At 66.6% G+C, this 57,499-nt stretch carries 47 protein-coding genes and 11 tRNA genes (2 of these 58 only partly in view); 21 read left to right on the top strand and 37 right to left on the bottom strand.

Going from position 1 to position 57,499, the window contains the following annotated elements; all coding sequences use genetic code 11:
• A protein-coding gene (locus tag N7367_RS02665) for a lytic transglycosylase domain-containing protein (RefSeq protein ID WP_279941661.1) crosses the window boundary here: on the top strand, positions 1-1,047 show its 3' portion. 159 nt of this gene lie to the left of the window's left edge; 1,047 of the gene's 1,206 nt are visible here — the last part of the coding sequence; the start codon falls outside the window, past its left edge; its stop codon occupies positions 1,045-1,047.
• A 99-nt stretch (positions 1,048-1,146) separates the two neighbouring features.
• Here the strand turns inward: N7367_RS02665 and N7367_RS02660 are convergent, their stop codons facing one another.
• From N7367_RS02660 to N7367_RS02605, 12 genes are all read right to left on the bottom strand, one after another.
• Complete coding sequence (locus N7367_RS02660) at positions 1,147-3,102, bottom strand: peptidyl-prolyl cis-trans isomerase (protein WP_053519048.1); 1,956 nt, start codon at positions 3,100-3,102, stop codon at positions 1,147-1,149.
• 130 nt (positions 3,103-3,232) lie between these two features.
• Positions 3,233-3,309, bottom strand: a tRNA-Asp gene (locus N7367_RS02655).
• Between the two features lie 107 nt (positions 3,310-3,416).
• A tRNA-Asp gene (locus N7367_RS02650) sits at positions 3,417-3,493 on the bottom strand.
• An 87-nt stretch (positions 3,494-3,580) separates the two neighbouring features.
• Positions 3,581-3,657, bottom strand: a tRNA-Asp gene (locus N7367_RS02645).
• Positions 3,658-3,741: 84 nt separating this feature from the next.
• Positions 3,742-3,818: transfer RNA gene (locus N7367_RS02640), tRNA-Asp, on the bottom strand.
• 26 nt (positions 3,819-3,844) lie between these two features.
• A tRNA-Val gene (locus tag N7367_RS02635) sits at positions 3,845-3,919 on the bottom strand.
• A gap of 11 nt (positions 3,920-3,930) precedes the next feature.
• Complete coding sequence (locus N7367_RS02630) at positions 3,931-4,203, bottom strand: HU family DNA-binding protein (RefSeq protein ID WP_005408270.1); 273 nt, start codon at positions 4,201-4,203, stop codon at positions 3,931-3,933.
• Between the two features lie 217 nt (positions 4,204-4,420).
• On the bottom strand, positions 4,421-6,871 hold the full coding sequence (lon, locus tag N7367_RS02625; protein ID WP_053520353.1) for an endopeptidase La: 2,451 nt from the start codon (positions 6,869-6,871) through the stop codon (positions 4,421-4,423).
• 142 nt (positions 6,872-7,013) lie between these two features.
• Positions 7,014-8,303 (bottom strand): ATP-dependent Clp protease ATP-binding subunit ClpX, encoded by a 1,290-nt coding sequence (gene clpX, locus N7367_RS02620; protein ID WP_053520352.1) that lies wholly within the window; start codon positions 8,301-8,303, stop codon positions 7,014-7,016.
• A gap of 126 nt (positions 8,304-8,429) precedes the next feature.
• Positions 8,430-9,056: an ATP-dependent Clp endopeptidase proteolytic subunit ClpP gene (gene clpP, locus N7367_RS02615; RefSeq protein WP_053520351.1), complete on the bottom strand. Its 627-nt coding sequence runs from the start codon at positions 9,054-9,056 to the stop codon at positions 8,430-8,432.
• Positions 9,057-9,132: 76 nt separating this feature from the next.
• Positions 9,133-10,428 (bottom strand): trigger factor, encoded by a 1,296-nt coding sequence (tig, locus tag N7367_RS02610; protein ID WP_053520350.1) that lies wholly within the window; start codon positions 10,426-10,428, stop codon positions 9,133-9,135.
• Between the two features lie 190 nt (positions 10,429-10,618).
• Positions 10,619-10,703: transfer RNA gene (locus tag N7367_RS02605), tRNA-Leu, on the bottom strand.
• 144 nt (positions 10,704-10,847) lie between these two features.
• Here N7367_RS02605 and N7367_RS02600 point away from each other — a divergent pair.
• Positions 10,848-11,507, top strand: a complete 660-nt coding sequence (locus N7367_RS02600; RefSeq protein WP_128990849.1) for a DUF2306 domain-containing protein — start codon at positions 10,848-10,850, stop codon at positions 11,505-11,507.
• A gap of 44 nt (positions 11,508-11,551) precedes the next feature.
• Here the strand turns inward: N7367_RS02600 and N7367_RS02595 are convergent.
• The 5 genes from N7367_RS02595 to N7367_RS02575 form a co-directional block, all read right to left on the bottom strand.
• Positions 11,552-11,627, bottom strand: a tRNA-Lys gene (locus tag N7367_RS02595).
• Positions 11,628-11,780: 153 nt separating this feature from the next.
• Positions 11,781-11,856: transfer RNA gene (locus N7367_RS02590), tRNA-Lys, on the bottom strand.
• A 79-nt stretch (positions 11,857-11,935) separates the two neighbouring features.
• Positions 11,936-12,012, bottom strand: a tRNA-His gene (locus N7367_RS02585).
• Positions 12,013-12,185: 173 nt separating this feature from the next.
• Positions 12,186-12,262 (bottom strand) — tRNA-Arg (locus N7367_RS02580).
• 39 nt (positions 12,263-12,301) lie between these two features.
• Positions 12,302-12,378 (bottom strand) — tRNA-Pro (locus tag N7367_RS02575).
• A gap of 180 nt (positions 12,379-12,558) precedes the next feature.
• On the opposite strand from N7367_RS02575, the gene N7367_RS02570 reads away from it, so the two are divergent.
• Both N7367_RS02570 and N7367_RS02565 read left to right on the top strand, forming a co-directional pair.
• Entirely contained in the window at positions 12,559-13,314 is a 756-nt protein-coding gene (locus tag N7367_RS02570; protein ID WP_053520416.1) for a Bax inhibitor-1/YccA family protein, read from the top strand.
• 75 nt (positions 13,315-13,389) lie between these two features.
• Complete coding sequence (locus tag N7367_RS02565) at positions 13,390-14,010, top strand: flavin reductase family protein (protein WP_053520417.1); 621 nt, start codon at positions 13,390-13,392, stop codon at positions 14,008-14,010.
• Positions 14,011-14,013: 3 nt separating this feature from the next.
• Here N7367_RS02565 and N7367_RS02560 read toward each other — a convergent pair whose 3' ends face one another.
• From N7367_RS02560 to grxC, 4 genes are all read right to left on the bottom strand, one after another.
• Positions 14,014-14,775: a sulfite exporter TauE/SafE family protein gene (locus N7367_RS02560; RefSeq protein WP_053520419.1), complete on the bottom strand. Its 762-nt coding sequence runs from the start codon at positions 14,773-14,775 to the stop codon at positions 14,014-14,016.
• Positions 14,776-14,972: 197 nt separating this feature from the next.
• On the bottom strand, positions 14,973-15,977 hold the full coding sequence (locus N7367_RS02555) for an isocitrate dehydrogenase (protein WP_053520418.1): 1,005 nt from the start codon (positions 15,975-15,977) through the stop codon (positions 14,973-14,975).
• A 227-nt stretch (positions 15,978-16,204) separates the two neighbouring features.
• Positions 16,205-16,597, bottom strand: coding sequence for a carboxymuconolactone decarboxylase family protein (locus N7367_RS02550; protein WP_053519434.1), 393 nt, complete (start codon positions 16,595-16,597; stop codon positions 16,205-16,207).
• Positions 16,594-16,884 (bottom strand): glutaredoxin 3, encoded by a 291-nt coding sequence (gene grxC, locus N7367_RS02545; protein WP_004154541.1) that lies wholly within the window; start codon positions 16,882-16,884, stop codon positions 16,594-16,596. The genes N7367_RS02550 and grxC overlap by 4 nt, the downstream gene beginning before the upstream one ends.
• An 88-nt stretch (positions 16,885-16,972) precedes the next feature.
• On the opposite strand from grxC, the gene N7367_RS02540 reads away from it, so the two are divergent.
• From N7367_RS02540 to lpxH, 9 genes are all read left to right on the top strand, one after another.
• Entirely contained in the window at positions 16,973-18,673 is a 1,701-nt protein-coding gene (locus N7367_RS02540; RefSeq protein WP_180875756.1) for a M48 family metalloprotease, read from the top strand.
• A 116-nt stretch (positions 18,674-18,789) separates the two neighbouring features.
• On the top strand, positions 18,790-19,479 hold the full coding sequence (phoB, locus tag N7367_RS02535; RefSeq protein ID WP_053519436.1) for a phosphate regulon transcriptional regulator PhoB: 690 nt from the start codon (positions 18,790-18,792) through the stop codon (positions 19,477-19,479).
• Between the two features lie 106 nt (positions 19,480-19,585).
• Complete coding sequence (phoR, locus tag N7367_RS02530; RefSeq protein ID WP_053519437.1) at positions 19,586-20,914, top strand: phosphate regulon sensor histidine kinase PhoR; 1,329 nt, start codon at positions 19,586-19,588, stop codon at positions 20,912-20,914.
• A gap of 4 nt (positions 20,915-20,918) precedes the next feature.
• Entirely contained in the window at positions 20,919-23,006 is a 2,088-nt protein-coding gene (gene ppk1 / locus N7367_RS02525) for a polyphosphate kinase 1 (protein WP_279941657.1), read from the top strand.
• A gap of 304 nt (positions 23,007-23,310) precedes the next feature.
• Entirely contained in the window at positions 23,311-24,837 is a 1,527-nt protein-coding gene (ppx, locus tag N7367_RS02520) for an exopolyphosphatase (RefSeq protein ID WP_053519439.1), read from the top strand.
• Positions 24,838-25,129: 292 nt separating this feature from the next.
• Entirely contained in the window at positions 25,130-28,060 is a 2,931-nt protein-coding gene (locus tag N7367_RS02515) for a TonB-dependent receptor (RefSeq protein WP_263177698.1), read from the top strand.
• Positions 28,061-28,226: 166 nt separating this feature from the next.
• Positions 28,227-29,372 carry a glycosyltransferase family 1 protein gene (locus N7367_RS02510; RefSeq protein ID WP_065182471.1) on the top strand — a complete coding sequence of 382 codons (1,146 nt, stop codon included), beginning with the start codon at positions 28,227-28,229 and terminating at the stop codon, positions 29,370-29,372.
• On the top strand, positions 29,353-29,892 hold the full coding sequence (locus tag N7367_RS02505; RefSeq protein ID WP_053519442.1) for a phosphatase PAP2 family protein: 540 nt from the start codon (positions 29,353-29,355) through the stop codon (positions 29,890-29,892). Before N7367_RS02510 ends, N7367_RS02505 begins: the two co-directional genes overlap by 20 nt.
• A 58-nt stretch (positions 29,893-29,950) precedes the next feature.
• Complete coding sequence (gene lpxH, locus N7367_RS02500; RefSeq protein ID WP_279941654.1) at positions 29,951-30,691, top strand: UDP-2,3-diacylglucosamine diphosphatase; 741 nt, start codon at positions 29,951-29,953, stop codon at positions 30,689-30,691.
• Between the two features lie 54 nt (positions 30,692-30,745).
• Here the strand turns inward: lpxH and N7367_RS02495 are convergent, their stop codons facing one another.
• Entirely contained in the window at positions 30,746-31,999 is a 1,254-nt protein-coding gene (locus N7367_RS02495; RefSeq protein WP_053519444.1) for a M12 family metallo-peptidase, read from the bottom strand.
• Positions 32,000-32,224: 225 nt separating this feature from the next.
• On the opposite strand from N7367_RS02495, the gene N7367_RS02490 reads away from it, so the two are divergent.
• Positions 32,225-33,679 carry a DUF2235 domain-containing protein gene (locus tag N7367_RS02490; RefSeq protein WP_279941652.1) on the top strand — a complete coding sequence of 485 codons (1,455 nt, stop codon included), beginning with the start codon at positions 32,225-32,227 and terminating at the stop codon, positions 33,677-33,679.
• A gap of 42 nt (positions 33,680-33,721) precedes the next feature.
• On the opposite strand, the gene N7367_RS02485 is transcribed toward N7367_RS02490, so the two are convergent.
• The 7 genes from N7367_RS02485 to N7367_RS02455 form a co-directional block, all read right to left on the bottom strand.
• Positions 33,722-34,546: a ferritin-like domain-containing protein gene (locus N7367_RS02485; RefSeq protein WP_065175939.1), complete on the bottom strand. Its 825-nt coding sequence runs from the start codon at positions 34,544-34,546 to the stop codon at positions 33,722-33,724.
• A gap of 10 nt (positions 34,547-34,556) precedes the next feature.
• The gene (purF, locus tag N7367_RS02480; protein WP_065175938.1) at positions 34,557-36,023 is read right to left on the bottom strand and encodes an amidophosphoribosyltransferase; all 1,467 of its coding nucleotides are present in this window, start codon (positions 36,021-36,023) and stop codon (positions 34,557-34,559) included.
• Positions 36,024-36,053: 30 nt separating this feature from the next.
• On the bottom strand, positions 36,054-36,815 hold the full coding sequence (locus tag N7367_RS02475; protein ID WP_197600980.1) for a CvpA family protein: 762 nt from the start codon (positions 36,813-36,815) through the stop codon (positions 36,054-36,056).
• Positions 36,816-36,858: 43 nt separating this feature from the next.
• A complete protein-coding gene (locus N7367_RS02470; RefSeq protein WP_053519449.1) occupies positions 36,859-37,869 on the bottom strand; it encodes an SPOR domain-containing protein in 1,011 nt (336 codons plus the stop codon).
• Positions 37,870-37,950: 81 nt separating this feature from the next.
• The gene (folC, locus tag N7367_RS02465) at positions 37,951-39,222 is read right to left on the bottom strand and encodes a bifunctional tetrahydrofolate synthase/dihydrofolate synthase (protein ID WP_279941651.1); all 1,272 of its coding nucleotides are present in this window, start codon (positions 39,220-39,222) and stop codon (positions 37,951-37,953) included.
• Between the two features lie 45 nt (positions 39,223-39,267).
• A complete protein-coding gene (locus tag N7367_RS02460; RefSeq protein WP_053519451.1) occupies positions 39,268-39,912 on the bottom strand; it encodes a histidine phosphatase family protein in 645 nt (214 codons plus the stop codon).
• A 193-nt stretch (positions 39,913-40,105) separates the two neighbouring features.
• The gene (locus N7367_RS02455) at positions 40,106-42,268 is read right to left on the bottom strand and encodes a S46 family peptidase (RefSeq protein ID WP_065175934.1); all 2,163 of its coding nucleotides are present in this window, start codon (positions 42,266-42,268) and stop codon (positions 40,106-40,108) included.
• A 335-nt stretch (positions 42,269-42,603) separates the two neighbouring features.
• Here N7367_RS02455 and tdh point away from each other — a divergent pair, with 335 nt between their 5' ends.
• Positions 42,604-43,626, top strand: coding sequence for an L-threonine 3-dehydrogenase (tdh, locus tag N7367_RS02450; protein ID WP_053520036.1), 1,023 nt, complete (start codon positions 42,604-42,606; stop codon positions 43,624-43,626).
• Positions 43,627-43,769: 143 nt separating this feature from the next.
• On the opposite strand, the gene N7367_RS02445 is transcribed toward tdh, so the two are convergent.
• Positions 43,770-44,462: a TorF family putative porin gene (locus N7367_RS02445; protein ID WP_053520023.1), complete on the bottom strand. Its 693-nt coding sequence runs from the start codon at positions 44,460-44,462 to the stop codon at positions 43,770-43,772.
• 198 nt (positions 44,463-44,660) lie between these two features.
• Here N7367_RS02445 and kbl point away from each other — a divergent pair, with 198 nt between their 5' ends.
• The gene (gene kbl, locus N7367_RS02440; protein WP_065175932.1) at positions 44,661-45,869 is read left to right on the top strand and encodes a glycine C-acetyltransferase; all 1,209 of its coding nucleotides are present in this window, start codon (positions 44,661-44,663) and stop codon (positions 45,867-45,869) included.
• 105 nt (positions 45,870-45,974) lie between these two features.
• On the opposite strand, the gene N7367_RS02435 is transcribed toward kbl, so the two are convergent.
• The 4 genes from N7367_RS02435 to N7367_RS02420 all read right to left on the bottom strand — a co-directional run bounded on the left by N7367_RS02435 (position 45,975) and on the right by N7367_RS02420 (position 49,042).
• A complete protein-coding gene (locus tag N7367_RS02435) occupies positions 45,975-46,310 on the bottom strand; it encodes a hypothetical protein (RefSeq protein WP_065175931.1) in 336 nt (111 codons plus the stop codon).
• Positions 46,311-46,396: 86 nt separating this feature from the next.
• Entirely contained in the window at positions 46,397-47,155 is a 759-nt protein-coding gene (locus tag N7367_RS02430) for a pseudouridine synthase (RefSeq protein WP_279941707.1), read from the bottom strand.
• Positions 47,156-47,223: 68 nt separating this feature from the next.
• Positions 47,224-47,730: a hypothetical protein gene (locus N7367_RS02425; protein ID WP_065182879.1), complete on the bottom strand. Its 507-nt coding sequence runs from the start codon at positions 47,728-47,730 to the stop codon at positions 47,224-47,226.
• A 220-nt stretch (positions 47,731-47,950) separates the two neighbouring features.
• A complete protein-coding gene (locus tag N7367_RS02420) occupies positions 47,951-49,042 on the bottom strand; it encodes an OmpA family protein (protein WP_279941650.1) in 1,092 nt (363 codons plus the stop codon).
• Positions 49,043-49,399: 357 nt separating this feature from the next.
• On the opposite strand from N7367_RS02420, the gene N7367_RS02415 reads away from it, so the two are divergent.
• The 5 genes from N7367_RS02415 (at position 49,400) to N7367_RS02395 (ending at position 54,753) form a co-directional block, all read left to right on the top strand.
• The gene (locus tag N7367_RS02415) at positions 49,400-50,419 is read left to right on the top strand and encodes a zinc-binding alcohol dehydrogenase family protein (protein WP_053520028.1); all 1,020 of its coding nucleotides are present in this window, start codon (positions 49,400-49,402) and stop codon (positions 50,417-50,419) included.
• A 99-nt stretch (positions 50,420-50,518) separates the two neighbouring features.
• Entirely contained in the window at positions 50,519-51,163 is a 645-nt protein-coding gene (locus N7367_RS02410) for a hypothetical protein (protein ID WP_065182876.1), read from the top strand.
• A gap of 102 nt (positions 51,164-51,265) precedes the next feature.
• On the top strand, positions 51,266-53,296 hold the full coding sequence (locus tag N7367_RS02405) for an NADPH-dependent 2,4-dienoyl-CoA reductase (protein WP_279941649.1): 2,031 nt from the start codon (positions 51,266-51,268) through the stop codon (positions 53,294-53,296).
• A 301-nt stretch (positions 53,297-53,597) separates the two neighbouring features.
• On the top strand, positions 53,598-54,056 hold the full coding sequence (locus N7367_RS02400) for a cell wall hydrolase (RefSeq protein WP_053520031.1): 459 nt from the start codon (positions 53,598-53,600) through the stop codon (positions 54,054-54,056).
• Positions 54,057-54,141: 85 nt separating this feature from the next.
• Complete coding sequence (locus N7367_RS02395) at positions 54,142-54,753, top strand: glutathione S-transferase N-terminal domain-containing protein (protein ID WP_053520032.1); 612 nt, start codon at positions 54,142-54,144, stop codon at positions 54,751-54,753.
• An 88-nt stretch (positions 54,754-54,841) separates the two neighbouring features.
• Here the strand turns inward: N7367_RS02395 and N7367_RS02390 are convergent, their stop codons facing one another.
• The 3 genes from N7367_RS02390 to prpE form a co-directional block, all read right to left on the bottom strand.
• A complete protein-coding gene (locus N7367_RS02390) occupies positions 54,842-55,897 on the bottom strand; it encodes a suppressor of fused domain protein (protein WP_279941647.1) in 1,056 nt (351 codons plus the stop codon).
• 45 nt (positions 55,898-55,942) lie between these two features.
• Entirely contained in the window at positions 55,943-56,446 is a 504-nt protein-coding gene (locus N7367_RS02385; protein ID WP_053520034.1) for a hypothetical protein, read from the bottom strand.
• Between the two features lie 159 nt (positions 56,447-56,605).
• A protein-coding gene (prpE, locus tag N7367_RS02380) for a propionate--CoA ligase (protein ID WP_180875745.1) crosses the window boundary here: on the bottom strand, positions 56,606-57,499 show its end. 987 nt of this gene lie beyond the right edge of the window; 894 of the gene's 1,881 nt are visible here — the last part of the coding sequence; the start codon falls outside the window, past its right edge; it ends in the stop codon at positions 56,606-56,608.

Below are 57,499 nucleotides of genomic sequence, written 5' to 3'. Positions count from 1 at the left end.
GGCCAGGAGATCTTCTCCAGCTTCCGCGATGGCCTGGCTGAACCCACCTGCGACGCCGAGGCCACCAGCCCGCGCTGGCAGAAGCAGTTCGCGCACGCCCCTTCGCGCCTGGCCAACCAGGATGACGATGCACTGGTCCTGTTCGGCTATGTGGTCGAAGAACTGCGCAAGGCCAACCTGCCGACCGAATTCGCGCTGATTCCCTTCGTGGAAAGCGGCTACCGGCCCAATGCCCGCAATGGCAGCGGACCGACCGGGTTGTGGCAGTTCATCGCCACCACCGCCCGCAACCATCGCGTGCCGATGGCCAACGGCTACGACGGCCGCCTGTCGGCGGTGGATTCGACCCAGGCCGCGGTGCGCTACCTGAAAACCCTGCACGGCATGTTCGGCGGCGACTGGCGGCTGGCCACCATGGCCTACAACGCTGGCGAATATCGCGTGCTGCAGGCACTGCGCAAGGCGGGCATGAATGCGCAGAACGCCACGCCCTCGGCCCTGCCCGGCCTGTCGCCGGTCACCTATGCCTACGTCGAGAAGCTTCACGCCCTGGCCTGCGTGCTGGAAGACGTGGAAGAACAGCCGGGCGTCATGGCCTCGCTGGACCGCACCGTGCCGGTGCTGAAGGATCATGCCCTGCCGGCCGGCACCAGCGTCCAGCAGTGGGCCGCCCAGCGCTCACTGGACCCGGCACGCATCGCCCGCCTGAATCCCGCCCTGGCCGCCGGTGGCCGCCCCACGGGCACCACCCGGGTGCTGGCCCCTGTCGCAGCGGCGACCGCCGACGTGGTGGACAGCACGACGGCGCTGGCGGCCTCGGTTTCGCCCGCCTCTGCCCCCGCTGCCTCGCCAGCGCCGCGGGTTGCCCGCACCGTCGCCGCCGCCGTCGACCGTCCGCGCAGCCGTCGGCATACGGTGCGCAACGGCGAGTCGGCCTGGACCATTGCCCGTCGCTACGGCATGCCGGTCAAGGCGCTGCTGTCGCTGAATGGCCTGAGTGGCAGCAGCGTGCTCAAGCCGGGCGCGGTGCTTCGCCTGGAAGACTGACCGGCGCACAGCAGCGCCGCGCGATCCTCCTGCTACCGGGCACCCGCCCACGAAAAAGGCCCGGCAATGCCGGGCCTTTCCGTTCTGCCCGCCGTGGGCTTACAGATTCGCTTCGGTGGTCTGCACCACGAACTTCTTGCGCATCGCGTCGATGTAGGCCTTGGCTGCGGCCATGCCGTCGATCTGGCTCAACTGTTCCTTCAGCTGCTTCTGCTGCTCGGCGGTCACGTCCTTGATGTCGCCCGGATTGACCTTGTTCACCGCGAACACCAGCGCACGGCCGTTGACGTCGACCTTGCCGTAGGTCGGCTTGCCTGCGGTGGGTACCGGCGCGCTGAAGATCGCGCTGTTGATTTCCGGGGTCGGCACCGGCTGGCCACGCGGCAGGCCCGGCATCGGGCTCAGCTGCAGCTTTTCGCTGGCAGCCAGCGACTGCAGGGTGGCACCGCCCTTCAACTTGGCCAGCAGCGCTTCGGCCGCCTTGTCGCTGGCCTGGCGCTGGCGGTCGGCACGAATCGCGGCGATCACCTGCTCGCGGGCCTTCTCCAGCGGCAGCGCCTGCTCCGGCGTGTGGGCCGCGACGCGGATCACGACGCTGTGGTTGGTGGCGCCTCCCAGGGCGATCGGATCGCTGGCGGTCCCGTCCTGCACCAGGACGTCCGAGAACGCGGCGCGCAGCACGGCCGGGTCGCTGGCGATGCCGCTGGCGGTAGCGCGGGTGATCGGTCCCAGGGTCTGCAGCGGCAGCCCCACTTCCTTGGCTGCGGCAGCTAGGTCGCTCGGGCTCTTGTTGATGGCATCGACCAGACGGCCGGCCAGCTCGTTGAAACCGCGCTCACCGTCGGCCTTGAGCTGTTCGGCGGCCAGCGTATCGCGCACGTCCTCGAACGACTTGCCTTCGCCGCCGCGTACCGCGGCCACCTTGATGATGTGGTATCCGAAGTCGGTCTTGACCGGACCGATCACGTCGCCGGCCTTGGCCGCGAACAGGGCGTCTTCAAACGGCTTGACCATCGCGCCACGCTCCACCCAGCCCAGGTCACCGCCCTGGTCCTTGGAGCCTGGATCCTCGGAGTTGGCCTTGGCCAGGGCTGCGAAGTCGGCACCGGCCGCCTTTGCCTCGGCCGCCAGCTTGTTCGCCTTGGCCTCAGCACCGTCGCCGGTAATCAGGATGTGGGCGGCCTGGCGCTGCTCCGGAGAGGTGAACTTGGCCTTTTCTTCCTCGTAGCGCTTGCGCAGGGTGGCTTCGTCGGCCGGCGTCGGCGCCGGCAGGTTGGCACCGTTGACCTCGACATACTCCAGCGAAACGGTTTCGGCCTGGCGGAAATCCTTGCCATGGCTGTCGTACCACTGCTTGATCTGCGCATCGGTCACCGGGGCCGTGTCAGCCGGCACCGGCGGCAGCGCAGCCAGCTCGACATCACGGGTTTCGCCCAGCAGCTTCAACAGGCGTTCGGTCTCGGCCTGGGTGACAAAACCGGAGTTCTGCAGTCCGGCCGGAATCACCGACTGCTGCAGGCTCTCGCGCACCAGTTCCTGGAACTGGGTCGGGGTACGCGGAGGATTGCCGCCGGCCAGCGCCAGGCGGTAGCTGTTCTCGTTGAACTTGCCATCCGGCCCCTGGAACGCCGGCATGGACGTGATGTACTCGCGCACGGCGCCATCGCCAATCACCACACCTGCCTGCTCGCCGACCAGGCGCACAACCTGCTCGTCGATCAGCTGATCCAGGACCGCCAGCTTGTTCTCGGTGCTTTCGAACGCGCGCGGGTCGAAGTTCTCGCCCTGCTGCTGGCGCTCACGCATGCGCTCCTGCTCGAAACGGGTGCGGAAATCCTGCGCGCTGATCTCATGGTGCTGCCACAGCATGCGTACCGGCCACCACGACGGCGCGGAACGCCACCAGGTCGGCGGTGCGGAAACCTTGGCCACGTTCTGTGCGCCAACGCCACCCAGGTAGCTGTTGTCGATCACGAACAGGAACGGAATCATCAGCAGCCCCAGGATCACGGTGACGATCCAGCCTGAGGTCTTGTCGCGGAGTTTCTGCAGCATGGTGAGGAATCACAAGGCCTGATTGGCGAGCCCGGCAGTGTAACCCGCTTCGTCGCAGGGACCAAAAACGCCAAGGGCGACATGCGCGCAAAGAAAAAGCCCCCGGCATTCGCCGAGGGCTTTTGAAAGTTGGCGGAGCGGACGGGACTCGAACCCGCGACCTCCGGCGTGACAGGCCAGCATTCTAACCAGCTGAACTACCGCTCCGCGCTTGAAACTTTGCAGGCGCCCAGTATATCCGAAGACACCCTGGAAACCCAGCCCGATGAACACTTTTTTCAAAGTTTTTTCACAAGGACTTAAGAACTTCGCAATGGCGGAGCGGACGGGACTCGAACCCGCGACCTCCGGCGTGACAGGCCAGCATTCTAACCAGCTGAACTACCGCTCCGTGCTTGCGACAACCCTTCTGCCTTCGTCCCGGACAGGCCGGGGAGAAGACAAGGCCCCCAGCTTTGGGCCGGGGGCCTCGATGTAATGGCGGAGCGGACGGGACTCGAACCCGCGACCTCCGGCGTGACAGGCCAGCATTCTAACCAGCTGAACTACCGCTCCGCGTTGTACTGCTTGTGTTCTCTTCCCGATCAGGATCAGGGAGAAAACAAAGCCTCCAGCTTTTGGCCGGAGGCCTCGTTGAAGTGGCGGAGCGGACGGGACTCGAACCCGCGACCTCCGGCGTGACAGGCCAGCATTCTAACCAGCTGAACTACCGCTCCACACTCAAACTTTTACCGCGGTGCTGTGGTGGGTGCTGAGGGTTTCGAACCCCCGACCCTCTCCGTGTAAAGGAGACGCTCTACCGCTGAGCTAAGCACCCCAGCGAGCCGCTTAGTTTACAGCATCCTTAAGGGCCTTGCCAGCCTTGAAGGACGGATTCTTCGAAGCAGCGATCTTGATGGTGTCGCCGGTCTTCGGGTTGCGGCCGGTGCGGGCTGCACGGTCGCGGACCTGGAAGGTACCGAAGCCAACCAGGGTGACCGCATCGCCGTCCTTCAGCGCCTTGGTGATGGCAGCAACGACGGCATCGACAGCGCGGCTGGACTCGGCCTTGGTCAGGTCGGCAGCTTCAGCAACGGCGTCGATCAATTCGGTCTTGTTCATTCTCTACAACTCCTTTGGCGGTGGGTTCCGCGGATTCGACAGGGAAGCAACCGCACGCCATCTGCGCGCGATCGCCATGTGGAAACGGTTCGCCGATTCAGAGATCGCCAACAGCGATCACTCATTTGCGAGTGCTGCTTTTATACCAGTGGCCCTACCCCCACGCAAGCTGGAAAGCCAGCAACGACGCGGGTTTCAGGCCATTCGGCAACGCGCGTCAGTGCTTGACGCGCGCGTTTCCACTCGGTTTCGCCTTGCTACGTACCGTGACGCGCTGCGCACTCTTGCGCGCCTTCTTCGGTGCCAGCGGACGCTCCAATGCCAGATCAAGCACTTCTTCGATGTACTTCACCGGCACGATCTTCAGATCACGGGTGACGTTGGCCGGGATGTCGGCCAGATCCTTGCGGTTCTCTTCGGGAATGATGACCGTGCGGATACCGCCACGCAGTGCAGCCAGCAGCTTCTCCTTCAGTCCACCGATGGCGGTGACCCGCCCACGCAGCGTGATTTCGCCGGTCATCGCCACATCGGCACGCACCGGCACCCTGGTCAGCATCGAGACCAGGGACGTCACCATCGCCGCGCCGGCGCTCGGGCCGTCCTTCGGCGTGGCACCGTCCGGAACGTGCAGGTGCACGTCGTGCTTCTGCAGGAAGTCGCTGTCGATGCCGAAACGATCGGCGCGCGAACGCACGACCGACAGCGCCGCCGAAGCCGATTCCTTCATCACGTTGCCGAGCTGGCCGGTCAGGATCAACTGGCCCTTGCCCGGTACCAGCGTCGATTCGATCTGCAGCAGGTCGCCACCGACTTCGGTCCAGGCCAGGCCGGTGACCAGGCCGATCTCGTTTTCTTCCTCGGCGCGACCAAAATCGAAGCGGCGCACGCCCAGGTACTTGTCCAGGTTCTTGCCGGTCACCGTGACCAGCGCCTTGGCCTTCTTCGCGCCCTTCCTGGCCTTCACCGGCTGCGGGCCTGCCAGCGCGATCTCCTTCACCACCTTGCGGCAGATCTTGGCGATCTCGCGTTCCAGATTGCGAACGCCCGACTCGCGGGTGTAGTAGCGCACGATGTCCTGGATCGCATCGCTGCCGATTTCCAGTTCCTCCGGCTTAAGGCCATTGGCCTTGATCTGCTTGGGCACCAGGTAGCGGGTCGCGATGTTGAGCTTCTCATCCTCGGTGTAACCGGGGATGCGGATCACTTCCATGCGGTCCAGCAGCGGGCCCGGAATGTTGAGCGAGTTCGAGGTGGCCACGAACATCACTTCCGACAGATCCAGGTCCACTTCCAGGTAGTGATCGTTGAATGCGTTGTTCTGCTCCGGATCGAGCACTTCCAGCAGCGCCGAGGAGGGATCACCACGGAAGTCCATCGACATCTTGTCGATCTCGTCGAGCACGAACAGCGGGTTCTTGCTGCCGACCTTGTTGAGGTTCTGCACGATGCGGCCCGGCATGGAGCCGACGTAGGTGCGACGGTGGCCGCGGATCTCGGCCTCATCACGCACGCCGCCCAGCGACATGCGCACGAACTTGCGGTTGGTGGCCTTGGCGATGGACTGGCCGAGCGAGGTCTTGCCCACGCCCGGGGGCCCGACCAGGCACAGGATCGGGCCCTTCATCTGCTTCACCCGCGACTGCACCGCCAGGTATTCAAGGATGCGCTCCTTGACCTTCTCCAGGCCGTAATGGTCGGCATCGAGTGTGTCCTGCGCGGCCTTCAGGTCCTTGCGCACCTTGGTGCGCTTCTTCCACGGCACGCCCAGCAGCCACTCCAGGTAATTGCGCACGACCGCCGCCTCAGCGGACATCGGCGACATCTGCTTGAGCTTGTTCAGTTCGTTGCGCGCCTTGGCTTCCACGGCCTTCGGCATGCCCGCTTCGGCGATCTTGCGGGCCAGCTCTTCCAGCTCGCCCGGCGCGTCGTCGAGGTCACCCAGTTCCTTCTGGATGGCCTTCATCTGTTCGTTGAGGTAGTACTCGCGCTGGCTCTTCTCCATCTGCGACTTCACGCGGCCGCGGATGCGCTTTTCCATCTGCTGCACGTCGATCTCGCCGTCGACCAGGCCGACCAGCATCTCCAGGCGCTCGCCGACGGCCAGCGTTTCCAGCAGGCGCTGCTTGTCGGCCAGGCGCACGCTGATGTGGGCGGCGATGGTGTCGGCCAGGCGCGCAGGCTCGTCGATCCCGGCCAGGGTCTGCAGCAGCTCCGGCGGCAGCTTGCGGTTGGTTTTCACGTACTGCTCGAACAGCGACATCAGCGAGCGGGCGATCGCCTCGATCTCGCGCGGCTCGCGCTCGTCCGCAGCGTCGATCTCCACGGCCTGGCCGTGCAGCGAACCGTTGCGTTCGTCGACATGGGTCACCTGCACGCGCGAGAGGCCTTCGACCAGCACCTTGATCGTGCCATCGGGGAGCTTCAGCAGCTGCAGCACCTGCGCCAGCGTACCGACCTGGTAGAGATCGGCCGCATGCGGGTCGTCGGTCTCGGCGGACTTCTGCGCGAGCAGCAGGATGCGCTTGTCTGCCTCCATTGCCTGTTCGAGCGCGTGCATGGACTTGTCACGGCCGACGAACAGCGGGATGACCATGTGCGGGAACACCACTACGTCGCGCAGCGGCAGGACCGGCAGGTCGAGGGTTTCACTTGGGGAACGGGCCATGGGGGCTCCAGGGAAGGGGAAAACCGCCTCCGGGAGGACATCTTCCGGAGACAAAAAAAGCCGATGGCCCCGTTATGGGGCCATCGGCTTTCAGATGCAAGGCATTCCTTTAAAATTCTTTCCAATCAACAACTTGGAAGAATCACTCGGCGCCTGCGGCCTTCTGTTCAGGGGCCGCCGGGGTCTGGTAGATCAGGTACGGCTCGGACTTGTGCTCGATCACCGATTCGTCCACCACCACCTTGCTGACGTTTTCCTGCGAAGGCAGGTCGTACATGGTGTCCAGCAGCACCGATTCGACGATGGTGCGCAGGCCACGGGCGCCGGTCTTGCGCTTGAGCGCCTTGCGGGCGATGGCCGACAGGGCGTCCGGACGGAACTCCAGTTCGACGTTCTCCATCTCGAACAGCTTCTTGAACTGCTTGGTGATGGCGTTCTTCGGTTCGGTCAGGATCTTGATCAGGGCCGGCTCGTCCAGCTCCTCCAGGGTCGCCACCACCGGCAGGCGGCCGACGAACTCGGGAATCAGGCCGAACTTGATCAGATCTTCCGGCTCGACTTCTGCCAGCAGCTTGCCCACTTCCTGCTTGCGCTCGGCACTCTTCACCTTGGCGCCGAAGCCGATGCTGCCCACGTCGGTGGAACGGGCCTGGATCACCTTGTCCAGGCCGGCGAACGCGCCGCCGCAGATGAACAGGATGTTCTTGGTGTCCACCTGCAGGAACTCCTGCTGCGGATGCTTGCGACCGCCCTGCGGCGGCACGCTGGCCACGGTACCTTCGATCAGCTTCAGCAGGGCCTGCTGTACGCCTTCGCCGGACACGTCGCGGGTGATCGACGGGTTCTCGCTCTTGCGCGAGATCTTGTCGATCTCATCGATGTAGACGATGCCCTGCTGCGCCTTCTCGACGTCGTAGTCGCACTTCTGCAGCAGCTTCTGGATGATGTTCTCCACGTCCTCGCCCACGTAACCGGCTTCGGTCAGCGTGGTGGCGTCGGCCATGGTGAACGGCACGTTGAGCAGGCGGGCCAGGGTTTCGGCCAGCAGGGTCTTGCCCGAACCGGTCGGACCGACCAGCAGGATGTTCGACTTCGCCAGCTCGACGTCGTCGTTCTTCTGCCGGCTCTCGATGCGCTTGTAGTGGTTGTACACGGCCACAGCCAGGGTGCGCTTGGCGCGGTTCTGGCCGATCACGTACTGGTCGAGGACCTCGAGGATCTCGCGCGGCTTCGGCAGCGAGCTGCGCGCCGACTGCGCCTTTTCCTCAAGTTCTTCGCGGATGATGTCGTTGCACAGCTCCACGCATTCATCGCAGATGAACACGCTCGGACCCGCAATCAGCTTGCGCACTTCATGCTGGCTCTTGCCGCAGAAAGAGCAGTAGAGGATCTTGCCGGTGTCCGTGGAACGACCTTGGCGGTCTTCGCTCATGCTTCGCTTACCCAGTTACCCCACCCGCTGAACGGGGGTTCGATTCGAGAATAGCACAGGGCCGGAGGGACACCAGTCCCGCCCGACCCTGCAGGAACGAGGCCTGCCTGGCCCCGTGAAGGCGGGTCAACCCGCCTGGACCGACTCATCCGGGCGACGCTCCAGGACCTGGTCGACCAGGCCGTAGGCCTGCGCTTCGACCGCACTCTTGAAGTTGTCGCGCTCGGTATCGCGAGCGATCGTTTCCAGCGACTGGCCGGTGTGGCGGGCCAGGATCTCATTCAGGCGCGAACGCAGCGTCAGGATCTCGCGCGCGTGGATGTCGATGTCCGTCGCCTGGCCCTGGTAACCCCCCAGCGGCTGGTGGATCATCACGCGCGAATTGGGCAGCGCATAGCGCTTGCCGGCTTCACCTGCGGCCAGCAGGAGGGCACCCATCGAGGCCGCCTGGCCGATGCAGGTGGTGCTCACATTCGGCTTGATGTACTGCATGGTGTCGTAGATCGCCATACCGGCGGTGACCACGCCACCCGGCGAGTTGATGTAGATGTTGATGTCCTTCTCCGGGTTCTCCGATTCCAGGAACAGCAACTGCGCCACCACCACGTTGGCCATGTGATCGTCGATCGGGCCCACGAGGAAGATCAGGCGCTCCTTCAACAGGCGCGAATAGATGTCGTAGGCACGCTCGCCGCGGCTGGTCTGCTCGACCACCATCGGAACCAGGTTCAGGGCTTTGGTTCGGTTGTCCATTACGTGAGGTACCTATCTTGGGGGGAAACAACCCCGCGCCGGCAGGGGCGCGGGGCATACGGTGATCCGCCCGGACTTACTGGCGGATCGCGTCCTGGAACGACAGCTTCTCTTCGGTGTGCTGGGCGCGCTCGGCGATCCAGTCGATCACCTGCTCTTCCATCACACGGTTCTGCAGACCAGACATCAGCTGGGGGTCGTTGCGGTACATCTCAATGACCTGCTCCGGCTCTTCGTAGGTCGAGGCGATCAGACGCAGCGTTTCGTTCAGGCGCTTGGGCTCCAGGCGCAGATCGTTGGTGCGCGCCACTTCGCCGACCAGCAGGCCGACCAGCACGCGCTTGGCGGCGGCGTCCTTGAAACCTTCGTGGGCATCGGCCGGGATCTCGCCCGGGTTGCGGCCGCTGCGGCGGATCTGCTCGACCTGCTGGGCCAGCATCGCGCGGGCTTCGTTCTCGACCAGGCGCGGCGGCATTTCCACCGAGGAATAGGCGGCGATCAGCTGCTCGCCCACTTCACGGCGCAGGCGGTTCATCAGCGCGCCCTTGAGCTCGCGCTCCAGGTTGGCGCGGATGTCGCTGCGGAACTGCTCGACATCACCGCCCTTCACGCCGAAGCTCTTGATGAAGGCCTCATCGACCGCCGGCACCACCGGCTCGGACACTTCGGCAACCTTGACGGTGACCTGCACGGTCTTGCCGGCCAGCACCGGCACGCGCCAGTCGGCCGGGAAATCGACGTCCAGCGTCTTTTCCTCGCCCTTGGCCAGGCCGACCAGGCCCTTTTCGATGGTCTCGAACATCATGCCCTGGCCGAGCACGATCGAACCCTTCTCGGTGCCTTCGGCCGGCAGGCGCTCTTCGCCGGCCTGCGACCAGGTTTCGACCGCGACCAGGTCGCCATCCTGCGCACCACGCGCAACCGGTGCCCAGGTGCGGCGCTGGTTCTGCAGGTTCTCGATCATCTGGTCGATGTCGGCGTCGGTGATCTCGGCGGTGTGGCGCACCACGGTCAGCTTGCTGACGTCGATGTCACCGAAGTCCGGCACCACTTCCACGGTGGCCACGAAGGAGAACTCACCCTCGTCGCCCTTGTCGATGCGCGGGCTGCCGACGATGCGCAGATCGTGCTCACGCACGGCCGCGTCGAAGGTTTCGCGCAGCAGGCCGTCCAGCGCCTCGCCACGGACCTGCGCGCCGAAGCGCTGCTCGATCACCTTGGCCGGCACCTTGCCCGGGCGGAAACCCTTGATGCGGGTGGTACGGGCGATTTCGCCGAGGCGGCCGTTGATGTGGCTCTGCAGACGGTCTTCCGGCAGCGAGAAGCTCAGGCGGCGTTCCAGGTTGCCGATGGATTCGATCGAAGCTTGCATGTTGACTCCTGCCACCGGTGGCGCTCTGGCCTCCGGCTCGATGATGGATGAAACGGTTGTAAGGTGACGGCGTCCGGGACGCGCCTGCTTGCCGCAGCCCTTTAGTTTCGCCCAATTCGGCGTGCACTGCCAGCGCAGGCCGGGCAAGCGCCTCGGGAACGCCCGGCGGGGGGCGGAGTCAGGCCGGCACTGGTGCGAAAGGGGGGACTCGAACCCCCACGCCTTGCGGCACTGGAACCTAAATCCAGGGCGTCTACCAATTCCGCCACTTTCGCGTGGCCGGCACAGGCGGTCATTGTCGCAGGCGGGTGCACAAAGCGGAAGGCATGACAAACCTGAATACGCAGTCCAGGCACCCACGCGCAGGCGCCGGCACGTGCGCGTAGACTCGTGCCGTTGCCGCCACCCGGTCTGCCCCGATGGAACGCCCCCCACTCCGCACGCCCCTGCAGGCCCGGATGCCCGGCTGGTCCACACTCGTCTGGCTGCTCGGCCTTGCAGTCGCGCTGCACTTCCTGTGGGTCACCGCACAACGCTACGGGCAGGTCAGCGCCGAGGCCTATGGCATGTTCTGGGAGCGTCGCAACTGGCTGTGGCTGCATGTCGCCGGCGGCAGCCTGGCCATGCTGGCCGGCGCCACGCAGTTCATCGGTCCCCTGCGGCGACACCGGCCCCGGCTGCATCGCTGGCTGGGACGGATCTACCTGGCCGGCATCCTGCTGGGGAGTGCCGCTGTCGCCGGCCTGATCGCCACCACCCAGGGCTGGCTGGCACTGAAAATGGCGTTCGCTGCGACCGGCCTGGCGTGGTTGGTCACATCATTCTGCGGCTATCGCAGCATCCGGCGTGGCGACGTCGAGCAGCACCGGCGATGGATGCTGCGCAGCTACCTGGTGACGCTGTCACCCGCGGTGTTCCGCCTGTCGCTGCTGGTGCCTGCGCTCATGCAGCTGGCATCGCCCCTGGTGATGGTGCCGAGCCTGCTGGTGCTGAGCTGGGCCCTGCCGTTGCTGGTGCATGAAGCAGGAAGGCGCCTGGTGTCCATCGGCACGCTCGCAGAGCCGTCCGGGAGCCGCTGAACACCCAAGAAAAAAGCCACCTGGAGGACCAAGTGGCTTTCGTCTGGTGGGCTGTCAAGGATTCGAACCTTGGACCTATTGATTAAGAGTCAACTGCTCTACCAACTGAGCTAACAGCCCGAAATCGGGGCGCGAATTATGACCTGATGCGCACACGGGGTGCAAGCTTTTTTTCAACATCGTTGATCGATGCATGCGTGCCACGACCCAAGGTGCTTCGCGCGGCCTGCAGGCAAGAAAAAAGCCACCTGGCGTACCAGGTGGCTTCTGTCTTGGTGGGCCGTCAAGGATTCGAACCTTGGACCTATTGATTAAGAGTCAACTGCTCTACCAACTGAGCTAACGGCCCGTGAAACTCAGACGCACATTATAGCGTGCATTCTGTTTATTGCAACACCGTGTCGGCTGTGCCGATGCGGTTGAATCAGTGGGGTGGCTGAGGGGATTCGAACCCCCGACCACCGGAATCACAATCCGGTACTCTAACCAACTGAGCTACAGCCACCACTGAAACATTCGCTTCATCGCCGATGCTGCCGGCGCTGGAGCTTTGAAGCCTTGCCTGGAGACCGTCACCGAAGTTCGGGCCACCGAAGCGAGTCCGATATTCTGGTGGAGTCCTCACGCTTTTGCAAGCCTTTCTTCACATCCGCCGATGCGGTCCCGGTGCTTCGCCAATGGCGCGCCCGACAGGAATCGAACCTGTAACCGCCGGCTTAGAAGGCCGGTGCTCTATCCAGTTGAGCTACGGGCGCCCGAACCGGAACGGCGTCCAATCCGACGTGGCGTGGGATTGGTCGGGGTAGAGGGATTCGAACCCCCGACATCCTGCTCCCAAAGCAGGCGCGCTACCAGACTGCGCTATACCCCGGTCTTGCAATCCCCTCGAGCCAGGCCCGGGGAGTTGGTCATTGTCGCCAAGCACGCGGCGAACTGTCAACGCAGCGATCTGTCCCGGGCGCGCGGTCACGGCAGTGCCAGTGGCCATCGGCTATGCTCGACATCGTCGGCCGGATGGCCTTCTGATCCCTCATTCGCACGGAGAACGCGCATGCGCAGCGGCAACCCGGCTCTTTCCGAGTCGACTTTCCTCGACCTCGCCAACGGCTCGGTGGTGACCCGCCCCGACCAGGCGATGACCCTCAACGGCACCGTCAACAAGACCGGCATCCTGTTGCTGCTGACCGTGCTGACCGCAGCCTTCGCCTGGAACCAGACCGTGGCCTTCGGCCAGGTGCTGCCGGCCGCCAAGCTGTATGCCATGGGCGGCGCGATCGGCGGCCTGGTGCTGGCGCTGGTCACCGTGTTCAAGAAGCAATGGTCGCCGGTCACCGCACCGCTGTACGCGCTGGTGGAAGGCCTGTTCCTCGGCGCCATTTCCGCCGTGTTCGAGCTGCGGTTCCCGGGCATCGTATTCCAGGCCGTGCTGCTGACCTTCGGCACGCTGGCTGCCCTGCTGGTGGCCTACCGCACCGGCGTCATCAAGGCCACCGAGAATTTCAAGCTCGGCGTGGTCGCCGCCACCGGTGGCATCGCCCTGCTCTACCTGGCGTCGTTCGTGCTGTCGTTCTTCAACATCGAAGTCCCGCTGATCCACTCCTCCAGCGGCTGGGGCATCGCCTTCAGCCTGTTCGTGGTCGTGGTCGCCGCGCTGAACCTGGTGCTGGATTTCGATTTCATTGAGAGCGGTGTGGCCCAGCGCGCGCCCAAGTACATGGAGTGGTATGGGGCATTCGGCCTGATGGTGACCCTGGTCTGGCTGTACGTCGAGTTCCTCCGCCTGCTGTCAAAGATCCAGCAGCGCTGATTCCGGTCAGGCTGAAAACGACAAAGGGCGCCTCCGTGGCGCCCTTTCTGTTCCCCTCCCCCTTTCGACCCCGCCATGCCTGCCCTCTTCCACAGCTATCGCCCCGCTGACGGCCATCGCCTGCCGCATGACCCGTTCAACGCCATCATCGGACCCCGCCCGATCGGCTGGATTTCCAGCTGCGCTGCCGACGGCGCGTTGAACCTGGCGCCCTACAGCTTCTTCAACGCCTTCAACTACACGCCGCCGATCATTGGTTTCTCCAGCCAGGGCCGCAAGGACTCGCTGCACAACATCGAAGCGACGGGCGAGTTCGTCTGGAACCTGGCCACTTTCGACCTGGCCGAAGCCATGAACGAGAGCTGCCGGGCGGTCGCGCCGGACGTCGACGAGTTCACGCTGGCCGGCTTGACGCCGTTGGCTTCCGGGCAGGTCAAGCCGCCGCGTGTTGCAGAAAGCCCGGTCAGCATGGAATGCCGCTGCACCCAGATCGTCCGCCTGCGCGACGCCGCCGGACAGGACACCAACGGCTGGCTGGTGCTCGGCGAGGTGGTCGCCGTACATATCGAGGCACGACTGCTGGTCGATGGCATCTACGACACTGCAGCCGCCGACCCGATCCTGCGCGGCGGTGGACCGGCCGACTATTTCCGCGTCAGTGCCGAGCAGCGTTTCCGCATGTTCCGGCCGGCCTGAATCTCAGCCGGCAACCGGGCGCGCCAACAGGGCCGGCAGCGACGAGGCGAGCAGCGCGATGCCCGACAGCGTCAGCAGGCTCAATACGATCTGGCGGAACCGCGCCTCGCTGATGCCGATGTAGACCCGCGCCCCCAGCAGCGCCGGAACCAGCATGGCCGGGGCGACGACAGCGAAGTACGGCAGCATCTGCCGGGTGACCAGGCCACTGCCGACGTAGGTGGCCATGGTGACCGACAGCATCGCCAGGTTGAAGTTCTGGATGACCGCGCGCTGCTCCTCCTTGCCGAAACCACGCAGCGTGCTCCACAACGTGGGCACGGGACCTGCGAAGCCGCCGATGCCGCTGAGCACGCCACCGGCCATGCCCGCCACGGTGTCGCCGATGCGCCCGCCCGTGGTGATCGGCGGCAGCGAACGGGCCATCAGCATCACCGGGCACCACAGTGCCAGGAAGCCTCCCAGCAGGGCCTTGAACCAGTCCATGTCCAGCTGCGGCAATACCATCACGCCCAGCGGAATGCCCGCCAGGCCACCGAAGACGAAGGGCAGCAGCAGACGCAGATTGAATCCGCGCCGCACGGTGAACACCGCCACCAGCTGACCCACCAGCGCGCCGAACACCGACAGCGTAGCCGCCAGGCGTGGCTCCAGCCCCCACGCCCAGAACGACATGGCGACCATTCCGAACGCAAAGCCGGACAGTCCCTGCACGAATCCCGCCACGATCGCTCCAAGTGCGACCAGCAGATACACCGAATCCATCATCACCTCGCTGCGACCCCATGGCTACGCTGCCACGCCGGCCTGGGCAGCGTAGTGCGTGGCAAGGTACCCGACCAGCGCGCGCACTTTGGGTGCCGCCACACCACATGAGCTGCGCAGAGCATGCGCAGGCACCCAAACGCAACGGGGCGCCCGAAGGCGCCCCGCTGGAAATCCAGGCAAGGTCCAGCCACCGCTTACAGGCGCGTGGCGATGGCCTTGGCGAAGCTCATGGTGGTGCCGGTGCCGCCCAGGTCGCCGGTCAGCGAGTCCTTGGCTTCCATGGTCGCCACGATGGCCTTGCGCAGGCGCTCGGCATTCTGCGGCTGGCCGATATGATCCAGCATCTGTGCCGCCGCCAGCAGCAGCGCGCAGGGATTGGCCTTGCCCTGGCCCGCGATGTCCGGCGCGGTGCCGTGCACCGCTTCGAAGATCGCCGCGTCCTTGCCGATGTTGGCACCTGGGGCCAGGCCCAGGCCGCCGACCAGGCCGGCGCAGAGATCGGAAATGATGTCGCCGAACAGGTTGGTGGTGACGATCACATCAAACTGTTCCGGGCGCATCACCAGCTGCATGCAGGTGTTGTCGACGATCATTTCCTGGAACTCGATGTCCGGATACTGCGCGGCCACTTCACGGGCGACGTTCAGGAACAGGCCCGAGGTCGACTTGATGATGTTGGCCTTGTGCACGGCGGTGACCTTCTTGCGGCCGACGCTGCGGGCCAGTTCGAAGGCGTAGCGCACGATGCGCTCCGAGCCCTTGCGGGTGATGCGGGTGCCGGAGAAGGCAGTCTCGCCGTCGGCCGACACTTCCTGGCCTTCGGCCAGGTAGGCGCCTTCGGTGTTCTCACGCACGGTGATCAGGTCGACGTTGTCGAAACGCGACTTGGTGTTCGGGAAGGTGTGGGCCGGACGCACGTTGGCGTACAGGTCGAAATGGCGGCGCAGGCTGACATTGATCGAGGTGAAGCCACCACCGACCGGCGTGGTCAGCGGGCTCTTCAGGGCAACCTTGTTGCGCGCGATCGAGTCCAGGGTGACCGCCGGCATCAGGTCGCCGTGCTTCTCCAGCGCCGCCAGGCCGGCGTCGGCCTCTTCATACTCCAGGCCGGCATTGAGCTGGTCGAGCACGTACAGGGTGGCGTCCATGATCTCCGGGCCGATGCCGTCGCCGCGGATGACCGTAATTTTCTGCGTCATTGATCGATGTTCCGAACAGGGGGAAAAAACGCCGTCCGGACGTGCCCGGAAACGCCGGCGCAAAGGAAGTTTCACCGGCAATTATGCCTGAGCCGGGGCCGAGGTCCCAAATAGACCATGGTCCCAGTCCCCGGCTCAGGCAGAATTGCCCGCGTATTCCGGTGGCGCCGGGCCATGCCCGGCGGGTGGGCGTCCGGTCATTCGCCGGGCATGGCCCGGCGTTACCCTCAGTGCTCGTGGGCTTCCGGGGCGGCGGCACCGCCTTCGAGCTGGTCGAGGAAATCGACCGCGCGGCGCAGGTGCGGGATCACGATCGAGCCGCCGACCACCAGGCCGACCGAGAAGGTCTCGAAGAACTCCTCGCGGGTCACCCCGGCCTCCTTGCACTGGGCCACGTGGTAGCTGATGCAGTCGTCGCAGCGCAGCACCATCGAGGCCACCAGCCCCAGCAGCTCCTTGGTCTTCACATCCAGCGCACCGGCCTGGTAGGTCTGCGTATCCAGCGCGAAGAACCGGCGCACCACCTGGTTCGGCTCGCCCAGGATGCGCTCGTTCATGCGCTTGCGGAACGCGGTGAACTCGGCGATGCGGTCCTTGCTGCCGTCGTCGGCCGCGCTCATGCCTGGCCCTGCCCGGCCAGCAGCGGCTCAAGCTTGCCTTCACGGTGCAGCGCCATCATGTCGTCATAGCCACCGACATGGACGTCGCCGACGAAGATCTGCGGCACGCTGGTGCGGCGGGTCAGCGCCATCATCTTCTCGCGTTCGGCCGGGTCCAGGTCGATGCGGACCTCGGTCCACTGCTGGCCCTTGCTCTTGAGGAAGTTCTTGGCGGCCACGCAGTACGGGCAGACGGCAGTGGAATAGATGGTGATGGCGGGGGCACCGCCGGCGGTCTGGGCTGTCACGGGAAACTCCACGATGGATCGACGGTCTACATATGGTACCGGTGCGCTGGAATTTCCACGCTACCACCGCAACACTGTGGATTAACGAATGGTTGCCCCCTGCCCTGCCACGCTTGGCGCGCCCCGCCCGAGGACCTCCCGCTTGCGAGCCCTGCTGCTTTCGACCGCCGTCACCTTCGCCCTGGCCATGCCGCTGGCCCAGGCCCAGGAGAAGCTGCCCGACATCGGCTCCTCGGCCGGCGAGCTGCTGACCCCGGCCCGCCAGGCCGAGTACGGCGCGATGATGCTGCGCGAGCTGCGCAACTATGGCTACCTGCTGGACGATCCGCTGGTCAATGACTGGCTGCAGACCATGGGCACCCGCCTGGGGTCCAACAGCGACCAGCCGCGCCAGCCCTACACCTTCTTCGTGATGAAGGACCGCCAGATCAACGCCTTCGCGACCCTGGGCGGCTACATCGGGGTCAACGCCGGGCTGGTGCTGACGGCCGAACGCGAAGACGAGGTTGCCGCGGTGCTGTCACACGAAATCGCCCACGTCACCCAGCAGCACGTGCTGCGCGGGGTCGAGCGCGCCCAGCGCGACCAGATCCCGATCCTGCTGGGCATGCTGGCGGCGGTGGTGGCGGCACAGGCCAGCAACAGCACCTCTTCAGGCAATGCGACCATGGCCGCGATCAGCTCGGGCATGGGCCTGATGCAGCAGCGGCAGATCAACTACACCCGCTCCAACGAATCGGAAGCCGATCGGCTGGGCATACGCACCCTGTCACGCAGCGGTTACGACGTGGACGCGATGGCCGGCTTCTTCGAGCGGATGTCGACGGCCATGCGCGGCAACGAGGGCGGCTACAGCGTGCCGGAGTTCCTGCGCACGCACCCGGTCAACATCACGCGCATCAGCGAAGCGAAGGCCCGCGCCGAGCAGATGAAGAAGGACACGGTGCTGCTGACCACCACCACGCCCAGCGGCGAGCGCAGGGAACGGGTGGACCCGGCCGACCCGACCCTGTCCGAACCGCTGCTGCGCGGCAGCAACCCGCTGCTGCCAAGCAGTGTGCTGCGGGTGCCGGTTGGCCAGCTCAGCCGGGGCCCCAGCGGCGACTTCGACTGGGCACGTGAACGGTTGCGGGTGCTCAGTGCCGACTCCACCGGCGAGGTGGAGCGCGAGTACGCCGACCTGGGCAAACGCCAGAAGAGTGGATTGAACGATGCCCAGCGCTACGGCCAGGCCCTGGCGGTGATGCGGGGGGGACGCAGCGGTGCCGGCGAGGCGCGGCAGACCCTGAACGGCCTGCTGCAGGCCCATCCGGACAGCCTGTGGGTAGCCCTGGCCCTGGCCGAGGCCGAATCGCGCTCGGGCCAGGCCACGCAGGCCAATGCCCGTTTCGAGCAGCTGCTGCGTGAGCATCCCAACAGTCGGCCCGTCGCGCTGACCTACGCCGAGATCCTCAACGAACAGGGCAACCGCGAGGCGGGGCAGCGCGCGCAGGCCATGCTGCGGCCGCTGCTGTCGCAAAGTGGTAACGATCCGGTGTTCCAGCAGCGCTACGCCCGTGCCAGCGAACTGGCCGGGGACAGCGTCCGTGCCAGCGAGGCCTACGCCGAGGCCGCCTTCCTCAGCGGCCGGCCGGAGCAGGCGCTGATGCAGCTGCAGGCACTCAAGCGCAATCCCGCGCTGGACTACGTGGGACGGGCCCGGGTCGACGCGCGCATCGAATCGATCACCCCGACCGTGCTGGAACTGCGCCGGCAGGGCGTGCAGGACCCCGACCTGGACCGCCGCTGAGCGCTGCATGACCGGTCCGTGGCAATCGGGAGCGGTTCCGGCCCGATGGTCACAAACATGTCATCAAACCGTAGTCTACTGGCACCCGTCCAGTAACCGAGCCCTACGGTGCCCTCGTGCAGAAACGTATCCTGATCGTCGACGACGAGCCCGCGATCCGCGAAATGGTCGCCTTCGCCCTGCGCAAGGGTGACTACGAGCCGGTCCACGCCGGTGATGCCCGCGAAGCCCAGACCGCGATCGCCGACCGTGTTCCCGACCTGATCCTGCTGGACTGGATGCTGCCCGGCACCAGCGGCCTGGACCTGGCGCGCCGCTGGCGCAAGGAGACGCTGACCCGCGAGGTGCCCATCATCATGCTGACCGCGCGTGGCGAGGAGAACGACCGTGTCGGCGGCCTGGAAGCCGGCGTCGACGATTACGTGGTCAAGCCGTTCTCGGCCCGGGAGCTGCTGGCCCGCATCCGTGCGGTCATGCGCCGCGCCCGCGAAGACGACGAGGACGGCAGCGTGGCGGTCGGTCCGATCCGCATCGACGGTGCCGCGCATCGCGTGTTCGCCAACGAACAGCCGGTGCCGATCGGCCCGACCGAGTACCGCCTGCTGCACTTTTTCATGACCCACCCCGAGCGCGTGTACACCCGCGCCCAGCTGCTCGACCACGTGTGGGGCGGCAGCGTGTACGTGGAGGAGCGCACCATCGACGTGCACATCCGCCGCCTGCGCAAGACGCTGGAACCGTTCAATGCCGAGAACATGGTGCAGACCGTGCGCGGCGCGGGTTACCGCTTCTCGACCGCCACCTGAGTCCCGTCGTGCCGGCATCGCGCACCCAAGGGTGCCGGTGCCGGCAACTCTGCTATAACCCTTGGTTCATTCCAGTGAACCACCGCACCTCATCGACGAGACCGCAATGCCCCGCCACATCCGCTCTGCCTGGTTGAAGACGCTGGCTACCGTCGCCGCGGTACTGCTGTTCGCCGGACTGGTGGGATGGTTCACGGGCCATCTGTGGTTGTGCGTCGCACTGGGCGCGCTGGCGACGCTGGCCTGGCATTACTGGCGGTTGCGCAGCGTGCTGCGCCGGCTGACCGCGCGCCAGCGCTGGGATACCGCCGAAGGCACGGGCGTGTGGAATGAACTGGATCGCCTGCTGTACCGCAACCAGGTCGAAATGCGCGTGCGCAAGCGGCGCCTGCTGGACATGCTGCGCAGCTACCGCGCCGCGGCCGCCGCGCTGCCCGACGCAGTGGTGGTGCTCGACCGCAACAGCCAGCGCGTGCAGTGGTTCAACGAAGCGGCCACCGCCCTGCTTGGCCTGCACCACCCGGGCGACCTGGGCGAGGCCCTTGTCGAGCGGTTGCAGCCGATGCCGCTGGCCCACTGGCTGGCCGGTGGTCGCAACGCCGAGCCGATCCTGGACGTGCCCTCGCCGGTCGATCCAGCGATCCGCCTGAACCTCCGCCTGATTCCGTATTCGTCGGACTACTGGCTGCTGATCGCCCGTGATGTCAGCAAGCTGCTGCGCCTGGAGCAGGTCCGCCGCGATTTCGTCGCCAATGTTTCACATGAGCTGCGCACCCCTCTCACCGTGGTGCACGGCTACCTGGACATGATGGATCCGGAGGATTTCCCCGGCACCGGCCCGATGCTTGAAGAGATGCGCAAGCAGAGCCAGCGCATGGCCCAGCTGGTGGAAGACCTGCTGACCCTGTCGCGGCTGGAGTCGCAGGAGCACACCGAGGAGGAAGTGGTGGCCATGCAGCCGATGCTGGCCACGCTGCGTCGCGAAGCCGAGGCCCACAGCCAGGGTCGCCACCAGATCAGCATCGAGGACCTTGCCGGCGTCGACCTGCAGGGCTCGACCAAGGAGCTGCACAGCGCCTTCTCCAATCTGGTCACCAATGCAGTGCGCTACACGCCGGCCGACGGCCGCATCACCGTAGAGTTCCGTCGCGAAGGCGACGGCGCGGTGCTGGCCGTGCGCGATACCGGCTATGGCATCCCGGCAACCCACCTGCCGCGGCTGACCGAGCGCTTCTACCGCGTTTCCAGCAGCCGCTCGCGCGAGAGCGGCGGCACCGGCCTCGGCCTTTCCATCGTCAAGCACATCCTCGGCCTGCACCATGCGCGGCTGGAGATCGAAAGCGAGGTCGGCAAAGGATCGGTGTTCTCCTGTCATTTCGATGCCGACCACGTGCGCCCGCGCGAGTCCGCCCCCCTGACCTCCGTCGAAGAATGAAGCCATGAGCAGCCTCGGATCCCTCCCTCTCCCCGTGAGCCCGGACAACGATCCGCTGCGCGATCCGGCGCTGTACATCAACCGCGAACTGTCGCAGCTGGATTTCAACTTCCGCGTGCTGGCCCAGGCCATGGACCCGCAGGTGCCCCTGCTGGAGCGCCTGCGCTTCATGTGCATCTCCTGCACCAACCTCGACGAGTTCTTCGAGATCCGGGCCGCCGCCGTCCGCCACGCGCAGGAATACGGCCTGCCGCCGGCTCCGGACGGGATGAGCCCGCAGGCCATCCTCAACGCCATCCATGAACGCGCCGCCGAACTGGTGGACCAGCAGTACCGCTGCTGGAACGAGACACTGCGCCCGGCCCTGATGGATGCCGGCATCGGCGTGCTCGGCCGCCATTCGTGGAACCATCGGCAGAAGCGCTGGCTGCGGGCCTACTTCCGCAACGAGATCATGCCGGTGCTGTCGCCGCTGGGCCTGGATCCGGTGCATCCGTTCCCGAAGATCCTCAACAAGTCGCTGAACATCGTCGTCGTGCTGAAGGGCACCGATGCATTCGGCCGCGCCGGCCACCTGGCCATCGTGCGCGCACCGCGCTCGCTGCCGCGCATCATCCAGCTGCCGGAAAAACTCGGTGGCTCGCAGAACTTCGTGTTCCTGTCCTCGGTGCTGTCCACCTTCGTGGATGAACTGTTCCCGGGCATGGAGGTCCAGGGCGCCTACCAGTTCCGCGTGACCCGCAATTCCGAGCTGGTGGTGGACGAGGAGGAAGTGGAGAACCTGGCGCTGGCACTGCGCGATGAACTGGTCGACCGCGGCTACCGGCCGGCAGTGCGGCTGGAAATCGCCCATGACATGCCGCGCGAGATCGTGCGTACCCTGCTGCAGAACTTCGGCCTGACCGAGAACGCGGTGTATCGCATCGACGGCCCGGTCAACCTCAACCGCATCATCCAGCTGTACGACCTCATCGCGCAGCCGGACCTGAAATATCCGCCGATGACGCCGCGCACGCTGCGCGACACCGATGGCATCTTCGAGACCGTGGCGCGCCAGGACCTGCTGCTGCACCATCCCTTCGATGCGTTCGCCGCGGTCCTCGACCTGATCCGCCAGGCGGCGCTGGACCCGAACGTGCTGGCGATCAAGCAGACCCTGTACCGCACGGGCAAGGATTCGCTGATCGTCGATGCGCTGATCCAGGCTGCACGTGCCGGCAAGGATGTGACCGTGGTGGTCGAGCTGCGCGCACGCTTCGATGAAGAGGCCAACCTCGGGCTGGCCGATCGCCTGCAGGAAGCCGGCGTACAGGTGGTGTACGGCGTGGTCGGCTACAAGACCCATGCCAAGATGCTGCTGATCGTGCGTCGCGAAGGTCGCAAGCTGCGCCGTTACGTGCACCTGGGCACCGGCAACTACCACAGCGGTACGGCGCGCGCGTACACCGACATCAGCCTGATCACCGCCGATGCGGACATCGGCAATGATGTGCACCTGCTGTTCCAGCAGCTGTCCGGGCTGGCCTCGAAGATGAAGCTCAAGCGCCTGCTGCAGTCGCCCTTCACCCTGCATACCGGCATCCTGGCGCGGATCGAGCGCGAGACGCGCATCGCGGCTGCGGGCCGCCCGGCACGCATCATCGCCAAGATGAACGCCCTCAACGAGGCCCAGGTAATCCGCGCGCTGTACGCCGCCTCGCAGGCCGGAGTGCAGATCGACCTGATCATCCGTGGCGCCTGCACCCTGCGTCCCGGCGTCCCGGGCGTGTCCGACAACATCCGTGTCCGCTCCATCGTCGGCCGCTTCCTGGAACACAGCCGGGTCTACTGGTTCGGCAACGATGGTGCGCCCGAACTGTACTGCGCGAGCGCCGACTGGCTGGAGCGCAACCTGCTGCGGCGGGTCGAGACCTGCTTCCCGATCCTGGACCCGCTGCTGGCCAAGCGGGTCTACCGCGAAGTCCTGCAGAACTACCTGGACGACAACCTCAACGCCTGGGAACTGGATGCCGATGGCATCTACCACAAGCGTGCCCCGGCCCACGACGAGGCCCCGCATTCGGCGCAGATGGCGTTGATGCAGGGTCTCTGACCCGGTAGGTGCCGGCCTTGGTCGGCACAATGCGTCCAATCTAGAACACCGGGGTCAGAGCTCGTTGCGCAGCAACGGGATCCGACCCCGTGAGCGGCATGGATGCCGTGACCAAGCCCCCATGGATGGGTTTACGGCGTCCCCCTCAACCGGACCCACCCCGCCATCCCTCAGAAAACCCGCTTTTGACGTTGACGTTGACGTTGACCTTGCCGGCCAGCGGCCGGCACTACCGAACGCCCCCCGACAAAATGTGAAGGCCATGCGGTGACGAGCACACCGCCCCTTCGGCTAACATTCGCCCATGCCGCATACCACCACGACTCCGCCCGCATTGCAGGATGGCGACCTGCTGGCCGCCATCGACCTTGGCTCCAACAGTTTCCACATGGTCATCGCGCGCTACACGCTCGGCCAGCTGCGGGTGATCGACCGCCTGCGCGAAACCGTGCGCATGGCCGACGGTCTGGATGGCAAGGGGGGCCTGTCGGCTGCGGCACGGCAACGCGCACTGGAATGCCTGGCCCGCTTCGGCCAGCGCATCCGCAATGTCCCGTCGCACCGCGTGCGTGCACTGGCCACCAATACCGTGCGCCAGCTGCGTTCACCGCAGTCGTTCCTGGTTCCCGCCGAAACCGCGCTGGGACATGCCATCGAAGTGGTGAGCGGCCGCGAGGAGGCGCGCCTGATCTACCTGGGCGTCGCCCATGCCCAGCCGCCCAAACCGGGCGAGCGCCGGCTGGTGATCGACATCGGCGGTGGCTCGACCGAGTTCATCATCGGCATGGGCATGCAGACCCTCGAGCGCGAGAGCCTGCAGGCCGGCTGCATTGCCAGCACCCGCCGCTTCTTTCCGGGCGGCAAGCTCAGCAAGAAGCGCTGGAAGGATGCACTGGCCGAGATCGGTCGCGAGTTCCAGCCCTTCGCCAGCAAGTACCGTGCGCTGGGCTGGCAGGAGGCACTGGGTTCTTCGGGCACCCACAAGGCGATCAGCGAGATCTGCGCGACGATGAAGCTGAGCAAGGGGGCGATCACCGCCGAAGCCCTGCCACAGCTGCGCGACGAGCTGCTCAAGGCCAAGAAGATCGACGACATCGTGCTGCCGGGCCTGTCCAGCGATCGCCGCCCGATCATCGCGGGCGGCATCCTGGTGCTGGAGGCGGCCTTCCAGGCGCTGGGCCTGCAGAAGCTGCTGGTCAGCAAGGCCGCGATGCGCGAAGGCATCCTTTACGACATCGTCGGCCGTGCCGGCGAGAACGACCTGCGCGACGAATCGGTCGCTGCGCTCACCCACCGTTACGGCATCGACACCGTCCAGGCCGACCGCGTGCAGGACACCGCCCTGTCGCTGCTGGAGCAGGTACAGGAACGCTGGAAGCTCGATGCTGACGATGCCCGCATGCTCGGCTGGGCGGCACGCCTGCATGAGCTGGGGCTGATGATCGCCCACAGCGGCTATCACGTGCATGGCAGCTACGTGCTGGAACACTCGGACATCGCCGGCTTCTCGCGGCAGGAGCAGCAGATGCTGGCGGCCCTGGTCCGCAGCCATCGCCGCAGCGTGGGCAAGACCGCGTTCGACGCCCTGCCCGAGCGCCTGCTGCTGACCGCGCGGCGGTTGGCCGCGCTGCTGCGCCTGGCGGTGCTGCTCAACCGCGCCCATGAGGACGCCCCGCTGCCGCCGCTGGAACTGACCGCCGATGACAACCGGTTGTCGCTGATCGTGCCGCAGGCGTTCATCGACGCCCGGCCGCTGCTGCGCGCCGACCTGATCGGCGAGACCGACGGCATCGCCGGCCTCGGCATCCAGTTCCGTCCCTTCGTTGCCTGAATAGGCGCGCCTCGGCGTTACATTCGGTGACACTTTGCGCAATCTGGCGGCTTTTCCTGCTGCATCGCGTCAGCCCATCGTTGGCGGTCCATCCGCGACGGCATCGTAAGCGACTGCTTTTGTTCATGTTTTGTGAATATTTGTGACAAAGCGTTAATTTGTTCGACACACCCTCTTTACACAGCATTAACCAACGAGACTACTATCGGGTCGCTGGTCCGGTCGCACGACCTTCCGGCTTCTTCGACGCCCTTTTTGGCGTCCGTTGCACGACCTGAGAGAGAGAGCTCGTATGACTTCACGCACCACCGCCCTGGGGCAGGCGATCCGCTATGCCCTGGCTACCACTGCAACGCTGGCGGCACTGCCCGCGTTCGCCCAGAGCGAAAGCACTGCTTCGCCGACCAACCTGGACCGTATCGAGATCACCGGTTCGCGTATCCGTCAGGTCGACGTGGAAACCGCCCAGCCGGTGTTCGCGATCAGCCGCAACGATATCGAGCGCCAGGGCTTCAGCTCGGTTGCCGACATCCTGCAGAACGTCACCGCGATGGGCAGCCCGGCAATCAGCCGCGCCAATGCGCTGACCGCGGGCGAGAACGCGGGCGGCACCTACATCGACATGCGCAACCTGGGCACGCAGCGCACGCTGGTGCTGGTCAACGGCAAGCGCCTGGGCATCAGCACGTCCGGCTACCAGGACGTTTCCTCCCTGCCGGTGTCGGCAGTGGAGCGCATCGAGGTGCTGAAGGACGGCGCTTCTGCGATCTATGGTTCGGATGCCATGGCTGGCGTGGTCAACATCATCACCCGCTCCAACGTCACCGGCGTGACCGCCAACGTCTACCACGGCCAGTACAGCGAGGGCGACGGCGCGCGCGACCGCTTCGACGTGGTCGCCGGCTGGAACAACGACCGCATCTCGCTGACCCTGTCGGCCGAGCATGCAGAAGAGAAGGGCGTGTGGGCACGTGACCGCGGCTTCAGCCAGTACGGCATGACCGATCGCCACCCGAACGACAGCAGCAACTGGACCACCATCAGCCAGTACGGCCAGTTCACCGGCGTGCGCGGTCCTGGTTGCAATGCGACGCCTCCGGCAGGCTGTGGCTACTCGCTCAACCGTGGCACGGACCCGACCAATCCGGCCAATTACCACCTCACCAGCACCACGCCCTTCACCGGTGACGTGAGCAATGCCAACGACCAGATGCACGTGATGTACCCGGTCAAGCGCGACTCGATCTACTTCGACGGCCGGTTCAAGATCACCGACAACGTCAACTTCCGCACCGAGCTGGGCTACAACCAGCGCGAGTCCACCCGCCAGATCGCGGGCTATCCGCTGCAGTCGAGCACCGCCGGTGTCGGCTCCATGTCGATCGACAGCTACTTCAACCCGTTCGGCAACCAGCACGGCTTCGCCACCCCGACTGCGGTGGCCTGGAACCGCCGCACCTGGGAAGTGCCGCGCGTGACCACCAGCGAGCTGAAGACCTACCGCGCGGTGGCCTCGTTCGACGGCTCGTTCGACATCGGCGAGCGTTACTTCGACTGGGAAGTGGGCTACCAGTACAACCGCAACGAGCTGGAATCGGTGGCGACCGGCAACCTGCACAAGGGTCGCGTCGCGGCCGGCGTAGGTCCGTCCTTCTTCAACGCTGCCACCGGCAAGGTGCAGTGCGGCACTGCCGCTGCTCCGATCTCCTACGACGTCTGCAAGCCGTGGAACCCGCTGGTTCCGTACGGCACCACCGCTGCCGATGGCATCTATGGCAACGAAGAACTGCAGGCGTGGCTGTTCCCGGATGAGATCACCAAGGGCCGCACCACCTCCAAGAACTTCTTCGCCAGCATCGCGGGCAGCATCGTGACCCTGCCGGCCGGTGACCTCGGCTTCGCCTTCGGCGTGGAAAGCCGCAAGGAAGAAGGCAAGTACACCCCGGATGCCCTGGCCCAGACCGGCGCCACCACCAACCTCGCGGCTGGCCCGACCGGTGGCGACTACACCGTCAATGAAGCCTACCTGGAAGTGAACGTTCCGGTGCTGGCCGATCTGCCGGGCGCGAAGGAACTGAGCTTCAACGGTGCTACCCGTTTCTCGGACTACAACACCTTCGGCAACACCCTCAACAGCAAGTTCGGCTTCAAGTGGAAGCCGATCGACTCGCTGATGGTGCGTGGCACCTGGGCGGAGGGCTTCCGCGCCCCGACCATCAACGATCTGTTCGGTGGTGGCTCCGAGACCTTCGCGCAGTTCAGCGATCCGTGCGACACCCGCTTCGGTTCCTCGGCCTCCAGCGCCGAAGTCCGTGCGCGTTGCGCCCGTGACATCGCCAATGCCGATACCTTCCGCCAGCTGCGCCAGGGCGGCACTCCGGTGAACACCTCCACCGATGCCACGCCGGTGCCATTCACCTCCGGCTCCAATCCGCAGCTGACTCCGGAAACCTCGACCAGCAAGACGCTGGGCCTGGTCTGGAGCCCGAGCTTCATCCAGGGCTTCAACGCCTCGCTGGACTGGTGGAAGATCCGCATCGACAACACGATCATTGCCGATACGCCGACCCAGATCCTGCAGGACTGCTACGAAGCAGGCATCGATTCGCGCTGCACGCGCTTCCAGCGTGACCCGGTGACCGGCATCGTGACCAACCTGAAGTTCGGCAACCGCAATGCGGGCTTCATGGAAACCGAAGGTTACGACCTGGATGTGAGCTACCGTCTGGACACCCGGTTCGGCAAGTTCAACGTGAATTCGGCCACCACCTACGTGTCCAGTGCGACCTATCGCACCTCGAACGACAGCTCGATCGTTCCGATCGTCACCAACGGCATCGGCAGCGCCTTCCGCGTCCGTTCCAACCTGGCGCTGGGCTACGATCTGGGTGACTTCGGCGTGACCTGGACCGCGCGCTACTACTCGGGCGTGAAGGAGACCTGCTCCAACATTGGTCTGTATCCGGACGAGTGCTCGGATCCGGGCGTGTATGCACCGTGGTACAAGGGCTCGCGCAACTACAACGAGCGTGGTTCGGTGACCTTCCACGACGTGCAGTTCCGCTACAACCTGCCGTGGGATGCGACCGTCGCCGTCGGCGCCAACAACGTGTTCGAGAAGTCCGGCCCGATCATGTACAGCAAGCCGAACTCCGCGTTCTCGTACTACGGCGGCTACGACATCGGTCGTTTCATCTACATGAAGTACCAGCAGCGCTTCTGATCGATCGCACTGCGATGCTCCACGACCACGGCCCTTCGGGGCCGTGGTTTTTTCTGGCCCCGGCCCCGCCGCCGGCACTCCTGCGCGTCTGTCATGCCTGTGTCGCCAAGCCGTCATGTCGGCTACATCGCCAGGTCCGAGCATGCCGGGAAACCGGAGGCCCGCCATGCGCTATGCCATCGTCACCGAGACGTATCCGCCGGAAGTCAACGGCGTCGCACTGACCGTGCAGGGACTGGAACAGGGCCTGCGGACGGCCGGGCACGAGATCGACCTGATCCGGCCACGCCAGGCCAGTGAAGCGCTGGATTCCGCTCCCGGTACCCTGCTGGTGCCCGGCGCCGCCCTGCCCCGCTATCCCGGGTTGCGGTTCGGCCTGCCGGCCCCGATCCGGCTCGGTCGCCACTGGCAGCAGCAGCGCCCGGATGCGATCTATGTCGCTACCGAAGGCCCGCTGGGCTGGTCGGCGCTGCGTACCGCGCGGCGCCTCGGCATCCCGGTAGCCAGTGGCTTCCACACCCGCTTCGACGAGTATCTGCCCGACTACGGGGTCGCCTGGCTGCAGGCCGCCGCGATGCGCTGGATGCGCCGCTTCCACAACCAGGCCGACGCGACCCTCGTGCCTACCCGGGAGCTCCAGCAGTTCCTTGCCGAACAGGGCTTCGAACGCGTCCGGCTGCTGGCCCGCGCGGTCGACAGCCAGCAGTTCGACCCCGGCCGGCGTGACCCCACCCTGCGCGAAGAGTGGGGTATCGACGGCAATGGCCTGGCAGCGATCTACGTCGGCCGCATCGCCGCCGAGAAGAACCTCGGACTGGCCGTGAAGGCGTTCCGCCGCCTGCAGCAGATACGGCCGAAGGCACGCTTCGTCTGGGTCGGCGACGGACCCGCACGGGAGAAGCTGGCGCATGAGAACCCCGACTTCATCTTCTGCGGCATCCAGCGCGGCGAAGCGCTGGCCCGCCATTTCGCCAGCGGCGATCTGTTCCTGTTCCCCAGCCGCAGCGAGACCTTCGGCAACGTGACCCTGGAAAGCATGGCCAGCGGCCTGGCCACGGTGGCCTTCGATTACGGCGCGGCGCGTGAGTACCTGCGCAACGGTGAGAACGGTGCCGCTGTGGACAACGACGAGCAGTTCGTCGAAGCGGCCGTGCAGCTGGCCAGCGATGACACGCTGCGCCGCGAACTGGGCAGCCAGGCCGCACGGGCGATGAAGCGGCTGCATCCGCAGCAGGTGGTGGCCGAGTTCGATGCGCTGCTGGCCGAGCTGGCGAACACCCGGAGGACCGGCCATGCGCACCACGCCGCTTGAACTGCTGCGCGGCAGCGAAACACGCCTGTGCCGGCGGGCGAACCACTATTGCCGGCGTCGCCGCGTGCGCCGTCTTTTCTCGATCATCAGCCGGCTCGGCGACGGCGTGTTCTGGTACGTGCTGATGGGTGTACTGGTGGCGATCGATGGCTTCGACGGGCTGCGCGCATCGGTGCACATGGCCGCCACCGGCCTGGCCGCGCTGCTGCTGTACAAGGGCCTCAAGCGCTGGACCCGGCGCCCCCGCCCGTATGCCGCGGATCTGCGCATCCGGGCCTGGGTGGCCCCGCTGGACGAGTTCAGTTTCCCGTCCGGGCATACCCTGCACGCGGTGTCGTTCACCATCGTGGCGTTGGCCTATTACCCCTGGCTGGCGCCGCTGCTGGTGCCGTTCACCCTCGGCGTGGGCCTGTCGCGGGTCGTGCTGGGCCTGCATTACCCCAGCGATGTGCTGGCCGCCACCGGCATCGCCGCACTGCTGGCGTCGGCCAGCCTGGCCTGGCTGCCGCTGCCGGTGTGATGCGCTCGCCGGCCATGGCCCGGCGCTACCGGTATCCGGGATGACCTAGAATGCCGGCATGACCACGCTGTTCATTTCCGACCTGCACCTGGACCCGAGCCGTCCGGAAATCACCGACCTGTTCCTGCGTTTCCTGCGCGAACAGGCGCCCGGCGCGGACGCGCTGTACATCCTGGGCGATCTGTTCGAGGCCTGGATCGGCGACGACACGCCCTCACCCGCCGCCGATGCGGTGGCGGACGCGTTGAGGACGCTCGCCGAGAGCGGCGTGCCGGTGTACTTCATCCGCGGCAACCGCGATTTCCTGCTTGGCGAAGACTACGCACGCCGCGCCGGCCTGCGCATCCTGCCCGACCCCTGCGTGATCGAGCTGTACGGCCGTGCGGTGCTGCTGCAGCACGGCGATCTGCTGTGCACCGACGACATTCCCTACCAGCAGTTCCGCGCGCAGACGCGCGATCCGGCCTTCCAGGCGCAGTTCCTCTCGCAACCGCTGGCCGCACGCATTGCCTTCGCACAGAAGGCCCGTGAAGCGAGCCAGGCACGGCAGTCGGAAATGAAACAGGGCGACCGCGTGCAGTTCGAGACAGTGACCGACGTGGCCCCAGCCGAAGTGGAGGCCACCTTCATCCGTCACGGCGTGGACACCATGATCCACGGCCACACCCACCGCCCGGCGATCCATGCACTGCAGGCCGGCGGACGCAGCTGCACCCGCATCGTTCTGGGTGACTGGTACGAGCAGGGCTCGGTACTGCGGGTGACGCCACAGGGCTGGACGCTGGATTCGCTGACCTGAGGCCCGCCCATCCACGGCAGCGCACGACCCCGGGTCGTGCGCCCCGAGTACCGGTTACCGGAAGCCGGCGATGGTGTGCTTGGTATTGACCAGCACGCGCTGGTTGTCGGCGGTGCTGGCAGTGCCCATCGGGATGCCGTTGTAGCTGATGTTCGGATTGGACCAGTAATTCAGGCGCGGGCAGCTGCGGGTGCAGTTGTACGCCATGATGGTGCGCCAGCCGGTACCGCTGGACGGCTCATAGCGATAGCCATGGCCATAGGCGTACGGCGACGTGCTCGGATCGTTGGCGAGATCGTGCCGCGCGCTCTGCAGGTGGCCGATCTCGTGGGCGAACGAGTAGTAGCCGGTCGCGCAATCCCAGTACACCGCCGCGAACGCGGTGGATGCGCTTGAGCCGATGCCCGAGGCCAGGCCGCAGTACGACGCGTTGTTGATCAGCAGCACGCCGACATCGGCCGTGTAGGTATTGCGGCTGCTGTGGATGCTGTCCATGTAGCCGTCGCTGGTGCCGCGGAAACGTGCCAGATCGGTATTGAAGTCGCCGGATTCGCTGTAACTGGTGGTCTCGTAGCGGGCCAGCTGCAGCGTCAGGCCGACATTGCTGTTGGTGTAGCCCTGGTTCGACTCGGCGACCGCCAGCTGCACCAGCGACTGCATGTTGCCGCCATAGGCGGCGACGGCGGCATTGGTGGCCACCACCAGTACGCGGATGGTCGCCGGCGTTCCCGAAGACGCCTGGGCAATGCCGATGCGGTCATCGGCCGGCAGCGGAATCTTCGGCAACTGGTTGTAGTCGGCCGGGTGGTCGGCCGGCATCCGCGATTCATCCACTTCCACCAGGACGTGGCGGTTGCCGAGCGGACGCAGCCGGTAGAGTTTGCCGTCCTTGCGGATCGAGCCGGTCAGCGTGTCGCCGGAGCGGACCAGGATCACCGAATTGCCAGGGTCATCCTGTCCATTGGAGGTGGCCGCCTGCAGCCTGCCCGACGCGGAGCGGAGCTGGCCGTACCAGACAGAGCCGCCGTCGGGCAGCGTTTCGACCTTGCTGCGTACCGCCTGCACCCGCTGGCCAAGCAGCTCGAACTCCAGCTGCGGCTGCGCGGTGGCAGCGGCATCGACCCGCACCTCCTGCACGGCGGCCGTGGACGGCGTCGCCAGCAACCGGCCCAGCGCAGGTTCACTGCTTGCCGATGCACGACTGAGTACCGTCACCGGCTCGAACAACGGTGCAGCACCGGCGGCCGCAACCACCGACATTCCCAGCAACAGGCCACCCGCCGTCTTGCCAATCGATCTGGACATCATTTCGTCGCTCCTTGAATGAAGTGAACAGCAGTGATGCAGCACGACCCGTTGTGTCGGGTCCGGCCATCTGGCCTGCGCAGGTCGTGTGAATTCAATAGGCGGTCGGAATGAGAATCTGGATCTGTGATCGACCGCATCTGCGTTCAGTCACGTCAACAGCGTCGCTACACTTCGCCAACACACCGCTTTCGCGCTACCGTGACGTAGCCACGACGGGGAATGCACATGGCACCAGCGCAGGACACCCATGACGATGCCGTGCTGCGGATTGGTCTGTTCTTCGATGGCACCCGCAACAACGCGCACAACCTGGCGCGCGGACACGTCCAGGTGCCGCAACCCCGCCCTGCCGTGCTGCGTGCCGACGATGATTCGACCTATCAGAGCCGGTTGACCAGCAGCTACGACAATGGCCTGACCAACGTTGCAAGGCTGCACCGGTTGTATCCGGACAGCCGCCAGGAGACGCTGCCGTTCCCCTCGCTGGCCATCTACGTGGAAGGGGTGGGCACCCGCGATGATGCCGAAGACGATCTGCTGGGACTGGCCTTCGGCATCGGCGCCAGCGGTGTGCGTGCCAAGGTCGAGCGCGCGCTCAACGAGCTGTTGCCGGCAGCATTGACCAGCGTGTCCGCGCGCTGGCACAGGCCTGTGCAGGCCGTGCAGCTGGATCTGTTCGGATACTCGCGCGGGGCGGCGGCGGCGCGCGATGCCGCCAACCGCTTGCAGGCCTGGGATACGGCCCGCTGGCAGCAACTGCTGCAGGACGCGGGGCTGGTGTGCGCCGCCGGCTTCGCGCCGGCACGACCGCTGCTGCGCTTCATCGGCCTGTTCGACACGGTCGTCGCCGTAAGCGGGGGAAGAGCCGATGAGCGACCACGCGTCGCCCTCGCCGCCGACATCGCCGGACGTGTCGTGCAGCTGGTCGCGCGCGACGAACATCGCCAGCACTACCCGCTCACGCGGGTGGCCGCAGCGCACGTGGAGATCGCACTGCCCGGCGTGCACGCCAACATCGGCGGTGGCTACAACCAGACAGAGGAAGGACCGAAGCTGCTCAGTCGCCCACGCCGGCAGCAGCTGCGCCGGCCAAGCGTGGCCGACTACCAGGTCCCCCCGCTGGCACAGCTTCAGGCCACGACGGTGTACGCCGAGGCGCAGGCGGATGCCGAACGCTGGCGGCAGCAGCTCGGGCTGGGCGAAAAGGAAGTGTGGGTCGATGTCTGGCACCAGTGGCAGCAGCAACGCCGCGCCGGCAGCCGCAGCGTGCTGCTGTCGCCGGTGTTGTACGTCACCGCGGCAGTGGTGCTGCGTCGGCGCATCGACTGGCGTTACCAGCTGGTGGCCCTGCAGGTGATGCAGCAGCAGGCCATCGCCGCCGGCGTACGCTGGCGCGCAGATGCCAACGCGGTTGCCGGCTGGGAACTGCCCGACGCACTGCTGCCGATCGCGCGCCGGCTGATGGCCGGCCAGGCCCTCACCCCGGCCCAGGAAGCACTGCTGCGCAGACGCTACCTGATGCAGTCGGCACACTGGAATTTCGACGCACTGGGCGATACCGCGCTGACCTATGCGGCCGATGCCGGCGTGAGCGAGCTGCCGTATCGACCCGGTCCCGGCCTGTTCTACATCAACCGCCCGACCGTGGATGGCAAGCGGGTGGTGCTGCCGAACACATGAGACGCGCCCGCGCAGGGCGGGAAGGGGCTCCCGCGTTGCCGGTCAGCCGGCCTGTTCGACCAGGTTGGCCAGTTCGTCGGCATCGAAACCGGCCAGCAGGCGGGCTTCCAGGTTGAACGGACCGTGCAGGTAACCGCCTGCGAACTCGACCAGCAGTGCCTTGAAGCGTGCGCGCGGTTCAACGCCGGCACGTTCGCAGTACCAGCGGTACCAGCGCGAACCTGCGGCGACGTGCGCCACTTCCTCGCGCAGGATGATCTCCAGCACATCCGCGGTCTCGCCATCGCCGACGTTGCGCAGCTTGTCGATCATGCCCGGTGTCACGTCCAGGCCACGCGCTTCCAGTACGCGGGGCACCAGCGCCATGCGTGCCAGGCCGTCATGTGCGGTCTTCTCGCACATCTCCCACAGGCCGTTATGCGCAGGGAAGTCGGCGTAGTCGTGGCCATGTGCCAGCAGGCGCTCACGCAACAGCATGAAATGCCGCGACTCGTCATCGGCACAACTGACCCAGTCGGCATGGAAGGCTGCGGGCAGGCCGCGGAAGCGATACACGGCATCCCAGGCCAGATCGATCGCATTGAGTTCGATGTGGGCGATGGCATGGATGAACGCGGCGCGCCCTTCCACGCCACCGAGGCCACGCCGCGGCACCTCGCGCGGATGGACCAGCACCAGGCGGTCCGGCCTGCCCGGCATCCGGATCGGCTCCGGTGGCGGCGCATCCACCGCCACCTTCAGCCGCCCCGCGCGGAATGCCGCGGCATGAGCCTGGGTCAGGGCCACCTTGCGCAGCGGATCGGCTTCTGCAAGGCACTGCTGCGCGGCACGCAGCAGGTCACCACCGACGTCGGCCAGCTCGACCACGCCCTTGGCCTCAGGCGCGGCGCTTGTGCTTGGCGTCGTCCGAACGCAGCTGCTGGATGCGCTCGAAATAGCCCGGTTCGATGCCGGTGGGATAGTGGCCGTTGAAGCAGGACGAGTCGAAGTTGCGCAGTGCGGGGTTGCCCTCGCTCACGGCCGCTTCCATGTCTTCCAGATCCTGGTAGATCAGCCAGTCGCAGCCCAGGTGGGCCTCGATTTCTTCCACGCTGCGGTTGTGCGCGACCAGTTCTTCGGCGGCCGGCATGTCGATGCCGTAGATGTTCGGGAAGCGCACCGGCGGCGCGGCACTGGCCAGGTAGACCTTGCGTGCGCCCGCATCACGGGCCATCTGCACGATCTGCTGGCTGGTGGTGCCACGCACGATCGAGTCGTCCACCAGCAGCACCACCCGGTTGCGGAACTCCAGGTGGATCGGGTTGAGCTTGCGCCGCACCGACTTCACCCGCTCACCCTGCCCCGGCATGATGAAGGTGCGGCCGATATAGCGGTTCTTGATGAAGCCTTCGCGGTACTTCACCCCGAGCACATTGGAGATTTCCAGCGCCGCATCGCGCGAGGTGTCCGGAATCGGGATGATGGTGTCGATGTCGTGGTCCGGGCGCAGGCGCAGGATCTTCTCGCCCAGCTTGATGCCCATGCGCATGCGCGCCTTGTGCACCGAGACATTGTCGATCATCGAATCCGGGCGGGCGAAGTACACGTACTCGAAGATGCACGGCGTATGCTCGGCCGGTTCGGCGCAGATTTCCGAGAACAGCTCGCCACGCGCGGTGATGACCAGCGCTTCGCCCGGCTGCACGTCGCGTACGCGCTGGAAGCCGAGCACGTCCAGTGCGGCCGATTCGGAAGCGACGATGTACTCGTCGCCCTCGGCATGGCTGCGCTTGCCCAGCACCAGCGGACGGATGCCATGCGGATCGCGGAAGGCAACCAGTCCCAGGCCCAGCACCACGCTGACCACCGCGTAGCCGCCCTTGCAGCGACGATGCACCCCGGCCACCGCGCGGATGGCGGCTTCCGGACTGAGCTGGCGCTGCTGTTCCAGTTCGTAGGCGAACACGTTCAGCAGCACTTCGCTGTCCGAATCGGTGTTGACGTTGCGGCGGTCCTGCTCGAACACCTGCTGGCGCAGAGCCTCGGTGTTGATGAGGTTGCCGTTGTGCGCCAGGGCGATGCCATACGGCGAATTGACGTAGAACGGCTGCGCCTCGTCCATGCCTTCCGAACCGGCCGTGGGATACCGCACGTGGGCGATACCGACGCTGCCCTCCAGGGTGGACATGGTGCGTGCGTCGAACACGTCGCGGACCAGGCCGTTGGCCTTCTGCACCCGCAGGCGGCTGCCGTTGGCGGTGGCGATGCCTGCCGCGTCCTGGCCGCGATGCTGGAGGACGGTCAAGCCGTCATACAACTGCCCGGCGACGTTCTGGTTGCCGACGATTCCGACGATGCCACACATGGTGCGAGGTCTCCGCTGGGCTGTGCCCAGTTACAAGGAAGGTGGCCGTGCCTGGCCTGGGGTCCCGCCCGCGGCAGGCGCGGGCCGGGCCGGACGCGCGGGCGCCGGCTCGATGTTGCTGGGCAGTGTGGGGGCCGGCCGGGGCTCCCGCTCCACGTCCACGGGCCGCGGCCATCCGCCGCCCGCCACTACCTCGTTGAGAACGCCATTATCGCCTGTCGGCGCCGGCTTGCCCAATACCTGCGAGGAGGTGGGGGCATTCTCGAGCAGGGGCAAGGGCAGTGCCCCCGGCAGCAGGCCGTCCAGCGGCAGCGCCTGTGGCAGCATGCCGTCCAGCTGCGGCAGCTGGGCCTGCATCCAGGCCACCGCCGGCTGCAGCAACGGCCGCACCTGCGACTGCTGCCATGCCGGCTCAGCCGGCAACGCGGTGAAACCGGCCAGCAGCAACAGCACGCTGGCGAAGAACAGGCCGCGGACCAGGCCCAGGGCACCGCCCAGCAGGCGATCCACGCCGCCCAGCAGGGTCAGTTTGATCGCTGCCTTCAGCAACAGCCCGACCAGCCCGACCGCCACCACGGTGAGCACGAACACCCCCAGATAGCCGGCCAGATAGTGACCCGTGCCGGGTGGCTGCGGCGCCGCCCACCAGTGCGATGCCTGATTGCCGAAGGTGAACGCCATCCAGCCGGCCAGCAGCCAGGACACCAGCGCGACCACCGTGCCGACGAAACCGCGGATGAAGCCGAACAGCACCGACGCACCGATCAGCACGCCCAGCACGATGTCGATCACGCTGCCCGCTCCTGCCGACGACAGCGGCGGACAGCGCGCGTGATCACGGGTGCGGTCGGACCATGCCGGCCACGCCGACCTTGGCCGCCACCTGGGCCTTCAGCTGCTCGGCATCGGCGCGGTTGGCCACCGGCCCGACGCGCACGCGATGCAGGGTGCCCTTTTCGGTGCGGACCTGCTCGACGAAGGCACTGAATCCGGCAGCGCGCACCTTGTCGCGCAGCGCGTTGGCGTCGTTGGCCTGGCCGAACGCCCCCAGCTGGACCGCGAAACCAACACCGCCCGCCGCCGGCGCGGCCGGGGTTTGCGGTTGCGGCTTCGGCTCGGGCTTGGCGACCGGCTTCGTCGCCTCCGGCGTCGCCGTTGCCTTCGGTGCTTCAGGCTTGGCGACCGGCGTGCTGGGCGGCAGGCTCTCGCTGCGCACCGGGTTGCCCGTGGCCGACGGCGTGGACGCCGCCGCCGGGGTGCTGGCCGACGGTGCCGCCGGCGCCGGAGCAGCGGCGGCCGGTGCAGCCGCAGCTGCGGGCGCATCCAGCGTGATCACCTCGGCATGGACGTCGGAGCGGATCTTCACCGCCTGCAGGCGGGCCGCCTCGGCCTGGGCGCGATCGGCATACGGTCCGACGCGCACGCGCCACGCCTGCCGGCCGTTGATGGTCGCCGCCTCGGCAAAGCCCGGCAGCTGCGAACGCTTCAGATAGGCGATCACCGCATCGGCGTCGGCCTTGCTGCCATAGGCGCCGAATGTCACCGCATAGTTGCCGGCAGCCACCGCCGGCGAGGTGTCCACGGTCGGCGGCGTGGCGGGCGCGGCTGCGTCCTGCAGCGGTGCGGCCTGGCCACTCTGCAGGCCGGTGGCGCCCCCGGCCGGGGCGACCAGCGGCAGCTCACGCGTCTCGAACTGGCCGTCGGCGGGCGCATTGGGCGCTGCGATCGGCACACTGGCGACGCCACTGTCCGGCGCCGGCCCCTTCACCAGCATCGGCAGGAAGATCACGGCGAGTGCCACCAGCACAATGGCACCAATCAATCGCTGTTTCAGAGGCGTATCCACGTGAGGCAGGCAACTGTCCGGGGGTTGCGGTCGATTATACGGGTGCCGGACCGGACGGCGTCGGCGTTGGCTGAACGTGGATCAGGGCGCGGGCTGCAACCACTGCAGGGCCGCAGCGGCCGTGTGGAACGAACCGAATACCAGTACGCGGTCGCCTGGCTGGGCCTGTGCCAGCACCTGCGTCAGTGCCTGCTCGACAGTGCCGGCCAACCGTGCGGTGACCGCAGCGGTGCCGTGCAGGCGTGCCTGCAGCTGCTGCGCGCTCTGTCCGCGCGGACCTTCCAGGCCGGCCAGCGTCCACTCATCCACCACCTCCTGCAGCGCCTGCACCACGCCTTCCGCATCCTTGTCCTGCAACGCGGCATAGACCGCCAGGGTCCGGCCCGGGATAGCTTCGGCCTTCAGCGCGCGTGCCAGCTGGCCGGCCGCCTGCGGGTTGTGACCCACATCGACCCGCACCTGCACGCCATCACGATCGAATGCCTGCAGGCGACCGTTGATTCGGGCCGCGGCGATGCCAGCCGCCCACGCCGCGCGTGGCAGCGGCCGGTCCAGCGCGCGCAGCGCGGCAATGGCCGCACCCGCATTGGCCAGCTGGATCGGACCGGCCAGCGCGGGGGTCGGCAGTTCCATGCGCAGGCCGACATCGCGCCAGCGCCAGCGCTGGGCATCGATCGGCTCGTAGAAGTAGTCGCTGCCGCCGCGGATGGCGTTCGCGCCCAGCAGATAGGCCCGTGCCAGCACGCTCGACGGCGGGTCGGTCTCGCCCAGGATCACCGGTTTCCAGCCGCGGATGATGCCGGCCTTTTCCGCACCGATCGCTTCACGGTCCTCGCCCAGCCACTCGGCATGGTCGATGTCCACCGTGGTGATCACGGCCACGTCGGCGTCGACGATGTTGACCGCATCCAGACGCCCGCCCAGCCCGACTTCCAGTACCGCCAGATCCAGCGCCGCCCCCGCGAACAGCTGCAGGGCGGCCAGCGTGCCGTACTCGAAGTAGGTCAGGGTGATGTCGCCACGCGCAGCTTCGACGGCGTTGAATGCCGCCACCAGAGCGGCATCCTCCGCATCCTGCCCATCGATGCGCACGCGTTCGTTGTAGCGCAGCAGGTGCGGCGACGTGTAGGCCCCCACCTTCCAGCCTGCAGCGCGGCCGATGGCCTCGATGAAGGCGACCGTGGAGCCCTTGCCGTTGGTCCCACCGACCACGATGGTGCGCTTGGCCGGCGCGCCCAGTCCCATCCTCGTGGCCACGGCGCGGACGCGCTCCAGGCCCATGTCGATCGTCGCCGGGTGCTGGCGTTCAATGTAATCCAGCCATTCGGCCAGGGTGGTCGGCAGGTTCGTCACGGCAGCGGTTCCAGCAGAAGCAGGGTGGTTCGATGTGGACAGGGATCAGAGGGCGCGGTGCTTGGCTTCGCCGAAGAACGGGGTGTGGTGGGCGCAGTCGTTGAGGCGCACGACCTCCAGGCTCTCCAGGTCCGGACCTTCAAGCAGGTTCAACGTGGTCGGTGCCTGGCGGAAGGTCCACAGCCGCGACAGCGGCAGGCCCAGCACCCTGCACAGGATCACCCGGTTGACGGCATCGTGTGCGACCACCAGCAGCGTGTCGTGCTCCCCGAGGCCCTCGCTGGCGCGTGCCAGGCCGCGCCAGCTGCGCTCGAGCACCAGACGCAGCGACTCGCCGCCCGGCATCAGCACGGTATCGGGTTCCTCACGCCACGCCTTCAACCGCGACGGGTCCTTCTCGTTGATCTCGCTGGCCAGCAGGCCTTCCCACTCGCCATGGGCGATTTCCTGCAGATCCGGTTCGGTCTGCAGCGTGCCGGCACGGTCGGCGCCGAGGGCCAGCTGGGCGGTGCGCTGGGCGCGCGACAGCGGCGAGGCTACCGCACGGGTGATGTCCACGGATGCCAGGCGGGCGCCCAGCGCCTGGGCCTGGGCTTCGCCGATGGGCGAAAGCGGGATGTCGATCTGGCCCTGGTAGCGGCCTTCGGCGTTCCACGGGGTTTCGCCGTGGCGGGCAAGCAGGATGCGCATGCGTGCAAGGAGTCCTGGGGGGAGGAGAGGGCCGCGTTTCGTTCACATCCTGTGAAGTACGCGGAACAGGGATGATACCTGTTCGGCGCATCGCACCGGTCGGGACATGAAAAAACCCCGCGACGGGGATCGCGGGGTTTCGGGATTGCAGACGGATTCCGCCGGGCATCGCCCGGCGGCGCCAGCATGAACCTTACTGCGCCAGGTTCAATTCCTTCAGCAGCTGCGGCGCGGGGGCCACTTCCTGCATGATCCACTGCATGTAGCGGCTGTCCACCGCGATCATGCGGGTCATCACCGGGTCGAATACCCAGTTGGAGCTGACCGATTCCCAGTTGCCGTCGAAGGCCAGGCCGACCAGCTTGCCGTGCGCATCGAGCACCGGCGAACCGGAGTTGCCACCGGTGATGTCCAGGTTGGACAGGAAGTTCACCGGCACCGAGCCGATCCGCTTGTCCTCCAGGCCGCCATACCGCTTGGCCTTGACCGCATCCAGCAGTGCCTTCGGCGAGTCGAACGGATCGACGCCGGTTTCCTTCGCCGCAACGCCTTCCAGCGTGGTGAACGGGGTGTACTGGACACCGTCCTTGGCATAGCCCATGACATTGCCGAAGGTGATGCGCAGCGACAGGTTGGCATCGGGATAGACGAACTCGCCCTTGCTCTTCTTGTAGTCCGCCACCGCCTGCAGGTACAGCGGACGGGCCGTCAGCGATTCGCCTTCGCGGATCTTCCTCTGTTCTTCCTGCTTCAGCAGGGCCGGCATCACGGCCACGGCGTACTGGATGGCCGGATCGGTGCTGGCCTCGAAGGCGGCACGGTCGGCCTTGAACCACTTCAGGCGTGCATCGAGGCTGCCCAGTCCTGTGCCGGCCAGCTTCTTCACCAGGCCGTTGACGGCCCCGGCATCGCTGCCGCCCAGCCACTGGTTGAGAACCTCGTTGTTGCGCTGTGCCGCCGGCAGCGCGACGTACTGGTCCAGCCAGTACTGCTGCAGCTGCTGGTCCATGCCGGCGACGTAGCGACGGTCCATCTGGCGCAGATTGCCTTCCAGGGTCGGCAGGTCGCGCTCCTGATAACCGGCTTCACGCTCGGCGTCCGGCTTGGCGCGTTCGATCGACAGGCGGTACAGCGACAGCGCGGCGCCCACGGCCGAGGTGTTGTTGAACTGGCCGACGAACAGATCGCGCTCGCGGGTACTCTTGCTGGTATCCAGGTGCTTGAGCAACTGGGCGTGTGCGGCCAGGGCCGGCTTGCCGGCTGCGCCCTGCTGCTTCAGCCAGGCCAGCACGGCGGCCTCTTCGGCCCGCTTCTGCCCGGCCGCGTCGATGCGCTTGAAGCCTTCCAGCTGGCCGACGTAGTTCTTGGCCACGTTGTTCATGCTGGCCGCCGTGTTGGCGTACTTGACCTTGACGTCGGCGTCGGCCTTGCCGGCCTTGTCGATCAGCGCCAGCACTTCGTTGTAATGGCGGGCGATGGTCGGGTAGGTGAACTCGGCGGTTTCATTGAATTCGCCGGCCAGCGCATAGCGGTTGGTGCGGCCCGGGTAGCCGGCCACCATCACGAAGTCGTCCGCGCCCAGCGGCTGGTCGGCGAACTTCAGGAAGTGCTTCGGCTGGTACGGCACATTGTCGGCCGAGAACGCGGCCGGCTTGCCATCCTTGCCCACGTAGGCGCGATAGAACGAGAAGTCGCCGGTGTGGCGCGGCCACATCCAGTTGTCGACGTCGCCGCCGAACTTGCCGACGCTGCCCGGGGGCGCATAGACCAGGCGCACGTCCTTGATTTCCATGTTGCGGAACAGGCGGTAGGTATTGCCGCCGGAGAAGCTGTACAGACGGCAGCGGAAACCGGCGTCGGCTTCACAGGCGGCGGTCTGGGCCTTGTCGAACGCTTCCAGCGCACGGGTGCGGGCCAGCGGGTCCTTGCCGGCGGCGGCGATGGCGGCCTTGGCCTGGTCGGTGACGTCGGTGATCCGGTCCAGCACGAACACGCGGGCGTTGGGACCGGCGCTGAGTTCGTCCTTCAGGGTCGGCGCGTTGAAACCGTCCTTGATCAGGTTCTTCTCGGCGGTGGAGTTGAGCTGGATCGCGCCGTAGGCACAATGGTGGTTGGTGACCACCAGGCCCTGCGGGGAAACGAAGCTGGCGGTGCAGCCGCCCAGCGCCACCACCGCGCCCATCGGGTCGCCGGTCAGGTCGGACAGCTGTTCCGGCGACAGTTTCAGGCCGGCCTTCTGCAGCGGGCCGGCGATCTCCGGCAGCTGCTGCGGTACCCACATGCCTTCGGCGGCATGGGCGACCTGGACCAGCCCAAGGCTGGCGACGACGGAGAATGCAAGCAGGTTCGAGCGCATGGAGCGGCCCCTGGTAGTGGAACCTTCGATTGTAGCCCGCCCCCCTGCCCTGTCCCGAACCCCGGAAGTCATGGCCCCTGGCCCGCCGGGCATGGCCCAGCGCTACCCGCACGATTTCCCGATGGCGCGGGACCATGCCCCGCGAGCGCGAGCCGCCCGATTTCCCGGCAGCGCCTGGCCATGCCCGGCGAGCACGCCGGTCGCGTTCGAAACGCCCGCCGGCGCACGCCTTTCGTTCCGCCAGCGCGCCCGCAGCGCAACATTGGAATTCCGCGCAGACCTCTATAATCCGCGCTTTCCCCCTGATGAGTTCCACCCCGATGGCGCAGCAAACGATGAAGGCCCTGGTCAAGCGCGAAGCGGCCAAGGGCATCTGGCTCGAAGAGGTCCCGGTGCCGACCCCGGGCCCGAACGAGGTCCTGATCAAGCTGGAAAAGACCGCCATCTGCGGTACCGACCTGCACATCTACCTGTGGGACGAGTGGAGCCAGCGCACCATCAAGCCGGGCCTGACCATCGGCCACGAATTCGTCGGTCGCATCGCCGCGCTTGGCTCGGCGGTGACCGGCTATGAGGTTGGCCAGCGCGTCTCGGCCGAAGGCCACATCGTCTGCGGCCACTGCCGCAACTGCCGTGGCGGCCGCCCGCACCTGTGCCCGAACACCGTCGGCATCGGCGTGAACGTCAATGGCGCCTTCGCCGAGTACATGGTGATGCCCGCCAGCAACCTGTGGCCGATCCCCGACCAGATTCCGTCCGAACTGGCGGCCTTCTTCGACCCGTACGGCAACGCCGCGCACTGCGCGCTGGAGTTCGACGTGATCGGCGAGGACGTGCTGATCACCGGCGCCGGCCCGATCGGCATCATCGCTGCGGGCATCTGCAAGCACATCGGTGCGCGCAACGTGGTGGTGACCGACGTCAACGACTTCCGCCTGAAGCTGGCCGCCGACATGGGCGCGACGCGCGTGGTCAATGTCACCAACACCTCGCTGAAGGACGTGATGAAGGAACTGCACATGGAGGGCTTCGACGTGGGCCTGGAAATGAGCGGCAATCCGCGCGCCTTCAACGACATGCTCGACTGCATGTACCACGGCGGCAAGATCGCCATGCTCGGCATCATGCCCAAGGGTGCCGGCTGCGACTGGGACAAGATCATCTTCAAGGGCCTGACCGTGCAGGGCATCTACGGCCGCAAGATGTACGAGACCTGGTACAAGATGACGCAGCTGGTGCTGTCCGGTTTCCCGCTCGGCAAGGTGATGACCCACCAGCTGCCGATCGACGACTTCCAGAAGGGCTTCGACCTGATGGAAGAAGGCAAGGCCGGCAAGGTGGTACTGAGCTGGAATTGATCACTCGCGCCTCCGGCGCGACTGCCTGATTCCCCCGCATTTCACCTTGTCCCCGCGCCGTTGGCCGGCCCACAGGGTTCCCCGCGTCAGACACGAAAAAGGCACCTCCAGGGGTGCCTTTTTCGTTGGATGTCATGCGCCGGTTACTGGCCTACCGCCACCGTGAACACCACCCGGTTGTCGGCCAGCTTGCCGCTGTTGTCGCGGCCGTTACCGTCGGTGCCGTAGTAGCCCAGGCCGAGGGTGAACAGACCCCAGGTACGGGCCACGCCAACGTTCCAGTCGGTGTAATCCTTGGCGATACCCTTTTCGAAGGTGCTGCGGCCGACGCTGGCGCTCAGCGTGAAATCCTGCGGCAGGCCCCACTCGCCGCCCAGCGCGTAATACCAGCCATCGGTGCTGCTGTTCCACACGTCGTTGCTGTAGGCCACCGTCAGCTTGTAGGTGTCATCCAGCGTGGTGGTGGTGATCAGCTCGTTGTAGTTCAGCTCGCTGGCGCCGGGGTAGGTGTAGCGGTTCAGCAGCACATCGAAGTTCACGCGCTCGGTGGCGTCAACGCCGTAGCCGATCTGGTAATCCACTTCGACGCTCGGGTCGCCCGGGCCGAAGTCCACGCCCGATCCCCAGACACCGGCATACAGGCCAACCGGGCTGGTATAGGTGAAACCGGCCTGCAGGGTGGGATCCTCATCGGTCTGCGACACACCACGGAACAGGTAATCCGACACGGCGGTAACGTTCCAGCTGTACGGCGATTCGCTGTCCTGGGCGCTGGCGGCAAACGGGGCCAGGGTCAGGGCGGCGGCAAGGGCGAGGCAGGCACGAGCGTGCTTCATGGTCGTCTCCGGTGGGGGCGGTGGCGTGCAGGGCAGTTGCGGGAACCGGAGCCAGAACGGGCCGGTTCACGATTTTTTAACCCGTTTGCTATTGCATTGCAACATCTGCCGGCCATGGCGGTGCCTGCCTGCCGCCGGTCGCCAGCCATCGATGCCCGGTAGAATCGTCGGTTTCCCGTGCTGAGCCGTGCCCACGCCATGACCGACGCCTCCTCCGCCCTGACCCGCCACTATGCCGAGGAACTGGACGCCATCCGCGCCCAGGGCCTGTTCAAGTCCGAGCGGATCATCACCAGTCCGCAATCGGCCGAGATCACGCTGGCCGATGGCCGCAAGGTGCTGAACTTCTGCGCCAACAACTACCTGGGCCTGGCCGATCATCCCGACCTGATCCAGGCCGCCAAGGATGCTCTGGATACCCACGGCTTCGGCATGGCCTCGGTGCGCTTCATCTGCGGCACCCAGGACCTGCACAAGCAGCTCGAGAAACAGATCGCCGATTTCTTCGGCAAGCAGGACACCATCCTGTATGCGGCCTGCTTCGATGCCAACGGCGGCCTGTTCGAGCCGCTGCTCGGCGAGAACGATGCGATCATCTCGGACGCACTGAACCACGCATCGATCATCGACGGTGTGCGCCTGTGCAAGGCCAAGCGCTTCCGCTACGCCAACTGCGACATGGCCGACCTGGAAGCGCAGCTGCAGGCCGCCGACGCCGCCGGCTGCAGGACCAAGCTGATCACCACCGACGGCGTGTTCTCGATGGACGGCTTCATCGCCCCGCTGGACGAGATCACCGCGCTCGCGAAGAAGTACAACGCGCTGGTGCACATCGACGAATGCCATGCCACGGGTTTCCTGGGCGCCACCGGTCGTGGCTCGGCCGAAGTGAAGGGTGTGCTGGAAAAGATCGACATCATCACCGGCACTCTGGGCAAGGCCATGGGGGGCGCACTGGGCGGCTTCACCTGCGCCAGCGCCGAAGTGATCGAACTGCTGCGCCAGCGCTCGCGCCCGTACCTGTTCTCCAACTCGCTGCCGCCGCATGTGGTCGCCGCCGGCATCAAGGCCTTCGAAATGCTGGCTGCCGCCGACGACCTGCGCGACCGGCTGGCCGAGAACACCGCGTACTTCCGCGGGAAGATGACCGCCGCCGGCTTCGACGTGAAGCCGGGCGTGCATCCGATCAGCCCGGTGATGCTGTACGACGCACCGTTGGCGCAGAAGTTCGCCGAGCGCCTGCTCGAGGAAGGCATCTATGCGATCGGCTTCTTCTTCCCGGTGGTGCCCAAGGGGCAGGCACGTATCCGCACCCAGATCAGCGCCGCGCACAGCCGCGAGCAGCTGGACCGCGCGATCGACGCCTTCTCCCGCATCGGCGTCGAGCTGGGCGTGATCAAGGGTTGATCGCCCCGAGGGGCAGCGCCGGGCCATGCCCGGCGGTTTCCCGACAGCCGCGCCATGCGCTCGCCGGGCACGGCCCGGCGCTACCGGAATGACGCGCAATGCGCGTCATTTCTTTTTCTTCTTGTCCTTCGGCTCATCCTTGCTGGCCACCACGACCGGCTTGGCGGCAGCGTCCTGGGCATTGCCACGGGCGACGCGGATGCCATTGGCCTTCATCCATGCATCGAACTCGTCGGCGGTCATCTTCCTGTCGCCGTCGCTCATCAGGAAGCGGTAACTGCCGCGACCATCCAGTTCCGGGGTTTTCACTTCCACCACCGGGGTTTCGGCAGGCGTTTCCGTCTTGGCCATTTTCTTGTGGCCACCGCAGGCGGCCAGCAGCACGATCGGCAGCAGCAGGCCGGCACAGCGCAGGGTTCGGTTGAGGGACGAGTGGTACATGGGCAGGCTCCGTTCGGGATTTCGACGACCAGACGCCCCCTACGCCTGGAACGGTGACCGGCATCCGCCGGCCGCGGGCATGACGCTCAGCCCGGTGCAGCGGCCCCCAGCCGCTGCTGGTCATTGACCTCCAGCATCCGCCACTGGCCCTTGCCGAGATCGCCGAGCGCCAGGTCGCCGATCGCGACCCGGACCAGGCGCAGCACCTGCAGGTCGAAGGCCGCCAGCAGGCGGCGGATGTGGCGGTTGCGGCCCTCGTCGAGGACCACCTCCAGCCACGAGGTCTTGTCACCGCTGCGCAGCACGCGCACGGCCCGGGCGGCCAGGAATTCACCCTCGTCGTCCACCCCGGCCTGCAGCGCCGCCAGCGTGGCCGCATCGGGCAGGCGATCGATCTGCACGTGGTAGGTCTTGTCCGGCCCGGTCTGCGGATCGGTCAGGCGCGCCGCCCACTGCGGATCGTTGCTGAACAGCAACAGGCCCTCACTGGCCTTGTCCAGCCGGCCGACCGGCGCGATCCAGGGCAGGCCGGCGCCGTCGAAGCAGCGGTATACGGTGTCACGGCCGCGCTCGTCCTGCGCGGTGGTCACCACCCCGCGCGGCTTGTTGAGCATCAGGTAAAGCCGCTGCGGCGGCGCCAGCGGCAGGCCATCGACCTCGATGGGAGGTGCCGGGCTGCCGATCGGAAACTCCGGGTCGCGCACGATACGGCCGGAGACGCGCACGCGGCCCTCGGCGATCCAGCGCGCGGCTTCGCTGCGCGAGCACACGCCGGCCTTGGAGAGCACACGCGCCAGGCCATGGCGCGCACCCTTGGATGCATCCGGATCCGCGCGCCCACGCAGGACGTGGGAGCGGGCGGCGGGGGCGGCAGGTGGGCGGCGCGTACGCAAGCCTCTGCTCCCCGCGACGGTTACTTCTTATCGACCGGCTTGGTCTCAGCCGGAGCTTCGGCCGCGGCCGGGGTGGCCACCGGTGCCGGGCGCGCCTTGACCACGCGGACGCCACGCGCCTTCATCCAGGCATCGAATTCCTCGGCGGTCATGCGCTTGCCGTTCTGGCTCATGTCGAAGCGCCACGGCGTATTGTCGAATTCGGTCTGCGGCTTGTACGCCGCCGGATCGTTCGGCTTCACCGCCGGCGCGCTCGGAATCGCCTTGGCGATGTTCTGGCAGCCGTCGATGCGCAGGCGTTGCAGCACCTGGTCCAGCGACTGCGAAGGATCGTAGCTGCTGCTCAGCACACCGGCCGGCATGCCCAGCTGGTTGCCACGGATGTACAGCTCGTCGGCCACCGGCGCGATGGTCGTGGCCGGCAGCGGCAGCGGCGAAGCGCTGGTATTGACCGAGCAATCGACCGCAGCGTGAGCGGCAGGAACCAGGGCCAGCGCCAGGACGGCGGCCGATGCAGAGCGCAGCATGAGAGGCATCCACGGAAGGAAGGTGACGCGGCGAGTGTAGCAATGCGGCGACAGCTTTCAAGCGCCACTTTCAATGAATGCGCCAACTCATTGGTTTTTTGGACAAAAAGCCGACAAACGGTTGGTCCATCGAGGCCCGTTCCGGCTTTTCCCGCCGCAGAAACAACAAGACCCGGCCGAAGCCGGGTCCTGCTGTGTCTTGCGGGCGAAACGTCAGAACTTAGTTCTGGACGTTCAGCTCGGTACGACGGTTCTTGGCGCGACCTTCCGGATTGTCCGAACCATCCGGGTTGGTGTTCGGAGCAATCGGACGGCTCTCGCCGTAGCCGATCGGGCCGACCAGACGCGAAGCGTCCACGCCGTTCTTGGTCAGGTAGTTGTACACCGCGGTGGCGCGGCGCTCCGACAGCTTCTGGTTGTAAGCGTCGGTACCCTTCGAGTCGGTGTGACCGGCGACTTCAACGCGCAGATCCGGATAACGCTTCAGGATCTCGGTGGCTTCGCTCAGGATGGCCACGGCGTCCGGACGCAGGTTCGACTTGTCGAAGTCGAAGTTCACGCCCTTCAGGTCGATCGAGACCGGCACCGGGCAACCGTCCGGACCGATGGTCTGACCCGGCTGCGAGTTCGGGCACTTGTCGTCGCAGTTGTTGACGCCGTCACCGTCGTCATCCAGGTCGGCGCAGCTCGGGGCAACCGGAGCCGGAGCCGGAGCAGCCGCGACCGGAGCCGGGCCCAGCGGGATCACGACGCCGACCGAAGCCAGCACGTCGCCGAACCAGTCTTCGCTGGCAGCGTGGTAGCTCTTGTCGTCGAAGTCAGCGCGGTAGGCCACTTCGGCGCGGACAGCAACGCGCTTGTCGAAGGTGGTCTGCAGGCCGACGCCGAGCTTGGCGGCAACGTTGCCGTCCTTGCGCTCACGCGGACCATTCAGGCTGTTGGCCGGGTACTCTTCTTCCGACTTCTGGTAGCCCAGGCCACCGACGATGTACGGGTTCCAGCCGCGGCCTTCCTTGATGAAGTGGCGACGCAGGTCCAGCGAGATGCCGTACTGCGACCAGTTCAGGTCCTGATTGCTGTCGAAGTTCGGGTTCTGATAGTTCAGCTCACCGTCCAGCGACCAGTTCGGGCTGATGAACTTACCCAGGCCCAGGGTCACGAACGGAGCGTCGTTGGTCAGACGGTCGTTGTCCTGGAAGTTGAAGCCGGCCGAACCGGTCAGGTACCAGCGGTCATCGAACTCCTGCGCAGAAGCAGCCTGGGCGAAAGCCAGACCACCCAGCAGCGCGGCAGTAAGGATCTTCTTGTTCATTGAGTACAGCTCCTATTTCGGGGGTATGAAACCGGTAGAGGCATGGGCCAGCACTACTGCGTCGATGTTCAGACAGCCGATTCAGCACGCCACCGCCGCGAACATTATGCTCAGGCGGGTGAAGGCCATGTTAACAGTCCCGTAACATGTGAAGTGTTGCGCCCGACCGGCCACCGGTCCGACGTTGAAACCCTATACAGGATGATGAAAATCCGCAAGACCCTCACCCCATAAGGGTTTGACGGTGTTTAGGCAACGCAGGCGACATTCTGCGGAACGCGCGGCGAAGGAGATTCAGCGCGCCCCCGGAAACGTGAGGAACCTTATGATGAAAAGGGAAACCGAGCCGGAGTCGAGATGAAAGCCGTGGCCTTGAGTCGTGAATCCGCCCCCGCCCTGCAGGATCTCCGGCTGCCGCCGCCGCTGCCGCCAGCCGGCCGCGATCTGCTGGTCCGCGTGCAGGCGGTTTCGATCAATCCGGTCGACGGCAAGCAGCGTGCCGCCACCGATCCGGCCACGCTGGACACGCCGCGGGTGCTCGGCTGGGATGCGGCGGGCGTGGTCGAGGCCATCGGCGAGGACGCCCGCCTGTTCGCCTCCGGCGACGAGGTCTACTACGCCGGCGATGTCACCCGCTCCGGCTGCAATGCCCAGTATCAGCTGGTGGATGAGCGGCTGGTCGCACGCAAGCCCACCACGCTGGATTTCGCCGAGGCAGCGGCGCTGCCGCTGACCACGCTGACCGCATGGGAGCTGCTGTTCGAGCGCATGCCGCTGCATCTGGATGACCGCCGCCACGCCGGGCAGCACCTGTTGGTGATCGGCGGCGCCGGCGGCGTCGGTTCGATGGCCATCCAGCTGGCCCACCATGCCGGCTTCACGGTCATTGCCACCGCCTCCCGCGAGCGGTCGGCCGACTGGTGCCGGCAGATGGGCGCCCATCACGTGATCGACCATCGCCAGCCGCTGCAGCCGCAGCTGCAGGCACTGGGCATCAGCGCCGTGCAGATCGCGCTCAACCTGGCCGACACCGATCACTACTGGGATGAACTGGGCCAGCTGCTGGCGCCGCAGGGGCACGTCGGGCTGATCGTCGAACCCCGCGGCGCGCTGCGCATCGGCGACCCGTACAAGGCCAAATGCATCGGCATCCACTGGGAATTCATGTTCGCGCGATCGCGCTTCGGTACCGCCGACCGCATCGAGCAGCACCGCATCCTGAGCCGCGCCGCGAGCATGATCGATGCAGGCCAGCTGCGTGGCACGCTCAGCGAGACACTCGGCACGATCAATGCCGCCAACCTGCAGGCGGCGCATGAGCGGCTGGCCAGCGGCCGCACGCTGGGCAAGCTGGCACTGGCAGGCTGGGACGACTGACGCGCGCGCTGTGGCGCGGGATTCACCCGGATCTGTATCTATGGAAGCGGGCGATTCGGGATTACGGTGGAGACAGATTCCCTCCCCCCGAGCGCTCCCATGCCCACTGCCCTGCCCCTGCGCCTGCTGCAACTGATCGTCGGCCTGTTCCTGTACGGCTTCGGCGCCTCGCTGATGATCCGTGCCGCGATCGGTGTCGCGCCCTGGGACGTGCTGTCACAGGGCGTCGCGGCGCAGACCCCGCTGTCCTTCGGCCTGGCCACGAACGTGATCGGCGCGCTGGTCCTGCTGCTGTGGTGGCCCCTGCGGCAGAAGCCGGGCGTCGGCACCGTGCTCAACGTGCTGCTGATCGGTCCGTCCGCGCAGTTTGGCCTGTGGCTGTTGCCGCCGGCTGTCGGCCTGGTCTGGCAGGTGGCGATGTTCGGTGCCGGCATGCTGCTGGTGGCACTGGCCACCGGCCTGTATATCGGCGCGCGGCTCGGCCCCGGCCCGCGCGACGGGCTGATGACCGGCCTGCATGCCCGCACCGGCTGGCCGATCTGGAAGGTGCGCAGCCTGATCGAAGGCAGCGTCCTGCTGCTGGGCTGGTGGCTGGGAGGCAACGTGGGCGTCGGCACCCTGGCCTTTGCGCTGCTGATCGGCCCGCTGTGCGGGGTGACGCTGGGCTGGTTCGGCATCGGCCGGCCCCTGCCGGCGGGTGGCGCCGGGCCACGCCCGGCGAGCGCGCAGCGCGGCCACGGGTAGCCGCATCGCCGGGCATGGCCCGGCGCTACCGATTCGCCCGCCCCTTGCCCCGACCGCCGTTTCGCGGCACGCTTCGCGCTTCCGTACGCAAGCGTATCGACCATGTCGCCAGCCAACGAAAGCGCCTATCCCCACCTGTTCGCCCCGCTCGATCTGGGCTTCACCCAGCTGCGCAACCGGGTGCTGATGGGTTCGATGCACACCGGGCTGGAAGATCGCGCGCGCGATTTCCCGCGCCTGGCCGCCTACTTCGCCGAGCGCGCCGAAGGCGGCGTCGGCCTGATCGTCACCGGCGGCTTCGCCCCCAACGTGGTCGGCTGGCTCAAACCCTTCGGCGGCAAGCTGTCCTGGCCCTGGGAAGTGCGTCCGCACCGGCAACTGACGGCCGCCGCCCACCAGCATGGCGCGAAGATCTGTCTGCAGCTGCTGCACGCCGGCCGCTATGCCTACCACCCCCTGTCGGTGGCGCCCTCCAAGCTCAAGGCGCCGATCAATCCGTTCACCCCGCGCGCACTGTCGGCCAGCGGCGTCGAACGGCACATCGCCGATTACGCACGCAGCGCCAGGCTGGCACGCGAAGCCGGCTACGACGGTGTCGAAGTGATGGGCTCGGAGGGATATCTCATCAACGAGTTCATCGCCCCGCGCACCAACACGCGCACGGACCGCTGGGGCGGCGATGCCTCCCAGCGCATGCGCTTCGCAGTGGAGATCGTGCGCCGCATCCGCGAAGCCTGCGGCCCGGATTTCATCATCATCTACCGGCTGTCACTGGTGGATCTGGTTGAGGACGGCAGCAACTGGGAGGAAATCGTGCAGCAGGCGCAGGCCATCGAGGCCGCGGGCGCGACGATCATCAATTCCGGCATCGGCTGGCACGAGGCGCGCATTCCCACCATCGCCACCTCGGTGCCCCGCGCCGCCTTCGCCGGGGTCACCGCCAAGCTGAAACCGCATGTGACGGTGCCGCTGGTAGCGACCAACCGCATCAACATGCCCGAGGTTGCCGAGCGCATTCTCGCCGACGGCGGTGCGGACATGGTGTCGCTGGCGCGCCCGCTGCTGGCCGACCCGCAATGGCCGAACAAGGCGCGCGCCGGCCGTGCTGACACGATCAACACGTGCATCGCCTGCAACCAGGCATGCCTGGACCACGTCTTCGAGAACAAGCTGGCCAGTTGCCTGGTCAATCCGCGGGCCGCGCACGAAACCGAGCTGGTCTACCGCCCGGCGTCCACACCGAAGCGGGTGGCGGTGGTGGGCGCGGGCCCGGCCGGCCTGGCTTGTGCCACGGTGGCCGCCGAGCGCGGTCACCAGGTCACCCTGTTCGACGCCAGCGACGAGATCGGCGGCCAGTTCAATGTGGCCAAGCGCATCCCGGGCAAGGAAGAGTTCCACGAGACGCTGCGCTATTTCCGCCACAAGCTGCAGGACACGGGCGTGCAGCTGCGCCTGGGTACCCGGGCAGACGCGACCTGTCTGGCCGGCTTCGACGAGGTCGTGCTGGCGACCGGCATCACGCCGCGCCGGGTCGACTTCCCCGGCGCGGACCACGCCAAGGTCGTCAGCTACCTGGACGTGCTGCAGGGCCGGGTCGAGGTGGGCGCCAGCGCGGCCATCATCGGTGCCGGCGGCATCGGCTTCGATGTCGGGGAATTCCTCAGCCACGAGGGCCCATCGCCGTCGCTGGACCCGCAGCGCTGGATGGCCGAATGGGGGGTGGACGCCACCTTCGAGGCCCGCGGCTCGCTGGCCCGCCCGCAGGTGGACGCTTCGCCACGCCGGCTGTGGCTGCTGCAGCGCAGCCCCGGCAAGCCGGGTGCGCGCCTGGGCAAGACCACCGGTTGGATCCATCGCGCCACGCTGAAGGCCAAGGGCGTGCGGATGCTGGGCGGCGTCGAGTATCTCGGCGTGGACGACCAGGGGCTGCGCATCCGCGTGGAAGGCAGCGAACAGCTGCTGCCGGTGGATCATGTGGTGATCTGTGCAGGGCAGGAACCGAACCGCGCGCTGCAGGCCGAACTGCAGGCGGCGGGCATCAGCGCACAGCTGATCGGCGGTGCCGATGTGGCCGCCGAACTGGACGCCAAACGCGCCATCGATCAGGGCAGCCGGGTGGCGGCCGCCCTTTGATCCAGACCTGAATGGGCGGCGGGACTGTGATTTCCGTCACCCACCTCAAAGCTGAATGTCAAGCCGGGCGATTCATGATGCGTTCGGCCAGCCCCCCCTACCTTGCGCCAACTTTCCGCTCACCACCCAGTTTCCGGTGAGCCGGTGCGGCCCTCCCGGATCGTTCATCGATCCTCTTTTCCCGGGCCGCCCACGGGGCGGCCCCGATGGCCGCCTCCCCATGACGCCAAGTCGTACCCCGCCTCCTGCCCTCTCTTCGGCCGGAACCCCGTGGTGCGGCCCATACGGAGCAAGGAGTTATATGAAACTGGCCTGGATTCTCTGGCTGTCGCAGTTGCTGCCCCAGCCGGCGGCTGATTCATTGTGTTTGAGCACCACCGTATACCTGGAAGCCCGCGACCAGACCCTGCGCGGCCAGCAGGCCGTGGCCGAAGTGGCACTGCGCCGCCTCGACAGCGGCCTGTGGGGAGACTCGATGTGCCAGGTGGTGACCGCACGCAAGCAGTTCGCCCCGACCATCGTCTCCCCCGGCACCCAGCTGGGCAACGACGCGGCCTGGAGCGAGGCCATGAGCGTGGCCTTCGATGCGGAGCGCAACTGGGCGCTGCCGGCCGGCGAGCGCCGCGAGATCGTCCCCGGTGCCAGCCATTTCGCCGCCCTGGCCATCGCCAGCCCGAACTGGCGCAATGCCTACCAGGTGGCCACCATCGGTGATCACACCTTCTATAAGGTGCAGAACCTCAAGCCCCGGCAGTCGTAACGAACTGTTGCCGGCGGCAGCGTTGCCGCGCGCCGGCAGGCTCTGGGATAGTGGGCGATTCCCGCACACCCCGCCTGGAGTTCCCATGAAGCTGTACAGCAAGCCCGGTGCCTGCTCCACCGCCGACCACATCGCCCTGCAGTGGACCGGCCAGCCGTTCGAGGTCGAACTGCTCGACAAGGACACCCTGAAGGGGCCGGAATTCCTCAAGATCAACCCGGCCGGCTCGGTTCCGGCGCTGGTCGATGGCGACTTCATCCTGCTGCAGAACGCGGCCATCATGGGCTACATCGCCGACCGCTTCCCGCAGGCCGGCCTGGCCGGCGACGGCAGCCCGCGCCAGCGTGCCGAGGCCACCCGCTGGCTGGCCTTCGTCAACTCCGATGTGCACCCGGCGTTCTCGCCGCTGTTCGCACCGGGCAAGTTCATCGGCGATGAGAGCCAGTACGACGCGATCCGCGCGGCCGCCCGCAAGCGCCTGCGCGGCCTGTTCGAGACGGCCGACCGGCAGCTGGCGGACAAGCCCTGGCTGGCCGGTTTCCGCAGCTTTGCCGATCCGTACTTCTACATCACCCTGCGCTGGGCAGCCGGCGCCAAGGTCGACCTGTCGGGGCTGGATCATCTGGCCGCCTACAAGGCGCGCATGGACGCCGATGCCGGCGTGCAGGCCGCACTGAAGGCCGAAGGCCTGGCCTGACCGTACACGGAGCCGCCGGCAGCGCAGGCGGCTCCGATCCGGCGTCCCGGCCCCACGCCGGGCATCGCCGGCGCCCCGTGTCCACCGTTCAACCGATCTCGCGGATCACGGCACCCTTGGCGTCACGCAGCAGCGTCGGCACCACCTCGACCTGCAGCTGGCCGCCCAGCGGGTAGATCCCGCGCTCGGCACGCACGTCCTGCCATGCCTGGACCCCCTGTGCATCCAATGCCCAGCGCGCGCTGTCGGCATCGACGTCGTTGGCGCCGCCGCCCGCAGCCGGGGTGAACTCCCATTGGCGCTCACGGCTGACCAGCACCAGCGATGCGCCATGGTGCAGGCGCAGCGGCAGCAGCTCGCGCACGCTCGGCACCTGGCCGGCGCCAAGCACCAGCGTGGTCACGCCCGAGACCTGTCGCCAGTCCAGCGTTTCAATGAACAACATGCCGGTGCTGGAACCCTCCCGCGCACTGCCCGCCTGCACCTGCGCCGCCAGTGCCGGATCATCCAGCAGGTCGCCCCGATGCAGATCGGTGATCCACAGGGGCATCGCCGGCTCCAGCACGTGCAGCACCCCGCGGGTCGACCAGCGTTTCACTGCAGCCATTTCCCCATCCGTCAGCCCGACCAGCTGCAGGAACTGCAGGCGGCCGTTGGCCGTCTCGCGCGCCGGCAACTGCGGGTCGGCGATGAAAGCCAGATGGCGCAGGCGTGTGTCGGACTCGAGGGCAATCGGGCCGTTCGCGTCAAGGTGGTGGCCATCCTCGAACACGTTGCCGCTGCCGAACACGTAGCGCGCCAGGTTCTGCAGCAGGTTCATCGGCCATGTCGGCGGTGCCTGTTCGGCGTGCACGCCCTCGCCTGCTGCCAGACGGAAGGTCAGCTCGAATCCGTAGCCGCTTGCTTCGGCGTCACTGCTCTCCTTGGCGTACAGCTCGGACAGGCCATAGGTGATGTAGTGCCAGTGCGGCACCGGCGCCTCCGCACGGTAGACACTGATGCCATCGAGGGGATCCTGGCCGCCCAGCGTGTACGGCAATGCCGTTCCGAAATGCAGGGGCTCCTGGCCCGCGTACAGCGGCGCCAACGCCGCATTGATCGCGTCCCAGCCCGGGGTGTCGGTGTCGTTGTGGTCGTCCTGCACGAGAGGCTCCTGATGGGAAGAAAACCATCCACTCTACGCGCTGCGTCAGGCCTGCACGACTCCGCGATCGCCGGCTGCCAGCGATGCCTGCGTTTCCTGCCACCAGCGCTGTGCCAGTGCCGGGCTGCGTGCCTTGCCTACCGCCGCCAGCAGTTCCGGGCACAGGCGCTCCAGGGCCGAGGCATCGGTGCAGCGCTCGATCTTCAACTGCATGAAGTAGCCCTTCAGCCCGAGGTGGCGCCGCACGGCTTCGCTCATCGCCTCGTACAGCTGCTGATACAGCGCCGGGTCCTGTTCGCGGCCATTGCTGAGGCCAGCGACCGGCACCGCATCGGCGCTGCCCCCCACCACTTCGATCAGCTCCATCGCGGCCAGCTGTTCCAGCGCATCGGGTGGCGCCCGCAGTCCTTCGAGCAGACTGCGCAGTTCGGTGTCATCGCGGCGACCATCGACCATCAGCAGGATCGAGCGCAGCGCGGCCGGCAGGCGCCGCGCACGATCCTCGATTTCCTGGCGGCCAGCGGCCGTCTTGGCGTGCAGCAGTGCCATAGCTCCCCCGTTCCATGATGCGCATGCCTGCGCGCCCTGACGGACGCGCTCCCCGGCATCGAGCTTAACGCACCGCTGGTACGGTGAACGCTGCGGTGCAGCACCGCTGCATCCCTTGCCTCGGCCCGCTGCACGCGGCCCCGGCAATACATGACCGTTCTAGCGTCCCAGCGCGCGGCGGATCTCCTCCAGGGCGGCCGGGTCATCCAGGGTCGACAGATCGCCGGGATCGCGCTGCTCGGCCAGCGCCTGCAGCGAGCGCCGCAGCAGTTTGCCCGAGCGCGTCTTCGGCAACGCGTTGACCACGTGCACGTGCGCCGGCCGTGCAACCGCCCCCAGCGACGTGGTCACCGTTGCCATCATCTCCGCCACCACCGGTGCAGGGTCTTCGCCCCCCAGCCCCTGCTTGAGGGTGACGAAGACCAGCGGCACCTGTCCCTTCAGTTCATCCTTCACGCCGATCACCGCGGCCTCCGCCACACGCGGGTGGCTGGAGATGGCTTCCTCGATCTCACGTGTCCCCAGGCGATGCCCGGCGACGTTGATGACATCGTCGGTACGGCCGAGGATGAAGGTATAGCCGTCATCGTCGCGGATCGCCCAGTCCAGCGAGCTGTACAGCAGCTCCTTGAAATGGCTGAAGTAGCTCTGCAGGAAGCGGCTGTCGTCGTTCCACACCGTGCTCATGCAGCCCGGCGGCAATGGCGGGGTGACCACCAGGACTCCCTTCTGCCCGGGTGCGACTTCTTCGCCGGTGTTCTCGTCGATCACCTTCATGCGGTAACCGAGGTTGGGGAAGCCCGGCGAACCAAAGCGCACCGGCTTCATCTCCAGGCCCGGCAACAGGGTCAAGGCCGGCCAGCCGGTTTCAGTCTGCCAGTAGTTGTCGATGATCGGTTTGCCCAGCGCTTCATTGATCCAGTGCGCGGTCGGCTCATCCAGCGGTTCGCCGGCCAGGAACAGGTACTTCAACGCGCGCAGGTCGTGGCGATGGATGAAATCCGCGTCGTGCTTCTTCAGCACGCGGATCGCGGTGGGAGAGGAGAACATCGT

Source organism: Stenotrophomonas sp. GD04145, assembly GCF_029835135.1.
GTDB classification, from domain to species: Bacteria; Pseudomonadota; Gammaproteobacteria; order Xanthomonadales; family Xanthomonadaceae; genus Stenotrophomonas; species Stenotrophomonas maltophilia_P.
Note: the sequence above shows the minus strand (reverse complement) of the source record. Positions and strands in the feature narration are given on the sequence as shown.

Coding starts and splice junctions, on each gene's coding strand:
- N7367_RS02660 (WP_053519048.1), bottom strand. CDS start 3,102: ATGCTGCAGAAACTCCGCGACAAGACCTCAGGCTGGATCGTCACCGTG.
- N7367_RS02630 (WP_005408270.1), bottom strand. CDS start 4,203: ATGAACAAGACCGAATTGATCGACGCCGTTGCTGAAGCTGCCGACCTG.
- lon (WP_053520353.1), bottom strand. CDS start 6,871: ATGGCCCGTTCCCCAAGTGAAACCCTCGACCTGCCGGTCCTGCCGCTG.
- clpX (WP_053520352.1), bottom strand. CDS start 8,303: ATGAGCGAAGACCGCCAAGGTCGTTCCACGGACACCGGCAAGATCCTC.
- clpP (WP_053520351.1), bottom strand. CDS start 9,056: ATGGACAACCGAACCAAAGCCCTGAACCTGGTTCCGATGGTGGTCGAG.
- tig (WP_053520350.1), bottom strand. CDS start 10,428: ATGCAAGCTTCGATCGAATCCATCGGCAACCTGGAACGCCGCCTGAGC.
- N7367_RS02600 (WP_128990849.1), top strand. CDS start 10,848: ATGGAACGCCCCCCACTCCGCACGCCCCTGCAGGCCCGGATGCCCGGC.
- N7367_RS02570 (WP_053520416.1), top strand. CDS start 12,559: ATGCGCAGCGGCAACCCGGCTCTTTCCGAGTCGACTTTCCTCGACCTC.
- N7367_RS02565 (WP_053520417.1), top strand. CDS start 13,390: ATGCCTGCCCTCTTCCACAGCTATCGCCCCGCTGACGGCCATCGCCTG.
- N7367_RS02560 (WP_053520419.1), bottom strand. CDS start 14,775: ATGGATTCGGTGTATCTGCTGGTCGCACTTGGAGCGATCGTGGCGGGA.
- N7367_RS02555 (WP_053520418.1), bottom strand. CDS start 15,977: ATGACGCAGAAAATTACGGTCATCCGCGGCGACGGCATCGGCCCGGAG.
- N7367_RS02550 (WP_053519434.1), bottom strand. CDS start 16,597: ATGAGCGCGGCCGACGACGGCAGCAAGGACCGCATCGCCGAGTTCACC.
- N7367_RS02540 (WP_180875756.1), top strand. CDS start 16,973: ATGGTTGCCCCCTGCCCTGCCACGCTTGGCGCGCCCCGCCCGAGGACC.
- phoR (WP_053519437.1), top strand. CDS start 19,586: ATGCCCCGCCACATCCGCTCTGCCTGGTTGAAGACGCTGGCTACCGTC.
- ppk1 (WP_279941657.1), top strand. CDS start 20,919: ATGAGCAGCCTCGGATCCCTCCCTCTCCCCGTGAGCCCGGACAACGAT.
- ppx (WP_053519439.1), top strand. CDS start 23,311: ATGCCGCATACCACCACGACTCCGCCCGCATTGCAGGATGGCGACCTG.
- N7367_RS02515 (WP_263177698.1), top strand. CDS start 25,130: ATGACTTCACGCACCACCGCCCTGGGGCAGGCGATCCGCTATGCCCTG.
- N7367_RS02510 (WP_065182471.1), top strand. CDS start 28,227: ATGCGCTATGCCATCGTCACCGAGACGTATCCGCCGGAAGTCAACGGC.
- N7367_RS02505 (WP_053519442.1), top strand. CDS start 29,353: ATGCGCACCACGCCGCTTGAACTGCTGCGCGGCAGCGAAACACGCCTG.
- lpxH (WP_279941654.1), top strand. CDS start 29,951: ATGACCACGCTGTTCATTTCCGACCTGCACCTGGACCCGAGCCGTCCG.
- N7367_RS02495 (WP_053519444.1), bottom strand. CDS start 31,999: ATGATGTCCAGATCGATTGGCAAGACGGCGGGTGGCCTGTTGCTGGGA.
- N7367_RS02490 (WP_279941652.1), top strand. CDS start 32,225: ATGGCACCAGCGCAGGACACCCATGACGATGCCGTGCTGCGGATTGGT.
- purF (WP_065175938.1), bottom strand. CDS start 36,023: ATGTGTGGCATCGTCGGAATCGTCGGCAACCAGAACGTCGCCGGGCAG.
- N7367_RS02460 (WP_053519451.1), bottom strand. CDS start 39,912: ATGCGCATCCTGCTTGCCCGCCACGGCGAAACCCCGTGGAACGCCGAA.
- N7367_RS02455 (WP_065175934.1), bottom strand. CDS start 42,268: ATGCGCTCGAACCTGCTTGCATTCTCCGTCGTCGCCAGCCTTGGGCTG.
- tdh (WP_053520036.1), top strand. CDS start 42,604: ATGAAGGCCCTGGTCAAGCGCGAAGCGGCCAAGGGCATCTGGCTCGAA.
- N7367_RS02445 (WP_053520023.1), bottom strand. CDS start 44,462: ATGAAGCACGCTCGTGCCTGCCTCGCCCTTGCCGCCGCCCTGACCCTG.
- kbl (WP_065175932.1), top strand. CDS start 44,661: ATGACCGACGCCTCCTCCGCCCTGACCCGCCACTATGCCGAGGAACTG.
- N7367_RS02435 (WP_065175931.1), bottom strand. CDS start 46,310: ATGTACCACTCGTCCCTCAACCGAACCCTGCGCTGTGCCGGCCTGCTG.
- N7367_RS02425 (WP_065182879.1), bottom strand. CDS start 47,730: ATGCTGCGCTCTGCATCGGCCGCCGTCCTGGCGCTGGCCCTGGTTCCT.
- N7367_RS02420 (WP_279941650.1), bottom strand. CDS start 49,042: ATGAACAAGAAGATCCTTACTGCCGCGCTGCTGGGTGGTCTGGCTTTC.
- N7367_RS02415 (WP_053520028.1), top strand. CDS start 49,400: ATGAAAGCCGTGGCCTTGAGTCGTGAATCCGCCCCCGCCCTGCAGGAT.
- N7367_RS02410 (WP_065182876.1), top strand. CDS start 50,519: ATGCCCACTGCCCTGCCCCTGCGCCTGCTGCAACTGATCGTCGGCCTG.
- N7367_RS02405 (WP_279941649.1), top strand. CDS start 51,266: ATGTCGCCAGCCAACGAAAGCGCCTATCCCCACCTGTTCGCCCCGCTC.
- N7367_RS02400 (WP_053520031.1), top strand. CDS start 53,598: ATGAAACTGGCCTGGATTCTCTGGCTGTCGCAGTTGCTGCCCCAGCCG.
- N7367_RS02395 (WP_053520032.1), top strand. CDS start 54,142: ATGAAGCTGTACAGCAAGCCCGGTGCCTGCTCCACCGCCGACCACATC.
- N7367_RS02385 (WP_053520034.1), bottom strand. CDS start 56,446: ATGGCACTGCTGCACGCCAAGACGGCCGCTGGCCGCCAGGAAATCGAG.